This window comes from Actinospineispora eucalypti, assembly GCF_039543365.1.
GTDB classification, from domain to species: Bacteria; Actinomycetota; Actinomycetes; order Mycobacteriales; family Pseudonocardiaceae; genus Pseudonocardia; species Pseudonocardia eucalypti.
On the sequence record NZ_BAABJP010000008.1, the window covers coordinates 450,057 to 506,662 of the forward strand.

General features: G+C 72.2%; 53 protein-coding genes and 1 riboswitch (2 of these 54 cut by a window edge). Of the genes, 13 read left to right on the top strand and 40 right to left on the bottom strand.

The genetic code is table 11. The annotated features are described in order from the left end of the window. From ABEB12_RS13115 to ABEB12_RS13135, 5 genes are all read right to left on the bottom strand, one after another. A protein-coding gene (locus ABEB12_RS13115) for a hypothetical protein (RefSeq protein ID WP_185061567.1) crosses the window boundary here: on the bottom strand, positions 1-350 show its 5' portion. The gene continues 85 nt to the left of window position 1, outside the view; the window shows 350 of its 435 coding nt (coding positions 1-350); its start codon is at positions 348-350; its stop codon lies off the left edge, out of view. A gap of 99 nt (positions 351-449) precedes the next feature. Further along, entirely contained in the window at positions 450-1,766 is a 1,317-nt protein-coding gene (locus tag ABEB12_RS13120; RefSeq protein WP_185061566.1) for a hypothetical protein, read from the bottom strand. 113 nt (positions 1,767-1,879) lie between these two features. After that, on the bottom strand, positions 1,880-3,178 hold the full coding sequence (locus ABEB12_RS13125; protein ID WP_185061565.1) for an SLC13 family permease: 1,299 nt from the start codon (positions 3,176-3,178) through the stop codon (positions 1,880-1,882). A gap of 105 nt (positions 3,179-3,283) precedes the next feature. Then, on the bottom strand, positions 3,284-3,718 hold the full coding sequence (locus ABEB12_RS13130) for a universal stress protein (RefSeq protein ID WP_185061564.1): 435 nt from the start codon (positions 3,716-3,718) through the stop codon (positions 3,284-3,286). A gap of 206 nt (positions 3,719-3,924) precedes the next feature. After that, the gene (locus tag ABEB12_RS13135; RefSeq protein WP_185061563.1) at positions 3,925-4,080 is read right to left on the bottom strand and encodes a DUF6131 family protein; all 156 of its coding nucleotides are present in this window, start codon (positions 4,078-4,080) and stop codon (positions 3,925-3,927) included. A gap of 128 nt (positions 4,081-4,208) precedes the next feature. Between ABEB12_RS13135 and ABEB12_RS13140 the strand changes: the two genes are divergently transcribed. After that, entirely contained in the window at positions 4,209-5,405 is a 1,197-nt protein-coding gene (locus ABEB12_RS13140; RefSeq protein ID WP_185061562.1) for a glycosyltransferase, read from the top strand. Between the two features lie 7 nt (positions 5,406-5,412). On the opposite strand, the gene ABEB12_RS13145 is transcribed toward ABEB12_RS13140, so the two are convergent. The 3 genes from ABEB12_RS13145 to metE all read right to left on the bottom strand — a co-directional run bounded on the left by ABEB12_RS13145 (position 5,413) and on the right by metE (position 8,745). Continuing rightward, a complete protein-coding gene (locus ABEB12_RS13145) occupies positions 5,413-5,808 on the bottom strand; it encodes an ATP-binding protein (protein WP_185061561.1) in 396 nt (131 codons plus the stop codon). A gap of 59 nt (positions 5,809-5,867) precedes the next feature. Further along, complete coding sequence (locus ABEB12_RS13150; protein WP_185061560.1) at positions 5,868-6,380, bottom strand: hypothetical protein; 513 nt, start codon at positions 6,378-6,380, stop codon at positions 5,868-5,870. An 82-nt stretch (positions 6,381-6,462) separates the two neighbouring features. Then, entirely contained in the window at positions 6,463-8,745 is a 2,283-nt protein-coding gene (metE, locus tag ABEB12_RS13155) for a 5-methyltetrahydropteroyltriglutamate--homocysteine S-methyltransferase (RefSeq protein WP_185061559.1), read from the bottom strand. 113 nt (positions 8,746-8,858) lie between these two features. Beyond that, positions 8,859-9,081, bottom strand: a riboswitch (cobalamin riboswitch). Between the two features lie 865 nt (positions 9,082-9,946). Between metE and ABEB12_RS13160 the strand changes: the two genes are divergently transcribed. Next, a complete protein-coding gene (locus ABEB12_RS13160) occupies positions 9,947-10,234 on the top strand; it encodes a hypothetical protein (RefSeq protein ID WP_185061558.1) in 288 nt (95 codons plus the stop codon). Positions 10,235-10,259: 25 nt separating this feature from the next. Here the strand turns inward: ABEB12_RS13160 and ABEB12_RS13165 are convergent, their stop codons facing one another. The 4 genes from ABEB12_RS13165 to ABEB12_RS13180 form a co-directional block, all read right to left on the bottom strand. After that, entirely contained in the window at positions 10,260-11,306 is a 1,047-nt protein-coding gene (locus ABEB12_RS13165) for an LLM class flavin-dependent oxidoreductase (protein ID WP_185061557.1), read from the bottom strand. Between the two features lie 134 nt (positions 11,307-11,440). Continuing rightward, positions 11,441-13,018, bottom strand: a complete 1,578-nt coding sequence (locus ABEB12_RS13170) for an FAD-dependent oxidoreductase (protein WP_185061556.1) — start codon at positions 13,016-13,018, stop codon at positions 11,441-11,443. Between the two features lie 12 nt (positions 13,019-13,030). After that, entirely contained in the window at positions 13,031-13,555 is a 525-nt protein-coding gene (locus ABEB12_RS13175) for a 3-phenylpropionate/cinnamic acid dioxygenase subunit beta (RefSeq protein ID WP_185061555.1), read from the bottom strand. Beyond that, on the bottom strand, positions 13,552-14,892 hold the full coding sequence (locus tag ABEB12_RS13180) for an SRPBCC family protein (protein ID WP_185061554.1): 1,341 nt from the start codon (positions 14,890-14,892) through the stop codon (positions 13,552-13,554). The genes ABEB12_RS13175 and ABEB12_RS13180 overlap by 4 nt, the downstream gene beginning before the upstream one ends. Positions 14,893-15,053: 161 nt before the next feature. Between ABEB12_RS13180 and ABEB12_RS13185 the strand changes: the two genes are divergently transcribed. Together ABEB12_RS13185 and ABEB12_RS13190 are read left to right on the top strand one after the other, a co-directional pair. Then, positions 15,054-15,401 (top strand): helix-turn-helix transcriptional regulator, encoded by a 348-nt coding sequence (locus ABEB12_RS13185; protein ID WP_185061553.1) that lies wholly within the window; start codon positions 15,054-15,056, stop codon positions 15,399-15,401. Next, positions 15,398-16,159, top strand: a complete 762-nt coding sequence (locus ABEB12_RS13190) for a hypothetical protein (RefSeq protein WP_185061552.1) — start codon at positions 15,398-15,400, stop codon at positions 16,157-16,159. Before ABEB12_RS13185 ends, ABEB12_RS13190 begins: the two co-directional genes overlap by 4 nt. Here the strand turns inward: ABEB12_RS13190 and ABEB12_RS13195 are convergent. Continuing rightward, positions 16,095-16,754, bottom strand: coding sequence for a TetR family transcriptional regulator (locus ABEB12_RS13195; protein WP_185061551.1), 660 nt, complete (start codon positions 16,752-16,754; stop codon positions 16,095-16,097). The genes ABEB12_RS13190 and ABEB12_RS13195 overlap by 65 nt on opposite strands. 65 nt (positions 16,755-16,819) lie before the next feature. Here ABEB12_RS13195 and ABEB12_RS13200 point away from each other — a divergent pair, with 65 nt between their 5' ends. Then, on the top strand, positions 16,820-17,131 hold the full coding sequence (locus tag ABEB12_RS13200; RefSeq protein ID WP_185061550.1) for a Rieske 2Fe-2S domain-containing protein: 312 nt from the start codon (positions 16,820-16,822) through the stop codon (positions 17,129-17,131). On the opposite strand, the gene ABEB12_RS13205 is transcribed toward ABEB12_RS13200, so the two are convergent. Further along, positions 17,083-18,522: a pyridoxal-dependent decarboxylase gene (locus ABEB12_RS13205; RefSeq protein ID WP_221498141.1), complete on the bottom strand. Its 1,440-nt coding sequence runs from the start codon at positions 18,520-18,522 to the stop codon at positions 17,083-17,085. The two genes, ABEB12_RS13200 and ABEB12_RS13205, sit on opposite strands and share 49 nt — an antisense overlap. A gap of 45 nt (positions 18,523-18,567) precedes the next feature. Between ABEB12_RS13205 and ABEB12_RS13210 the strand changes: the two genes are divergently transcribed. Then, positions 18,568-19,038: a gluconokinase, GntK/IdnK-type gene (locus ABEB12_RS13210; RefSeq protein ID WP_185062979.1), complete on the top strand. Its 471-nt coding sequence runs from the start codon at positions 18,568-18,570 to the stop codon at positions 19,036-19,038. A 13-nt stretch (positions 19,039-19,051) separates the two neighbouring features. Here ABEB12_RS13210 and ABEB12_RS13215 read toward each other — a convergent pair whose 3' ends face one another. The 4 genes from ABEB12_RS13215 to ABEB12_RS13230 form a co-directional block, all read right to left on the bottom strand. Beyond that, positions 19,052-19,924, bottom strand: coding sequence for a DMT family transporter (locus ABEB12_RS13215; RefSeq protein ID WP_185061548.1), 873 nt, complete (start codon positions 19,922-19,924; stop codon positions 19,052-19,054). Between the two features lie 33 nt (positions 19,925-19,957). Then, positions 19,958-21,082 carry a glycosyltransferase gene (locus tag ABEB12_RS13220; RefSeq protein ID WP_185061547.1) on the bottom strand — a complete coding sequence of 375 codons (1,125 nt, stop codon included), beginning with the start codon at positions 21,080-21,082 and terminating at the stop codon, positions 19,958-19,960. A 92-nt stretch (positions 21,083-21,174) separates the two neighbouring features. Then, positions 21,175-22,071, bottom strand: coding sequence for a M48 family metalloprotease (locus tag ABEB12_RS13225; protein WP_185061546.1), 897 nt, complete (start codon positions 22,069-22,071; stop codon positions 21,175-21,177). Then, complete coding sequence (locus ABEB12_RS13230; RefSeq protein ID WP_345702773.1) at positions 22,068-22,442, bottom strand: BlaI/MecI/CopY family transcriptional regulator; 375 nt, start codon at positions 22,440-22,442, stop codon at positions 22,068-22,070. The genes ABEB12_RS13225 and ABEB12_RS13230 overlap by 4 nt, the downstream gene beginning before the upstream one ends. A gap of 84 nt (positions 22,443-22,526) precedes the next feature. On the opposite strand from ABEB12_RS13230, the gene ABEB12_RS13235 reads away from it, so the two are divergent. After that, positions 22,527-23,555 carry an adenylate/guanylate cyclase domain-containing protein gene (locus ABEB12_RS13235; protein WP_185061544.1) on the top strand — a complete coding sequence of 343 codons (1,029 nt, stop codon included), beginning with the start codon at positions 22,527-22,529 and terminating at the stop codon, positions 23,553-23,555. A 128-nt stretch (positions 23,556-23,683) separates the two neighbouring features. Here the strand turns inward: ABEB12_RS13235 and ABEB12_RS13240 are convergent, their stop codons facing one another. Continuing rightward, on the bottom strand, positions 23,684-24,805 hold the full coding sequence (locus ABEB12_RS13240) for a M24 family metallopeptidase (RefSeq protein WP_185061543.1): 1,122 nt from the start codon (positions 24,803-24,805) through the stop codon (positions 23,684-23,686). 42 nt (positions 24,806-24,847) lie between these two features. Between ABEB12_RS13240 and lysS the strand changes: the two genes are divergently transcribed. After that, the gene (gene lysS / locus ABEB12_RS13245) at positions 24,848-28,153 is read left to right on the top strand and encodes a lysine--tRNA ligase (protein ID WP_185061542.1); all 3,306 of its coding nucleotides are present in this window, start codon (positions 24,848-24,850) and stop codon (positions 28,151-28,153) included. On the opposite strand, the gene ABEB12_RS13250 is transcribed toward lysS, so the two are convergent. After that, entirely contained in the window at positions 28,131-28,646 is a 516-nt protein-coding gene (locus tag ABEB12_RS13250; protein ID WP_185061541.1) for a DUF6069 family protein, read from the bottom strand. The genes lysS and ABEB12_RS13250 overlap by 23 nt on opposite strands. An 85-nt stretch (positions 28,647-28,731) precedes the next feature. Here ABEB12_RS13250 and ABEB12_RS13255 point away from each other — a divergent pair, with 85 nt between their 5' ends. Next, on the top strand, positions 28,732-29,718 hold the full coding sequence (locus ABEB12_RS13255; protein WP_345702774.1) for a 5'-3' exonuclease: 987 nt from the start codon (positions 28,732-28,734) through the stop codon (positions 29,716-29,718). Positions 29,719-30,154: 436 nt separating this feature from the next. On the opposite strand, the gene ABEB12_RS13260 is transcribed toward ABEB12_RS13255, so the two are convergent. The 9 genes from ABEB12_RS13260 to pafA all read right to left on the bottom strand — a co-directional run bounded on the left by ABEB12_RS13260 (position 30,155) and on the right by pafA (position 39,416). After that, on the bottom strand, positions 30,155-30,667 hold the full coding sequence (locus ABEB12_RS13260; protein WP_185061540.1) for a DUF4333 domain-containing protein: 513 nt from the start codon (positions 30,665-30,667) through the stop codon (positions 30,155-30,157). A 55-nt stretch (positions 30,668-30,722) separates the two neighbouring features. Beyond that, entirely contained in the window at positions 30,723-33,455 is a 2,733-nt protein-coding gene (locus tag ABEB12_RS13265; RefSeq protein WP_185061539.1) for a DEAD/DEAH box helicase, read from the bottom strand. Between the two features lie 12 nt (positions 33,456-33,467). Next, complete coding sequence (locus ABEB12_RS13270; protein ID WP_185061538.1) at positions 33,468-34,301, bottom strand: maleylpyruvate isomerase family mycothiol-dependent enzyme; 834 nt, start codon at positions 34,299-34,301, stop codon at positions 33,468-33,470. A gap of 45 nt (positions 34,302-34,346) precedes the next feature. Next, on the bottom strand, positions 34,347-35,213 hold the full coding sequence (tatC, locus tag ABEB12_RS13275; protein ID WP_185062977.1) for a twin-arginine translocase subunit TatC: 867 nt from the start codon (positions 35,211-35,213) through the stop codon (positions 34,347-34,349). A 63-nt stretch (positions 35,214-35,276) separates the two neighbouring features. Further along, a complete protein-coding gene (gene tatA, locus ABEB12_RS13280) occupies positions 35,277-35,558 on the bottom strand; it encodes a Sec-independent protein translocase subunit TatA (RefSeq protein WP_185061537.1) in 282 nt (93 codons plus the stop codon). Positions 35,559-35,599: 41 nt separating this feature from the next. Then, positions 35,600-35,821 (bottom strand): hypothetical protein, encoded by a 222-nt coding sequence (locus ABEB12_RS13285; protein WP_185061536.1) that lies wholly within the window; start codon positions 35,819-35,821, stop codon positions 35,600-35,602. A 42-nt stretch (positions 35,822-35,863) separates the two neighbouring features. Further along, the gene (locus ABEB12_RS13290) at positions 35,864-36,877 is read right to left on the bottom strand and encodes a WYL domain-containing protein (RefSeq protein WP_185061535.1); all 1,014 of its coding nucleotides are present in this window, start codon (positions 36,875-36,877) and stop codon (positions 35,864-35,866) included. Continuing rightward, a complete protein-coding gene (locus tag ABEB12_RS13295) occupies positions 36,874-37,917 on the bottom strand; it encodes a WYL domain-containing protein (protein ID WP_185061534.1) in 1,044 nt (347 codons plus the stop codon). Before ABEB12_RS13295 ends, ABEB12_RS13290 begins: the two co-directional genes overlap by 4 nt. Positions 37,918-38,054: 137 nt before the next feature. Continuing rightward, the gene (gene pafA / locus ABEB12_RS13300) at positions 38,055-39,416 is read right to left on the bottom strand and encodes a Pup--protein ligase (protein ID WP_185061533.1); all 1,362 of its coding nucleotides are present in this window, start codon (positions 39,414-39,416) and stop codon (positions 38,055-38,057) included. A 42-nt stretch (positions 39,417-39,458) separates the two neighbouring features. Between pafA and ABEB12_RS13305 the strand changes: the two genes are divergently transcribed. Next, positions 39,459-40,994: a bifunctional phosphatase PAP2/diacylglycerol kinase family protein gene (locus ABEB12_RS13305; protein WP_345702776.1), complete on the top strand. Its 1,536-nt coding sequence runs from the start codon at positions 39,459-39,461 to the stop codon at positions 40,992-40,994. A 1-nt stretch (position 40,995) separates the two neighbouring features. Here ABEB12_RS13305 and ABEB12_RS13310 read toward each other — a convergent pair whose 3' ends face one another. Further along, positions 40,996-43,362 carry a tetratricopeptide repeat protein gene (locus tag ABEB12_RS13310; RefSeq protein WP_185061532.1) on the bottom strand — a complete coding sequence of 789 codons (2,367 nt, stop codon included), beginning with the start codon at positions 43,360-43,362 and terminating at the stop codon, positions 40,996-40,998. Positions 43,363-43,416: 54 nt separating this feature from the next. Between ABEB12_RS13310 and ABEB12_RS13315 the strand changes: the two genes are divergently transcribed. After that, on the top strand, positions 43,417-43,869 hold the full coding sequence (locus tag ABEB12_RS13315) for an RIP homotypic interaction motif-containing protein (RefSeq protein ID WP_185061531.1): 453 nt from the start codon (positions 43,417-43,419) through the stop codon (positions 43,867-43,869). Between the two features lie 2 nt (positions 43,870-43,871). Here the strand turns inward: ABEB12_RS13315 and prcA are convergent, their stop codons facing one another. The 7 genes from prcA to ABEB12_RS13350 form a co-directional block, all read right to left on the bottom strand. Next, positions 43,872-44,684 (bottom strand): proteasome subunit alpha, encoded by an 813-nt coding sequence (gene prcA / locus ABEB12_RS13320; RefSeq protein WP_185061530.1) that lies wholly within the window; start codon positions 44,682-44,684, stop codon positions 43,872-43,874. Positions 44,685-44,731: 47 nt separating this feature from the next. Further along, positions 44,732-45,601: a proteasome subunit beta gene (gene prcB, locus ABEB12_RS13325; protein WP_185061529.1), complete on the bottom strand. Its 870-nt coding sequence runs from the start codon at positions 45,599-45,601 to the stop codon at positions 44,732-44,734. A 102-nt stretch (positions 45,602-45,703) separates the two neighbouring features. Next, positions 45,704-45,901, bottom strand: a complete 198-nt coding sequence (locus ABEB12_RS13330) for a ubiquitin-like protein Pup (protein WP_185061528.1) — start codon at positions 45,899-45,901, stop codon at positions 45,704-45,706. A gap of 131 nt (positions 45,902-46,032) precedes the next feature. Next, complete coding sequence (dop, locus tag ABEB12_RS13335) at positions 46,033-47,559, bottom strand: depupylase/deamidase Dop (RefSeq protein WP_185061527.1); 1,527 nt, start codon at positions 47,557-47,559, stop codon at positions 46,033-46,035. A gap of 106 nt (positions 47,560-47,665) precedes the next feature. After that, on the bottom strand, positions 47,666-48,154 hold the full coding sequence (locus ABEB12_RS13340) for a MarR family winged helix-turn-helix transcriptional regulator (RefSeq protein WP_345702777.1): 489 nt from the start codon (positions 48,152-48,154) through the stop codon (positions 47,666-47,668). Positions 48,155-48,270: 116 nt separating this feature from the next. After that, positions 48,271-50,067 (bottom strand): proteasome ATPase, encoded by a 1,797-nt coding sequence (arc, locus tag ABEB12_RS13345; protein ID WP_185061526.1) that lies wholly within the window; start codon positions 50,065-50,067, stop codon positions 48,271-48,273. Positions 50,068-50,229: 162 nt separating this feature from the next. Next, a complete protein-coding gene (locus ABEB12_RS13350) occupies positions 50,230-51,084 on the bottom strand; it encodes a tRNA (adenine-N1)-methyltransferase (protein WP_185061525.1) in 855 nt (284 codons plus the stop codon). Between the two features lie 252 nt (positions 51,085-51,336). On the opposite strand from ABEB12_RS13350, the gene ABEB12_RS13355 reads away from it, so the two are divergent. Next, positions 51,337-53,508: a hypothetical protein gene (locus tag ABEB12_RS13355; RefSeq protein WP_185061524.1), complete on the top strand. Its 2,172-nt coding sequence runs from the start codon at positions 51,337-51,339 to the stop codon at positions 53,506-53,508. A gap of 281 nt (positions 53,509-53,789) precedes the next feature. Beyond that, complete coding sequence (locus ABEB12_RS13360) at positions 53,790-54,680, top strand: PD-(D/E)XK nuclease family protein (RefSeq protein ID WP_185062974.1); 891 nt, start codon at positions 53,790-53,792, stop codon at positions 54,678-54,680. A 105-nt stretch (positions 54,681-54,785) separates the two neighbouring features. Here ABEB12_RS13360 and hisG read toward each other — a convergent pair whose 3' ends face one another. The 3 genes from hisG to ABEB12_RS13375 all read right to left on the bottom strand — a co-directional run. Next, complete coding sequence (gene hisG, locus ABEB12_RS13365; protein WP_185061523.1) at positions 54,786-55,697, bottom strand: ATP phosphoribosyltransferase; 912 nt, start codon at positions 55,695-55,697, stop codon at positions 54,786-54,788. Positions 55,698-55,739: 42 nt separating this feature from the next. Beyond that, positions 55,740-56,003: a phosphoribosyl-ATP diphosphatase gene (locus tag ABEB12_RS13370; RefSeq protein WP_185061522.1), complete on the bottom strand. Its 264-nt coding sequence runs from the start codon at positions 56,001-56,003 to the stop codon at positions 55,740-55,742. 115 nt (positions 56,004-56,118) lie between these two features. After that, positions 56,119-56,606, bottom strand: the 3' portion of a protein-coding gene (locus ABEB12_RS13375; protein ID WP_185061521.1) for an HAD family hydrolase. The gene runs 208 nt beyond the window's last position; only the last 488 of its 696 coding nucleotides appear in the window; the start codon falls outside the window, past its right edge; its stop codon occupies positions 56,119-56,121.

Here is a 56,606-nt window from a genome sequence, read left to right on the forward strand (position 1 = left end):
GCCACCAGGAAGACCGTGGCCGGGGTGGTAGTCGGTTCCGTCGCCAGGATGAGCATGCAGGTCAGCGCCCAGAGCGGGTTGACCGCGATCAGCGCGGCGATCAGGGCCGCCCGGGGTCGGGGGCGGGTGGCGGCGAACCACATCGCCCCGCCGTACACCAGGTAGAACAGGCCGGCCGAGGTGATCACGGCCGGGGGCAGGCCAGTGGGTGCGGCGAGCGGACCGGCCAGGGGCAGCAGCGGTACGCCGCCCACCGCGTTGCCGATGCCGTTGAACAGCAGCAGCCCGCGCAGCGGGCGGGTGGGCTGGACGGCGGTCGGTGCCGGGGTGGTCAAGTCCGTAGTGGTCATGGCGGATCTCCCGTCGACGTGGTGGGTGAACACCGCGACGGTGGGCCGGGACGCACTGCCAGTGCCAGCCGGTTCGCTGCCAAGCACTGCCAGATGCGGTCAGGGGACCGTCTCGTCGATGCCCGCGCGCAGGTCGGCGGCGACGATCCGCGCCGCCGCGCTCTGCCAGTTGTGCAGGGTCCGTTCCGGCACCTGGTCGACGAACCAGGACAGCGCGCGCCGGCCGGTCGGGTCGAGGTCGGTGCGTTTGGTGCGGACGCTGTAGGGACGGATGCCACGCACGTAGTAGAAGTACAGCGCGTTGTAGTGCCGCCACTCCTCGCTGGTGCCGAAGTCCTCGCCGGTGCGCGGTTTGAGCCGGGCGATGCTGTCCAGCAGCACGGCCTTGAGCTCGGTGGCGCGTTCCAGCGGGGCGTCCGGCACGCCGCGCCGGGCCAGCCGTTCCTCGACCACCGGCAGGTCGACCAGCGGGTTGGACACCAGCTTCCCCAGATCGCCGTAGTGGCTCAGCGCCCGCCGGGTGATGCGCGCGAACTCGGCCTCGTCCAGGTTGGCCAGCCCGGTGACCGAGTCCTTCCTCGGTAGCGCGTCGGCGATCTCCCGCAGCTCGCCCCGGGCGCGCCGCAGCCGGGCCGACCGGAAGGCGACCCGGTCCACCGCCGACTGGATGGGCGTGGCGAACACCTGCACCAGGATCGCCGTGGCCACCGTGCCGAACAGCAGCCCCACCAGCGCCGGGGCCGGCCCGCCCAGTGCGATCGCGACCCCCACCTGCCCGCCGAACAGCACCGCCACCGCACCGGAAACCAACGCCGACCGACGCATGTCCGGCCCCAGCACCTCGCCCTCGTCCACGGCGTCGAACGCCGCGATCGCCCACCCCAGCGCCATCAGGTCGGGCACGACCGCGGCCAGCAACAGCCCGCGCGGCAGCACCCCGAGGGCGAGCAGCAGCAGCCACGCGGTCAGCGCCACCATGACCGCACCGATGAGCAGCACGCCCAGCCAGGCCCGGCGCGCCCGCCGCACCACCGGCCACCGCCACAGCAGCAGCACCAGCCCGCCGGTCAGGCACAACGCACCCATCCCGGCCAGCACCATCCCGGCCGGGCCAACCCCGGCCAGCGCCGCGACGGCGGTGAGCGCGAACAGCGGCACCACCCCGAACCGCCACCAGCGGTCCAGCCCGACCTCCTCGACCAGCCGGACGAACACCCCGCTCCAGGCCAGCGCGGGCAGGCAGGTGAGCACCAGGGCAAGGTCCGCCGGGCCGAACTGGTCGACGAACAGGGCCGACGCATAGGCGATCAACCCGAGCCCGGCACGGCGCAGCACGCCCTTGCCCGGGTCGCGGGCCAGCAGGTACAGGCCCAGCCACCAGGCGATCCCGAAGGCCACCACCAACAGCCCGAGCATGCTCTCCGGCCCTCCCGCCGGGGTGTCCGCGAGGCTACGCCGGCTTCGTCGCGCGCTTGGTGCGTCTGAGGATAGTGCCCCGTCGACGCCGGCGGCGGTGTGCCGGAGGCCCCTCAGCCGGCGAGCACGAAGTAACGCAGCCACACGTACACGGTGGCGATGGCCAGCGTGACCGCGGTGATGACCAGGCCGTACCGGGCGAACCGCCAGAAACCGATGGGCACGCCGTTGCGTGCGGCGATCCCGGCGACCACGACGTTCGCGCTGGCACCGATCAGTGTGGCGTTGCCGCCGAGGTCCGCGCCGAGGGCCAGCGCCCACCAGAGCACCTGTGGCTGGCCGTCCGGGCCGACCAGCGACGCCACCACCGGCGCCATGCTCGCCACGTAGGGGATGTTGTCCACCACCCCGGAGAGCAGCCCGGACCCCCACAGCAGCAGGCCGGTGAACCCCAGCGGGTTGTCCCCGGCGAACCCGCCCATCAGCTTGCTCAGCCCGGCCAGCACGCCGGTGTTCACCAGCCCGCCGACCATCACGAACAGGCCCATGAAGAACGCCAGCGTGGACCACTCCACGTCCTGCAGCGCCTGCTCGGTGCGCACCCGGGTGACCGCGACCAGCAACCCGGCGCCGAGCAGCGCGACCACCGACGGGGCGTAGTGCAGCACCGGGTGCAGCACGAACGCCACCAGCACCACGCCCAGCACGGCCAGCGACTGGACCAGCAGCCGGCGGTCGCGGATGGCCTCCCGTTCGTTCAGCGACATCAGCTCGGCCACCTTCTCGGGGTCGGCGTGGAAGGCGTCGGCGAACAGCCACCGGCAGAGGCCGATGAACACGATCAGCATCACCAGCACGACCGGGGCCAGGTGGACCAGGAAGTCGTTGAAGGAGAGCCCGGCCCGGCTGGCAATGATGATGTTGGGCGGGTCGCCGACCAGCGTGGCGGTGCCGCCGATGTTGGACGCGGCCACCTCGGCGATCAGGTACGGCACGGCGGAGAGGCCGATCCGCTGGCAGATCAGGATGGTCACCGGGGCGACCAGCAGCACGGTGGTCACGTTGTCCAGCAGCGCCGAGGTGCCGGCGGTGATCAACACCAGCAGCACCATCAGCGGGAACGGCCGGCCGCGGGCGCGCTTGGCGGCCCAGATCGCCAGGTACTCGAATACCCCGGTCTCCCGCATCACGCTGACGATGACCATCATGCCGAGCAGCAGGAAAACCACGTTCCAGTCCACGCCGGTCTCCTCGGCGTAGAACGCGGCGTGGGCGTCGGTCACCCCGATGGCCAGCATCAGGGCCGCACCGCCGAGCGCGGCGGCCGTACGGGTCACCCACTTCTCCGCCGCGATCAGCACGTATGCCGCCGCGAAGATCAGGATTGCGGCAATGGCGGATAAGCTGAGCAACGGGCTGGCCTTCCGGTCGGGATCACCTACACCTCACCCATGGGTGGGATCGCCGACCAGTCTTCCCGGCACGCCAGTTGCCTCAGGGTACCGCGGCCGTCGTCGTCAGCTGGGCACCAACACCACCGGGCAGTCCGCGTGGTGCGCGCAGGACAGCGCCACCGAGCCGAGCAGCGCGCCGGCCACCCGGCCGTGCCGGTGGTTGCCGAGCACCAGCATCGCGGCGCCCCGGGCCTGGTCCAGCAGCACTTCCTTCGGGTCCCCGTGCGCCACCCGGCCCTCCACCAGCTCCGCCGCGCCGGCGGGCAGCTCGGCCACCGCGTCGGACACCCAGCGCCGCGCGTCGGCCTCCAGCTCGGCGTCATCCACCACGGGCGCGATCATCTCCCCCGTGCCGGCGGCCAGCATCGGGGGCTGCTGCCACACCGCGACAGCGGCCACCGTGCCGCCCGCGTCCCGCGCGTGCCGCGCCGCCCAACGCAACGCGGCCCGGGCGGCGTCGGTTTCGTCGACGCCGACAACGATGGTCGTTTCGTTCATGCCCTCAGTCTCCCGCGCGCGCCTAACTGGGCGCGCTCGGCCAGCGCGTTCCGCGCTAGTCCCCCCGGTACACGCGGAGCGAATCCGGGTGCTTGGTCACGTTTCCGCGGCCCACCCCCCGGAGAGGTGGACCGCGGAAAGAAAAAGGTCGCTAGTGACTCCCGCACGCGCCGAACTGGGCGCGCGCTCGGCCAGCGCGTTCCGCGCTAGTAGTACCAGCGGCGGCCGCCGATCGGGCGGCCGACCTGGCCCAACAGGAGCAGGATTAGGCCGACAACCAGAAGAATGGCGCCCACCGTGTAGAGAATCGAGATCCCGGTCAGCCAACCGATGACGAGCAGGATCACCCCAAGGATAATCATCTTTCCTCCGTAGCCGCGGTCTGCATGGCTGTTTTGGCGATACCCGGGCCGACCCCCGGCAAACAAAACTTTCTCCGTGATCAAATATTCAAAGTTTCGCGGGGTCGGCTTGCGGACACCCCAACTACATGGTCGACGACTCGCCGCAGAACCCGCGCCTGAAGATCGCCATGGTCTCGCTCGCCTCGGCGGCGGCCCAGCCGGAAATCAACACCACGGTGCCGGCGCTCGCCGATGCGCTCACCGAGCAGGGACAGCACGTGGTGTGTTACTCGCGGCGAACACCCAACCAGCCCCCGATGCCCGACGGCGTGGACGCGGTCGCCCTGCGCGCCGGGCCGGCGAAGGGCCTCACCGAACGGGAGGTGGCCGGGCAGGTGGGCCGGTTCGGCGAGCGGCTCGCGGCGGCGCTGCGCAAACACCGGCCGGACGTGGTGCACAGCCACGGCTGGCTGGCCGGCCTCGCCGCCCAGCTGGCCACCCGGGACACACCGATCCCGGTGGTGCACACCTTCCACCGGCTGCACCTGCTGGATGACCGCGGCATACCCGCCGCCCGGCGCGAGCCCTCGGACCGGTACCGGCTGGAGCGGGCGGTGGCACGCGGCTGTGACCAGGTGCTGGCCGCCACCGACGCGGAGCGGGCCTGCCTGCTGAAGGTGGGCGTGGACCGGGACCACATCACCGTCGTGCGCCGGGGCGTGGACGCCCGGTCGATGCACCCGCGCGACCCGGCGGAACGCCACGGCCCGGTGTACCGGGTGGTGCTGCTCGGCGCGCTCGACCGGGCGCACGTGGCGATCCGGGCGCTCACCGCGCTGCCCGGCACCGAGCTGGTGATCGCGGCCGGCTGGCCCGACCACCCGGAGACCGAACGCGAGCTGCGCCGGCTGACCGAGCTGGCCGAGGAGCTGCACCTCACCGACCGGGTCACCCTCAGCGGTCACCCGGACCGGGCCGAGCGGGCCGATCTGCTGCGCCGCTGCGACGCGGCGGTGCTGCTCTCCCCCGACGAGGCGGCGGACACGCTCTCGCTCGAGGCGATGGCCCTCGGCGTGCCGGTGCTCACCGGCTGCCCCGAGCTGACCGAGGGCGTGTTGGACGGGGTGACCGGCGTGCACCTGCGGGGTGGTGGCCCGCCGGCCCGGGAGCTGGCGCACTCGCTGCGCCGGCTGTTCGACAACGACTCGCTGCGCGACGGTATGGGCCTCGCCGCCCGGGACCGGGCCCTCAACCGCTACAGCTGGGCGCGCATCGCCGCCGAGACCAGCCGCGTCTACCAGGACATCTACCAGGTCAGCGCACCGGCGGCCTCGGGTGTCTGAACCCGGGTCACGCGCCGTGGTGCGCGCTGAACCGGATGGCGATCGCCGTGCCGTCCCCCGAGCCCGACCGGTCGTCGCGGGACAGGATGCGCAGCACGTGCCAACCGAAGCCCTTGGCCTCCAGCGGGTGCTCGCAAGTGTCGGTGTGGGTGTGCACGGTGACGTCCAACCGGTGCTCGGTCAGCCGGAACGTGCACCTCAGCAGCGCGCCCTCGACCGCCAGCCCGATCAGGTTGTCGCACGCTTCCTGCACCGCGGCGTTCAGCTCGGCGACGGTGTCATCGGTGAACTCCGCGCGGGTGGCCAGGTCGGTTACCGCCGCGCGGACCGTCGAAACCAGGCCCGCGCCGGCCGGGATGCGCATCTCCACCAGGAGGGGGCGAGGGTCCACCGACGAGCCCATGGCCAACCTCCGTAACCGCGCTGGGCGCCGGGCCTTCCCCGAGTCGGACCGCACCGCGTTCAGGCACCGGCCCGCAGCGAGCGCCTCGGCTCGCTCAGTTCCAGCGCCGCTCCCGTCGCCGCGACCAGCGCCCCGACCAGGGCGAACCAGAAGCCGCCACCGGCGAAGGTGGCCGCGCTGAGGCCGAGACCGGACGCGCCGACCTGCTGGATCTCCGACTGCAGCGCGTTGAACGGGATCAGGTAGGCCAGCGCGATGAACCCGGAGCACGCCAGCACCAGCGCACCGGCCACCCGGTGCTCGCGGCGGCCCAACCGGGCCAGCAGCAGGAAACCGCCGATGGCCAGCATCACCAGCGCGGCGACCGGCACGAACGGCAACATGGCCAGCGACGGGTAGGAGGGCGCGGCCTCCTCCAGCGCCGGGGCGGTGACCTGGCCGACCAGCGGCACCTTGGCCACCGGTACGACCAGGTAGGCCAGTCCGGCGAGCAGGCCGCCGACCACGGCGAGCACACCGCCGGGGCGGTCCATCGTGCCCGGTTCTTCCGGTCGGCGTCGGAAAATCTCCACGCCTGGTAGTTACCCGTCAGGCGGCTGATTAACCGAACGCGCGTACCGGATGGGTCGGACGTCACGCCCCGGCGGTGCCCGGCTACACCGGCTGTTCCCGGACCGCGCGCGCGGCGCTGACCAGGTTGCGCAGCGCGGCGACCACCTCCGCCTCGCCGCGAGTCTTCAGGCCGCAGTCCGGGTTGGCCCACAGGCGTTCCAGCGGCACCTCGCGCCGCGCGGTACGCAGCAGCTCGGCGATCTCCTCCACGCTGGGCACCTCCGGGGAGTGCACGTCGTAGACCCCGGGGCCGATGTCCCGCCCGATGCCCGCACCCAGCGCGGCCACCACCTCCATCTTCGAGCGGGCCGCCTCCACCGTGGTGACGTCCGCGCCCAGTGCGTCGATGGCGTCGACCACCTCGCCGAACTCGGAGTAGCACAGGTGGGTGTGCACCTGGGTGGAGTCGGCGGCACCGCCGGTGGCCAGCCGGAAGGCGTCGACCGCCCAGTCCAGGTAGGCCTTGCGGTCGGCCGCCCTCGGCGGCAGCAGCTCGCGCAGCGCGGGCTCGTCCACCTGGATGATCCGCAGGCCGGCCGCCTCCAGGTCGCGCACCTCGTCCCGCAGCGCCAGCGCCACCTGTCGCGCGGTCTGCCCGAGCGGCTGGTCATCCCGGACGAACGACCAGGCCAGGATGGTCACCGGGCCGGTCAGCATGGCCTTCACCGGCCGGCCGGTCAGCGACTGGGCGTAGCCGCTCCACCGCACGGTGATCGGCTCCGGCCGGCTCACGTCGGCGTACAGCACCGGCGGGCGCACGCACCGGCTGCCGTAGGACTGCACCCAGCCGTGCTCGGTCGCGGCGAACCCGTCCAGCTGCTCGGCGAAGTACTGCACCATGTCGTTGCGTTCCGGTTCGCCGTGCACCAGCACGTCCAGCCCGAGCGACTCCTGCAGCCCGATGACCCGCTCGATCTCCGCGCGCATCCGCTGCTCGTACTCGTCGCCGGCCAGCCGGCCGGCCCGGTGCGCGGCCCGGTCGGCGCGGATCCCCGCGGTCTGCGGGAACGAGCCGATGGTCGTGGTGGGCAGCGGGTGCAGGCCCAGGCGGGTGCGCTGGGCCGCGGCCCGCGACTCGGCGGATCCCCGGCGGTAGTGCTCCGTGCCCAGGGCATCCAGCCGCCCGCGCACCCGGTCGCTGCGCTCGCCGGACCGGTCGGGGTTGCGCCGGCGGGCGGCGTCGGCGAAGGCACCGGCCACCACGTCCCGCCCCTCGCGCAGCGCGCGGTCCAGCGTGACGATCTCGCCCAGCTTCTGCCGGGCGAAGGCCAGCCGGTCCCGGACCGAGCCGGTGAGGCCGGTCTCCACGTCGACGTCGTAGGGCACGTGCAGCAGCGGGCAGGAGGACCCGATCTCCACTCGTCCCACGCTGCCCAACAGCGTGGCCGCCTTGGCCAGCGCCGCGTCCAGGTCGGTACGCCACACGTTGCGGCCGTCCACCACGCCGGCCAGCACGGTCTTGTCCCGCAGCCCGCGCAGCCCGGCCGCGGCGGTCAGGTCGTCGACCCCGGCCACCAGGTCCAGGCCGATCGCCTCCACCGGGGTGTCGGCCAGCGTGGCCAGGGCGGATCCCCAGGCGCCGTAGTAGCCGGCGACCAGGATCGCCGGCCGCTCCGGTGTCCCGGCCAGCCCGCGGTAGGCCCGGCCCAGCGCGGCCAGCTCCTCCGCCGACCGGTCGGCGGCGAAGGCCGGCTCGTCCAGCTGCACCCAGTCCGCGCCGGCCCGGCGCAGCTCGGCCAGCAGCCGGGCGTACACCTCCAGCAGCGCGTCCAGCCGGTCCAGCGGGGCGAACCCGTCCGGTGCGCCGGCCGCCGGCTTGGCCAGCAGCAGCAGCGTCACCGGCCCGAGCAGCACCGGTCGGGTGCGCACCCCGGCGGCCAGGGCCTCGGTGAACTCGGCGACCGGCTTGCGGTCGGCCAGCCGGAACGCGGTGTCCGGGCCGATCTCCGGCACCAGGTAGTGGTAGTTGGTGTCGAAGAACTTGGTCAGCTCCAGGGCCGGCACACCCTCCCGGCCCCGCGCCATGGCGAACAGCAGGTCCAGCGGGGTGCCGCCGAGCCCCGCGAACCGCTCCGGCACCGCGCCCACGGTGAGCGCGGCGTCCAGCACCTGGTCGTAGTAGGAGAACGTGTTGCCGGGCACCGAGCCGAGCCCGGCGTCCCTCAGCTCCAGCCAGGTCTCCCGGCGCAGCCGCGCCGAGGTGGCCTCCAGCTCATCGGCGTCGACCCGGCCGGCCCAGTGGCCCTCCACGGCGCGTTTGAGCTCCCGGTTCGGCCCGATGCGGGGGTACCCCAGCACGGTGGCACCCAGTGGTCGTTCGGTCATCAGCGACTCTCTCCTCGCGAGCGTTGCCGAGGAGCCGGGACATCACGGGCGCGGCGAAACCAGCGTTCGGCGCACCGTTCCCACCCGCGAGGACACGGCTCCGCGCGCGCCGGGCGGCGCACGCATCGCTGGCAGGTCTTCGGACTCGCGGGCTCGGCGCCAGGCGCCACCTACCGGCCGTCGCTTCCCAGGTCCACCTTTCGACCCAGTGCTTGTGTCTACGGCTTTCGTTCCCACTCACCGCTGCGGGGCAGTCCCGGAGTCGCACCGGGTTCCCTCTTGCCTCACCCCCGCCGGACGCACCGGCCGGCGTGAACCACCGACACCACGGACGCTAACACGAATCCGGGTTCTCCTCGCCGGCTTCCGCCCGACCGCGGCGTGCGCGGCGCCGGTTCCGCGAAGGTGCCGGGCACCGACGTCGGGGTGGCCCGGGCTGAGGGCTCGGTACCGGTTTGAAGATCAGCCTGGACGGCGCGTCTTCTGGCGTTAGTCGGCTGGTGAGCGGCCGGTTGCGGAGTCCCTGGACAGCGGAGCGGTGGCCGCCTGGCCGCGGTTCGCGCTCCCAGCCGCCAGCCTCGTTACGGAGCGTGACTGACGTTGGTCGGGTCGGCTCGTCCCGTTCATCGAAGTCGACACCAGTCTGCTTTTTCCCAAGATCGAACCAGCCTGGTGTCGCACTCGACGAGGGCCCGCCGTGGAAACGTCCACGCGGCCTCCGCGCTGGGCAACGCTGTGTGACGAAGTCCGCGCCCACTAACCGCACGTCGTGAACACGGGCACGGGCGCCGAGCAAAACGGCGCCGAGCCGCGCCAGCCCAACCGGTCCGCGCCGTCCAGGCCGAGCTTTCCGTTGCGCGGCGGATCGAGGTGTCACCCGGCAGGCACCGCCCCGGCATCGGGAAGCGCGCACGGGCGCGAAAGCCTTCGCCGAGCGCGCCGGGGTTTGAAGATACTCACGTGGAATTCGCGAGACTCGCGGCGGCGCCACCCATTCGCACAAGGACCGGAAACACTATCCCCTTTTCAGTGAACCGGCCACGGCAAACCACCCCATTGGCTTTTCACCGGGCGCGCCGGGCGGCGCGTCCGGGTGATCCACCTCTGTGACTGGTGTTTCTATTGGGTTACGTGTGGTGATATCTCGAGCGCCCCTGGAAGCACACCGTTCACCGGTGTTGGTGAGAAAGGCTCAGCAATCATGTCACTCTTCGTGCGCGTCATCTCTACCGCCGCCGTCGTCGTCCTGGCCGCCGCATTAGGCCTGGGCACCACGGCGACGGCGGCGGCGCTCACCCCGGCGCCGAGCACGGTGATGCTCGCCGACCGGCACTGCGACTGCTACGACCACACCGATGACGAGTCCGACGACCACGACGGCGACAGCAACAGCGGCAACGTCAACCGGGGCAACCACAACCGGAACGACCACAACCGCACCGGCAACGGGGACCGGGCGACCGGCCTGGTGGTGCTCGATCTCATCTAACCCGTGAGGGTCGGCCGCTGAGGTGCTACCGCAGTGCCGGCAGCACCTCAGCGCCGATCAGCTCGACCGCGTCCAGCATCTCCGCCCGAGGGAGGCCACCGACATCGACGCTCAGCAGCACCGTGTCCAGGCCGCCCAGCAGCTCGGCCAGCCAGGACAGCTTGTCCACGACCTCCGCCGGACTGCCCGCCACCGCGCAACCCTCCGGGCCGGCGATCAGGTCGTAGTCGAACTCCGCCATGAAGGAGGGCCTCGCGTGACCGGGACCACCCAGGATCCGCGTGGCCCAGTCGAAATAGGCGCCGTAGCGGGGCGCCCACCGCTGCCGGGCCAGCTGGCTGGTCCGCGCCACGTGGGCGTGCACCACCGCGCCGACACGGCACGGCTCCGACCGGCCCGCCTCGGCCCACTGCTCCCGGAACCGGGCCGCCGGCGCCGCCCACTTCCGCGCCGGCTGGAAGGTCACCACCGGCAACATCAACGGCAGACCCAGCTCGGCGCACAGGGCGGTGGACGCCAGGGAGAACCCGGCGCCGATCCAGACCGGCGGGTGCGGACGCTGCACCGGCTCGGGAACCACGCGCTGGCCGGTGAGCTCGGCGCGGTACTTGCCGTGCCAGTAGACCGGCGACTCGGTCCAGATCTTCAGCAGCAGCCGCAGGTTCTCGTCGAACATCTCCTGCGACTCGTCGACCGACTGACCGAACATCTCGTAGATGGCCGGGAAGAAACCACCCCGGCCGCCGACGATCTCCACGCGGCCGCGGGAAAGGATGTCCACCGTGGCGTAGTCCTCGGCCACCCGCACCGGATCCAGGTTGGCCAGCAGGGCCACCCCGGTGCCCAGGCGCAGCCTGCTGGTGCGCTGGGCGATGGCCCCGAGGATTACCGGCGGTGACGAGTAGGCGTACGCCGTGCCGTGGTGTTCCCCGACGTGGATGCCGTGCAGCCCGGCCGCCTCCGCCGCCACGGCCAGCTCCACGGTCTGCTCGTGCTTTTCCGGCACGGACAGCCGCCGGCCGGTTACCGGATCGGTAACAATGTCACCGATGGACGCAATACTGACCTGCACCTCGATCCCTTCCCCCGACTCGGAAATCAGTTTCCTCGGGGCATCGGGGCATCGGGGCCGATTGCCGATGTGATTTCCGCTCAGGAACGGGCAATTTGGGTCGAGATGTCAGTTTTTCTTATTAGGATAACGATTCAGTGCCGAATTGCTGACGCACGTAGCACGCTTTGTGCCGTGTTGCGGCCCGGCCACCCGGAGATGAACGACATCGGGAAGGCCCCGGATGCCGAGTGCCACAGGTTCCGCACACCGGTCCGGTAGCCCGCCATGGACGGCACCGGGCGCCACGGACCCAGCTGCGCCACCGTCACGTCCGCGTGCTCGTAGTTGCCCCGGTGCACGTGGTAGCGGCTGGCGAAGTCGTCCGGCGTGGTCACGTGCAGGTCGATGATGCTGTCCTTGAACCCGGGCGCGTACTGCTCGTAGAGGTCCAGGCAGTTGTCCACGTAGGCCTTCGCCTCGGTGGCCCAGTCCCGGTCGTCGGACAGCTCCACCGGGGTGTTGAACGCGTAGCAGTAGAAGCTCTCCCCCTTACTCCCCTCCGGAACCAGGGTGCGGTCGTCGATCGACGGCAGGGACAGCTGCAGCGGGATCTCCGCGCCGAAGTCGCCGGCCATGCCCCGCGCGGTGGCCCGGCGCAGGAAGCCCAGCGAGGGGCAGATCATCGGCGCGGTCACCGCGTTGGCGTCCGGCAGGTTGTGGTTCGGGTAGCTGGGCCGCCGGCTCAACGCCGCGTCGATCTTGAAGGTGTACAGGTTGTTGCGCAGCACCTGCAGCCCGCGCAGCTCCTCGGTGACCTCCGCCGGCACGTGCTCGGGCTCCACCAGGCCGGTCATCAGGGTGGTCGGGTCCACCGCGCCGACCACCTGCTCGGCCCGGATCTCCTCCCCGCTCTCCAGCACCACGCCGACCGCCCGGCCCCGCTCGACCAGGATGTGCCGGACCGGGGCGTTGGTGCGGATCTGCCCGCCGTGCGCACGGACGCAGGCGGCCAGCGCCTGGGGGAACGAGCCGGAGCCGCCCACCGGGTGCCGCACGCCCCACTCGTGCAGCCCGGTGAGCAGCGACAGGTGCAGGCCGCTGCCCGGCTCGTGCATCGGGCCGAAGTTGGCCAGCGAGTAGGTGGCCAGCGGGATGCGCACCTCGTCCCGCTCGAAGTACTCCATCACCACCGACTCGATGGAGGACAGCATCACCCGCGCGCCCCGGGCCAGGTACTTTCGGCCCTTCACCGCGTTGCGCAGCATGTCCCGCACGGCGGCCGGCCGGACCCGGAACGGGTGTCCCTGCAGGTAGGGCAGGATGCTCATCATGGTCGAGGTGATCTCGTCGACCAGTTGCTCGTAGCGCACCGCGTCCCGGCGGGAGAACCGGCGGATCTCCTCCACCGTGCGCCGGCGGTCCTTCCACACCGTGAGGTGCTCGCCGTTCGGGCCCAGCCAGGTGGAGAGCGTGTCCGGGTACACCCAGCGCAGCCCGTAGCGGTGCAGCTCCAGCTCGTGGTCCACCGACGGCTGCACCCCGGTGAGCAGGAACTCCAGCCCGCAGGGGTTCACCTTGTACCCGGGCGCACCGGGCAGCTCCATGGTCCAGCAGAGCCCGCCCACCGTGTCCCGCGCCTCGGTGACCAGCACCTTCTTCCCCGCCTTGGCGAGGTAGGCCGCGCAGGTCAACCCGTTGTGGCCGCCGCCGACCACGATCACGTCATACATCGGAGGAGTCCTTCACAGGAAGAGGTTCAGGTTGTTTGCCAGCACAGTTGTGTGGTCCAGCCACACCGTCCGGGAGGCGATGCGGAACGACTCGCCGTGCGGGCGCAGCCGGTCCTCGCGCTCCCCGGTGAACACCTCCACTTCCCGGTCGCACCGGTAGCGGTGCGCCTGAAAGCAGCTGTTGGCGATCAGATCACCGTTCGGCTGCTCCGCGGCCCGCACGTTGGTGATCAGGTGGCGCTGCACGGACGGCGGGTCCTCGGTCCAGGCCAGGCCGGAGGTCATCCGGACCACCCGCCGCCTCAGCACGTCCTTGCCGTCGTCGAAGTGGGCGATGCCGGCGTCCGCCGGATCGGAGAACTCGCCGTCCGCCCGGTTGCGCCGGATGGGCACCAGGTACCGGGTGTCCTCGGTGAACAGGTCCAGCCAGGCCGGGAACTCCCGCCGGTCGATCAGGGCGGCCTCGGCGTAGTAGAAGTCCGCCACCCGGTGGCACAGCAGCATCCCGGCCAGCTGGTCGGACAGCGTGGCGGTCACTGCCGGACCCCGTCGGCGTAGCGGGCCTGCGCGGACTCGTCGATGTCGCTCCAGGTCGGTCCGGTGAGTATCTCCAACCACCGGTGGTAGAAGCCGCGCGCGGCCACCTCGGAGTAGGCCCGGTTGGTCACCCGTCCCGGGTAGTCCGGGTCGGGTCCCTGGTTGACCCGGTCGCCCATCTGCGCGTTGAACGCGAACCGGCGGCCCATCGGGCCCTGCAGAGTGCGCTGGATGCCGGCCCACACCGCGCTGTCGTCGGCCTCGAACAGCCCGCCGGCGCCGAAAGCCCGCTGGGTGTTGGTGGCCCACTCGCGCCGCAGCGGCTCCGGGGCGGCCGCCGGGGCGAACTGCCAGGTCCAGATCTCCGACTCGGCCAGGCCGACCGGGTGGATGACCCGGATGTGGTTGAACCCGTAGAGCACCACACAGGTCGGGAACAGGTTCATGTGCGCCGCCTGCACGTCCGCCCGCGCCTTGCCTACCCGGCGCACCGCCGCCGGGTAGGAGTCCTCCATGAGGTAGCGCTTGGCGTTCGGGCCGATGGTCAGGTCCAGGATCGGCCCGTCGGTCCACAGCCCCATGCCGTGCCCGTTCGGCGAGGTGAACTGCCGGCCGGTGGTGGGCAGCTTCATCGCGGTCATGTCGGCGTCCGGCGGGATGCTGGCGACCAGTGCGGACAGGTGGGTCTGCTCGGGGTGCAGCATGTCGTTCACGAACTGCTCGGCGATGATCTTCCAGTTCGCCTTGACCACCCACTTGTTCACCCCGCCGAGCAGGGCCAGCCCACCGTCGAACCGGTCCAGCATGGTGTCCAGGTACCAGGCGGCGTCGCCGAGGTACTCGGGCAGCGGGGGCGCCGTGGGGTCCCAGGTGCCGAACACCAGGCCCTTGTAGCTGGCCACCTGGGCCATCGCCGCGCATCCCCAGGCCGACTTGTCGAACCCGCCGGGGAACACGATGTCCTCGTGCGGCACGTTGCGCAGCGCGCCGCCCAGGTCGTAGGTCCAGCCGTGGTAGGAGCAGGTGAACGCCTTGGCGCGGCCCGAGTCCGGCCGGGCCAGCTCGTTGCCCCGGTGCCGGCACTGGTTCAGCAGGCCGCGGATCGAGCCGTCCCGCTGGCGGACCACCAGCACCCGGTCCGCACCCACCCGCGCGTTGAACCAGTCCCCCGGCTCCGGGATCTGCTGCTCCGGGCAGAGCAGCAGCCAGGCCCGGCCGAAGAGCCGGTCCAGCTCCATCCGGTAGATCGACTCGTCGCAGTAGATCCGGGGGCTGAGCACCCCGGCGTCCATGTCGCACAACCCACGGAGCTCATCGGTGGAAAGTCCCTGCCGCATCGCCGGACTCCTCGTGGTGGTCGTTCGGGATGCGCACACTTTAAAGGTATCACCACTCCCGACACAAGGAGTCAGTACTCCCTTAGTCGATTCACCGGCCCGGAGTCAGCCGGAGTAGCGTTCCGATTCAGTAGCATTGCGATCATCCAAAGGGGGCGGCGATGCGGGCTGAGGCACTCAAGGGACATCTCGACGCGCTGCTGCTCGCCGCGCTGGAGCCGGGACCCGCGCACGGGTTCGCCGTCATGGCCGAGCTCCGCCGGCGCACCGAAGGCGCGATCGACCTGGAGGGCGGCACGCTCTACCCCGCGCTGCGCCGGCTGGAGGAGGCCGGCCTGATCGTCGGCACCTGGACCAACGGCTCGGGTCGCCGCCGGCGGGAGTACCAGCTCACCGAGAAGGGCCGGCGCGACCTGGCCGCCCAGCGCGGCCGCTGGCGCGAGTTCGTCACCACGCTCACCGTGGCCATGGACCCGGCCGCCGGCAAACCCTCCTGGACCCCGGCATGAGCACCACGACCCCACCGGCCGCCCCTTCCGGCGAGGCGATGATCGACGAATACCTGGACCTGCTGGGCCGACGGCTGCGCATCGACGCCGGCGACGTGGCCGGCCGGGACCTGCTGGACGAGTCCCGCGACCACCTGTGCAGCCACCGGGAGTACCTGGTCGACCTCGGCCGGCCGGAGCGCGAGGCGGCGGCCGCCGCCCTGGCCGACTTCGGTGCGCCGGAGGACATCGTGCCCCGGCTGCGCGCCGAGCTGGTCCGCCCGCATCTGCGCCGGCTCAGCGCGGCCTTGCTCGCCCTCGGCCTGGTCCTCGGCGTTGGCTGGACGGCGTTGTTCGAGTTCGCCCCACCGGTGCCGTGGACCCAGCAGAGCCGGCCCGCGCTGAGCTCCTTGTTCGACCATGGGGCGGAACGTTCCGCCGCGGCCGCCCTGCTGCTGGCCACCGTCTCGGTGGCGCTCCTGGTGCTGCCGGGGCACCTCAGGACACTGGGTCGGTGGCGGGCGGTCAGCCAGCGGTGGTCCGCCCGCGCGGCGGCGGCCAGCCTGCTGTTCGGCACCGCCGCCGGGCTGCAGACGTTCGGCTACCTGATCGTCCGCGCGCTGATCAGCCACCAGTCGCTGGCCTGGCCGGCGGTCATCACGGCCACCCTGGTGACCCTGGCCGGGGCGCCGATCGTGGCCCGCCCGTTGCTGGCTATCGCGGGCCGTCACCTCGGTCGGCCGGTGGATGCCGGGCGATCCCCCAGAGCCCGATCTTGACCATGTTGTCGATCACCGCTTCGGGGTCGGACTCGTCCTCGCCGTCCGGCAGGATCAGCCAGCCGAACGCGGAGATGCCCATAACCATGCCCACCAGCATCCGGATCACCATGTCCGCGCCCTCTTCGGAGAACCAGCCCCGGCGCCGGGCCTCCAGCTCGGTCATGAACCGCAGCTGCTTGAACAGCCGCTCCACCACGGCCTTCAGCTGAGCCACGGCGGCCGTGCTCAGCTCCCCCGGCCCGAGCATGAGCGGCTCGAGCACGTTGCGGTGCTCGCGGATGTTCAGGTAGATGTCCCGGATGAACTGGCGCATCAGGGCCTCGTCGTCCAGCGGCTCGGCCAGCTGGTCCAGCCAGTCCAAGCCGTTCTGCTCGAAGCCCCGGACGAACGGCGCGAGCACGGCCTCGGCGAACAGGTCCGCCTTGGAGGGGAAGTGCCGGTAGAGCACCGAGGAGGTCACCCCGGCGGCCCGCACCACGTCCCGGTTGGAAGCCCCCGCGTAGCCCTTCTCGGCGTACTCCCGGCGGGCGGTCTCCAGCAGCAGCTCGCGCAGCTCGTCGGAGCTGCGCCGGGAAGCCCGCTCGGCCGTCATGCCGGCATTCTCCCACCGGCCGTGGTGGAATCTCCGGTGACGGGCACCTCGGGGAAAGGGACGACGTGGCGGAGATCCTGGCCTGCAGGACCGGTGACCTCGCCGACGGGCAGTCGCTGACCGTGGACGGCGTGGAGCCGCCGGTCGCCGTCTTCCGGGTGGAAGGCGAGTTCTTCGCCACCTCGGACCTGTGCACCCACGAGGACTGGTCACTCGGCTCGGACGGCGACCTGGACGGCTACCAGGTGGAATGCTGCCTGCACCAGGCCCGGTTCGACGTGCGCACCGGGGCGGCCACCCAGTTCCCGGCCACCGAGGACCTGCGCAGCTACCCGGTCGCGGTGCGCGGCGAGGAGGTCTGGGTGGAGCTGAGCTGAGCGAGTTCGGCGGCCGCCGCCCGGATCTCCGCGAGCAGCGCGACCAGGTCGTCCTCCGTGGTGTCCGGGTGCAGGATGCACGCCCGCAGCGCCTCGGTTCCGCCCAGGTTGGTGCCGGTCAGGAACACCCGGCCCCGGGCGTTCACCGCCGCCGGGAGCTCCCGGTTCAGGTCCGCTCCCCCGCCGGCCGGCCGGTGCCGGAACGCGACGATCGACGTGGCCACCGGGGCGAGCAGCTCGAAGTCCTCGGCCTCCCGCACCAGCTGGGCCAGCCGTCCGGCCAGCCCGACGGTACGCTCCACCAGACCGGCCACCCCGGCCCGGCCGAGGTGCGCGATGGTCGCCCACACCCGTAGCGCGCGGAACGGCCGGGTCTGCTCCGGCCCGTACTCGGCGAACCAGCCGAACTCGTCCGCGTCCGGGTCCCGCAGGTAGGCCGGCACCAGGCTGAACGCCGCGCGCGCCCGGTCGGGGTCGCGCAGCAGCGCACACCCGCAGTCCACCGGCACGCCCAGCCACTTGTGCGGGTCCAACGCCAGCGAGTCGGCGCGGGCCAGGCCGGCGAACCCGTCCGCCAGATCGGCGGCCAGCGCGCCCAGTGCCCCGTAGGCGCCGTCCACGTGCAGCCAGAGACCGTGCGCGGCGGCGACGTCGGCGATCTCGTCCAGCGGGTCCACCGCGCCGGTGTTCACCGTGCCGGCGCTGGCCGCCACGCAGAACGGCCGCAGGCCGGCCGCCCGGTCGGCGCGGACCAGCTCGGCCAGCGCGTCGGGGTCCATGCGGAACTCGGCGTCCACCGGGACGGTGCGCAGCCACCGCGTGCCGATCCCCAGCAGTTCGGCCGCCTTGCGCAGGCAGCTGTGCCCCTCGGCCGACACGTAGAGCACCAGCGGCGGCCGGCCGGCCAGCCCCTCGGCGCGCACGTCCCAGCCGTCCTCGGTCGCCGCCCGGTGCCGGGCCGCCGCCAGCGCCACGATGGTCGCCATGGACGCGCCGCTGGTGAGCAGGCCGCCGCCGGGATACCCGACCAGCTCGGCCAACCAACGCACCACCGTCCGCTCCAGCAGCGGCCCGGCGTGCTCACCGCCGGCGCAGCTCGGGTTGAGCGCGGCGGCCAGCGGGGTGACCAGCACTCCGGCCGGCGACGGCGGCGAGTTCACCCAGCCGAAGAACCCGGGATGCCCGTTGCCCATCGGGTAGCCCATCACCCGGCGCGACACGTCCTCCAGCAGCTCGTCCAGCGGCCGCCCTTCTTCCGGCAACGGCTGGCCGACCAGCCACTCCCGGTCCGCCGGCGGGACCGGCCGGTACACCGGCCGCTCGGCCAGCGTCTCGAGGTGCTCCGCCGCGAGCGCGGCGGCGGTGCTGGCCAGGTTTCGGAAGTCGGTCACGGTGACCATGATGCTTCGGTGGGCGAATCGCGGGTTGTGGTGGTGATGGGGGTCTCCGGCGCGGGCAAGACCACCGTGGGCCGGCTGCTCGCGGAACGGCTGGACGTGCCCTACGCGGAGGCCGACGACTTCCACCCGCCGGCCAACATCGCCAAGATGAGCGCGGGCATCCCCCTCACCGACGAGGACCGCTGGCCGTGGCTGGACGCGCTGGCCGGCTGGATCGCCGGGCACGCCGGCACCGGCGGTGTGGTCACCTGCTCGGCGTTGAAGCGCGTGTACCGGGACCGGTTGCGCGCCGCCGGCGGGAACGTGTGGTTCCTGCACCTGCGGGTGGACCGCCAGGTGCTCGCCGGCCGGGTCGCCCACCGGCCCGGCCACTTCATGCCGGCCGCGCTGCTCGACTCCCAACTGGCCGACCTGCAGCCCCTCGAACCCGACGAACCCGGCCTGACCGTGGACGCCTCCGCGACACCCGAGGCCGTCGTCGATGCGGCCCTGACGGGCCGCCCGTGAGTGGCGAGTATGGCTATAGCAACACTCGGCGCTCACGGGCAGCGGTCTGGTCAGACCGCTGCATGGCCGCGAGCAGCCACACACCCACCAAAGTCAGCGCCAGCCCGACGCACCGGGTGATCGCGGTGTCCGGGCTGGCGAACGGCTCGCCGTAGACGACCACGCCCAGCCCGACGCCGATCACCGGGTCGATGGCCATCATGGCGCCGAGCGAGCCGCCGAGCGGACCGGCCTGGTAGGCCGCCTGGGAGAGCAGGGTGCCGCCCGCGCCGCAGGCCAGTGCGGCCCACAGCTGCCAGCTGCCCAGGAGCCCGACCACGCCCTCCGAGCCGAGCAGCCCGCCCCACGCCTTGCCCAGGGCGGCCGAGGTGGCCATCAGCACGCCCGCTCCGGCGCCGAGGCATACGCAGCGGACGGTCCCGCCCCGGGAGAGGCCCACCGCGAGGACGGCCAGGAACACCGCCCCGGCCAGGGCGAACCCGGGAACCCACGCCGCCGCGTCCGGCGCCCAGCTCGGCTGCTCCCCCGGCATCACGGAGAGGAACAGGACCAGCCCGCCAACCACCAGCCCCGCGCTCAACAGCGCCGACGGGCCGACCGGCCGGCCCATCGCCCGCTGCAGCAGCAGGGCGATCACCAGCCCGGCGGTGAGCAGCGGTTGCACCACGCTCAGCGGGCCGACGTTCACCGCCAGCAGATGCAACGCCACCCCGGTGACCTGCGCGAACACGCCGAGCAGCCAGCCGGGCCTTCGAGACAGCTCGGCGAAGAAGCCCGGGTGCAGCGGCGAGCGCCGGCGGACCCGCAGGGCACCGTCGTGCTGTAGCACCGACGCGACGCCGAAACACACCGCCGCGAGCAGCGAAACGAGGACCGTCTCGGTCATGGCGTCACGCAGGTTACCCGGCCGCCGGGACGATCATGCGCTGCGCCGGGCAGTGTCGTCGCGCGGGCCGTCCCCGTCCAGCAGCGCGAGCACCGTGTCGGCGGCGTCGCGCTCCCGCACCACGCTGCTCGAGTCGCTCCGGCCGGCCAGCTGCCCGGTGACCACCTCGGCCAGCTCGGCCGCGTCCTTCGGCCACGGGGCCAGGCCGGCCTCGGCCAGGGTGGCGGCGTTCGCCAGGCCGTGCCCGGGAATGGGCCGGAAGGTGATGGCCGGCAGGCCGGCGGTGAGCGCCTCGGTGAGGGTCAGCCCGCCGGCGTTGTGGATCAGCACGTCGGACGCGGCCATCAGCTCGGGCATGTCGTCCCGCCAGCCGAGGGCCACGACGCCCGGCAGCCCGTCCAGGTCCGAGCGCAGCCGCTCGCGGCGCCCGCACAGCACGAGTACCTGGACCACGCCGGTGGACGCGATCTCGCGCACCGCCCCGGGCACGTCCCCGATGCCCAGCGATCCGGCGACCACCAGCGCCACCGGCCGGTCCGGGTCCAGGCCCAGCCGCTCGCGCAGCGCGCGCCGCCGGTCCGGGTTGAGCCGCTGGGTGAACCGGTCCGGGACCAGGCCGCCTACCGGCCGCATCGGCGTGCGGTAGGCCAGCCGGCCCATCCGGGAGGTCGCCTCGGTGACCGTGAGGTGGTGGTCGATCTCGGGGTGCACCCACATCCGGTGCACGGCGGGGTCGGTCAGGTAGGTGACCGTGATCGCGTCCAGCGTGCCGGCCACCCTCAGCTGGCCCATGGTCTGGCTGGCCAGTGGGTAGGTGGAGACCACCAGCTCGTGCCCCCGCGCCCAGCGCCGGACCCGGGGCCGGGCGAGGTGACACAGGCCCAGGGTGATCCGCTGCACCCAGCCCTTGTGCTCCAGGTTCACGAAAAGCCACTCGAAGAAGCTGGGCGCGTAGCCGACGCTCAGCGTGTAGCCCTCGCGCAGCACCACCCGGAGCGCCCAGGGCAGCGCGTCCAGGTAGTCCCGCCGCTCGGTCCGCACGCCCAGCCGGTCCAGCCGGCTGATGAGCTCGTCGGCGGCACCGTCGTGCCCCGCGCCCACGCTTCCGGAGATCACCAATACCCGTGCCGACTTGTCTGTGGCTGCCGATCGACCCATCGGTCTCGGACTCCCTGGTTGGAGGCTAAGGGGCACTAACTCCTACAGCGTGTAAGAGTCTAGCGAATGATCGCCACCGTCCGTGCCCAGGCTCAGCCCAGCCACAGCCAGTGGATCAAGCGATAGAAGGCCAACGTGGCCTGGACCGCCGCTATAGCGGTACCCACGCCCAGCGCGAGGAAACTCCCGGGGAGCAGCAGCCTGGGCCTCGGCGGGTCCGCCTGCAGCGCGGCGACCCGGGCGGACACCTCGCAGGCCAGGAACCCGAGCACCCGCCGGGCCGGGCCGCCGGCCTCGGCCAGCGCCGCCTTGGCCAGCGCCCGCGCGGCCACCTCCCGGCTGCCGCTGACCGATGCGGCATGCTCGTCGGCGTTGCGCTCCACCAGGAAGGCCACCGCCTCACGCACCGGCACGAGCAGCGGGTTCATCGCCGCGCACACCTCGGCGACCGCGCGCAGCCCGTGGTGGCCGCCGGCCAGGTGGGCGCGCTCGTGGGCCAGCACCACCCGCCGCTCCTTGCCGTCCAGCAGGGCCAGCAGGCCCCGGGTGACCAGCACCCGGCCGGGCCGGCCGGGCACCGCGAAGGCGTGCGGCTGGTCCACCGGCACCACCGCCAGCTCACCCGGACCGCAAGCCCGGCACACCGCGAACAGCTCGCGCCGGGTCGCGTTCCGCGCCCGGATTACCCGCACCACCCGGATCACCCCGAGCGCCAACATCACCGCGGCTGCCGCACCCACCACGCCCGGCACCGGCTGGACCAGGTGCACGCCGCGCTCGCTGGCCTCCTCGACGGCCAGCGGGGTGAAGCCGAGCAGGGTGAGCGCCAGCAGCACCAGCGCCCAGGTCGTGCCGGCGGCGCAGAGCACGGACGCACCGAGAACCGTCTTCAGCGTGCCTGGCGTCGGGGAGAGCCGCACCGCCAGCAACCGGCTACTGGCTGCCACCAGGAGTGACAGCACCACCGGCACGTACACGCTGAAGGTCACCGGCGACGCCTCAGGATCGCCCGTAACGCCTCGGCGTCCTCCTCGGAGAGCGAGGTGGCGAACCGCTGCAGCACGCCCTGCCGGTCCGGCCCCCGGCTCAGCAGGGCCTGCATCTGCTCGGCCGCCAGCTCCTCGGCGCCCTTGATCGGCCGGTAGACGTGCTTGCGGCCCTCGGCCGTGCGGTCCACCAGGCCCTTCTCCAACAGCCGGGTCAGGATCGTGAGGACCGTGTTGTACGCCAGGTCGGAGTCGACCGCCTGGTGCACCTCCGCCGTGGTGAGCGGTCGGTCGGCGGCCCAGAGCGCGGCGAGCACCTCGGACTCGAGCTCGCCGGCGCCGCGCCTGGGCGGCACTCCCCGCGACCGGGCCAACGGCGGCCTCCCTTCGCTGCCTCCCCGCCACGGTATCGGTAGCGTTCGGCCTGCATGTGAACACCATCGGAACAACATTTGGCCGTGCCGACCGGCGCGGCGGGCGGGGCGGACATGACGCGGGGCGACGGGTCCTCGAAGGACGCAGGAGACACCTTCGAACTCGAGCACCGGGTCGAAGAGGTCCTGCTCCAGGCGCCGCGCCGGTACACCCGCCTGGACATCCACCAGCGGGCCGGCATCTCGCCGGAGCGGGCGCGGCGGCTCTGGCGTTCCCTCGGATTCCCCAATGTGGGTGACGAGGAACTGATCTTCACCGACTCCGACGTGGCCGCGATCGGGCTGCTGGAGCAGCTGCGCGCGACCGGCCTGGTGCCGGAGAGCGTGCAGCACGCCGTGGTCCGCTCCATGGCGCAGGCGATGTCCGGGCTGGCGGTGTGGCAGGTCGAACTGCTGCACCAGATCCTGCGCCACAACAATCCGCCCCCCGAGGAGTGGCCGGACCGGCTGGCCGCGATGTTGCCCCGGCTGGAGTACGTGCAGAACCACGTCTGGCGGCGGCACCTGGTGGCGGCGGCCGGCCGGATGCTGTCCAGCCCGCCGGACGGCACCGACCTGCGCACGCTGGTGGTCGGCTCCAGCGACCTGGTCGGGTTCACCCGGTTGTCCCGGCGGATCACCCCGACCCAGCTGATCGACCTGGTGGAGGAGTTCCACGGCATCGCCGCCGACGTGACCACCGGCCACCGGGGCCGGATCGTGAAGACCGTGGGCGACGCGGTGCTGTTCGTGACCGACGGCCCCGAGGACGCCGCCCAGCTCGCCCTGGACCTGCTGGAGCGCACGGCCGCGTCCGAGCTGGAGCTGCCCGAGCTGCGCACCGGGCTGGCCATCGGCCCCACGCTGACCCGGTTCGGTGACATCTACGGCGAGGTGGTCGACGTGGCCACCCGGCTCTGCACGCACGCCCGCCCCGGCCGCATCCTGGTGGACCACGCGCTGGCCACCGCGCTGGACGGCGACCGGCGCTTCCGGCTGCGGCTACGCCGCCCGATCGCCGAACCCGGCTATCCCAAGCTCCAGCCGTGGGGCCTGCGCCGCGCCCCGGACTAGCGCCGAAGGCGCCGAGCCGAGCACGCGCCGCGGTTGATCTATCGCGACCGGGGGTGCGGCCGTCCAAGTCGATCTTTGGAACCGGCACCGGGCCCTCGCCGGGCGGGCGGGTGGCTTCGAATCACGGCTTAGAGCACGACCAGGTCGCGCGGGCGGTTGTTGAGCCGTTGGCCGCCGTCCTCGGTGACCACCATGATGTCCTCGATCCGCGCGCCCCAGCTGCCGTCCAGGTAGATGCCCGGCTCCACGCTGAACGCCATCCCGGGCGCCAGCTCGAGGTCGTTGCCGCCCACGATGTACGGGTCCTCGTGCACGTCCAGCCCGATGCCGTGCCCGGTCCGGTGCAGGAACCGCTCGCCGAACCCGGCCGCCGTGATGATCTCCCGGGCCACCGCGTCCACCGACTCGGCGGTCACCCCGGGGCGCACCGCTCGGCAGGCCGCCTCCTGGGCCTCCTGGAGGACCGCGTAGGCGCGCCGGATCTCCGCGTCCGGCTCACCGCCCACCGCGTAGGTGCGGGTGCAGTCGGAGTTGTAGCCGGTGGGCAGCGGGCCGCCAATGTCGATCACGACCACGTCGCCCGGCTCGATCACCCGGTCCGACAGGTCGTGGTGCGGGCTGGCGCCGTTCGGGCCGGAGCCCACGATGACGAACGCCGCCCCGGTGTGGCCCTCGGCGACGATCGCGTCGGCGATGTCCGCGCCGACCTCCGCCTCGGTGCGCCCCGGCCGCAGGAACTCGCCCATCCGCGCGTGCACCCGGTCGATCGCCTCGCCGGCGGCCCGCAGCTCGGCCACCTCGGCGGCGTCCTTGCGCATGCGCAGCGCCGAGAGCACCGTGCCGGCCAGCGCCTGCTCCACACCGGACAGCGTGTCGCGCAGCCCGAGCACGTGCCGGGCCGCCATCTCGTCGCTCACCCCGACCCGCTTCGGCACCCCGGCCAGGTCGCTGACCAGCAGGTACGGGTCCTCGCCGTCCGCCCAGGTGACCATCTCGATGCCCAGCTTGTCCAGCGGCAGGTGCGCCAGGCCCGGCGCCTCCAACCTCGGGACCACCAGCGCGGGCGGGGCCCGGTGACCCTCCGCCGCGAGCACCAGGCAGGTCAGCCGCTCGTGGGTGCTGGTCTCGTGGCCGAGCAGGTACCGGAAGTCGGTACCCGGGGTCACCACGAGCAGGTCCAGCTCCTGGCTGGCGGCTTCTTCGGAGGCGCGACGCAGGCGGTCGGCGAGCAGGTCGATGGGCACGCTCATAACCGTGAGCTTAGAGCGGCGGGTAGGGCTATGGTGACCCGCGTGGTTCGTCGGCTCGGTCCGGCCGGGCTGCCCTACCGATATGTCACCGACAGCTCAACGCGCCGGATCAGGGACGAGTACGGGCACCTCGAGCCTGATCAACAAACCGGCCGGGTGGTGCGCATCGCCGGCCGGCTGCGGGCTGTCCGCCGCCACGGCGGCCTCACCTTCGCCACGCTGAGAGACGGCGGAGGGGAAATTCAGCTCTTCCTCAGCGGCGACACGCTCGAGGAGCCCGAGCGGGACCGTTTCGACGCGCTCTCCCGGGGCGACTGGGTGGGCGTAACCGGGGAGGTGATGACCACCCGGCGGGGTGAGCTGTCCGTGCGGGTGACCGAGTTCCAGCCGCTGGCCACCGCGCTGGTACCGCCGCCGCGCACGCTCACCGACCCGGACATCCGGTACCGCCGCCGCTACCTGGACCTGCAGGTCAACGAGCGCACCCGGGAGATCTTCCGGATCCGGCACACCGCCGTCGCGGCGATCCGCAACCGGCTCACCGAGCTGGGATTCACCGAGGTGGAGACGCCGGTGCTGCAGGAGCTGCAGGGCGGCGCGGCGGCCCGGCCGTTCGTCACCCACCACAACGCCCTGGGCGTGGACCTGTACCTGCGGATCGCCCTCGAGCTGCACCTGAAGCGGCTGGTGGTGGGCGGCATGGAGCGGGTGTTCGAGATCGGCCGGGTGTTCCGCAACGAGGGCCTGGACGCCCGGCACAACCCGGAGTTCACGCTGCTCGAGGCCTACCAGGCATTCGCCGACTACCGGGACGTGATGGTCCTGGTGGAGGACCTCATCCGGCACGTGGCCGAGGTCAGCACCGGCGGCACGGCGCTGCGGCTGGGCGACCGGAAGATCGACCTGACCGAGCCGTGGCCCCGGCTGCGGTTCGCCGACCTGATCGAGCAGAAGACCGGCGCGCGGATGCACCCGGGCATGCCGGTCGAGGAGGCGCGCGCCGAGCTGGACCGGCTGCACCTGCCCTACCAGTCCGACTGGGGCGCCGGCCGGCTGATGAAGGAGGTCTACGACCAGCGGGTGCAGCGGGAGATCACCGGCCCGCTGTTCTGCCTGGACTACCCGCGCGAGGTGTCCCCGCTGGCCCGGCCGCACCGGGACGACCCGGCCTACGTGGAACGGTTCGAGCTGATCGTGGCCGGCTTCGAGCTGTGCAACGCCTACAGCGAGCAGAACGACCCGGAGCAGCAGCTGGAGGCGTTCGAGGCGGAGGCCCGCGCGCGGGCCGGCGGCGACCCCGAGGCCGGCCAGATCGACCGGGACTACCTGCGCGCGCTGTCGGCCGGCATGCCACCGACCGGTGGGTTGGGCATCGGCATCGATCGGCTGGTCATGCTGCTGGCCGGCGCGGAGTCCATCCGCGAGGTCATCCTGTTCCCCACGCTGCGCCCGGAGCAGGCGTCGCACGAGGGGCTCGGCGCGCCCCGGCAGGTGCTGCCGCCGACGCCGACGCCGGAGGAGGCCTCACCCGCTGCCTCGGGCGGCGCAGTGCCACCGCCGGACCAGGCTCCCCCGCCGGCTCCGATCACGCCGCCCGCGCCGAGACGGCCGACGGTGGACGAGCCGCGCTGGCCGGTGCGCCTGGTGGCCGGGCTGACCGCGCTGAGCGGCCTGCTGGAGCTGATCGCGCCGCTGCCCTCGCTGCACCGCAGGCTGACCCGGATGGAGCAGGTCTTCGACCCGACCTGGTTCGCCGTGGCCAGCCAGGTGCTGAGCGTGCTGATCGGGCTGGGCCTGCTGCTGCTGGCCGACCAGCTGGCCAAGCGCAAGCGCACCGCGTGGCGGATCGCGCTGGCCCTGTTCGCGGTCAGCACCGTGGCGCACGCGGCCAAGGGCCTGCAGCTCGGGGCGATGGCCTGGAGCTTCCTGATGGTGGTCGCGCTGCTGCTGTCCCAGGAGCGGTTCCGGGCGGCGCCCGACCCGCCGTCGCTGCTGCGCCTGGCCCGGTTCGTGCCCACGTACCTGGTCTCCGTGGTGGGTGTCGGGGTGCTCAGCCTGTACTTCGAGCGCCATCACCTGCAGCCCGCGTTCAGCCTGGACTCGGCGATCAGCACGGTGCTCAGCGGGCTGATCGGGCTGGACGGGGACTACATCTACCAGCGGCATCGGTTCGCGGTGATCTTCCCGGTCGCGCTGCTCACCTTCGGCGTTTTCGGGCTGATCGTGCTGGCGGTTCTGGTGTTCCGGCCGCTGCGCGCAAGGCACCCGCGCACCGAGGCCGACTGGCAGCACGCGCTGCGCCTGGTGCGCGCCCACGGCTCGGACACTTTGGCCTACTTCGCGCTGCGGGGCGACAAGAGCTTCTTCTTCTCCGCCGACGGCGAGGCCATGCTGGCCTACACCTACGTCGGCGGGTACGCGCTGGTCGCCGGCGACCCGATCGGCGCCCCCGGCTCGCTGCCCGGGCTGCTGGACGAGTTCCTGGCGATGTGCGACGAGCGCGCCTGGAACCCGGCGTTCCTGGCCATCCGGGAGGCCGACTTCGCGCCCTACGCGGCGCGCGGCTTCCGCGCCTTCTACCTGGGCGACGAGGCCATCCTGCGGTGCGACCGGTTCGACCTGGACGCCGCGCCGAAGGGGGTGCGCGCGGCGGTCCGCCGGGTCGGCCGGGGCTACCGCTTCCAGCTGGTCACCGAGGCGCACGCGTCGGCCGCCCTGGTCGACCAGCTGAACGCGATCAGCGCACGTTGGCGGGGAAAGGCGCCGGAACGCGGGTTCACGATGTCACTCAGCCAGGACATCCAGGGGCAGGGCGCCAACCCGGACTTCCTGCTCTGCGTGGCGCTGGACGAGAACGACGTGCCCGGCGGGTTCCTGCGGCTGGTACCGGCCTACGGCGCCGACTTCGGGTACACGCTGGACCTGATGCGGCACGACCCCGGCGCGCCGAACGGGATGACCGAGTTCCTCATCGCCGCCACCGCGCGAGCGCTCGGCGAGCGCGGCATCGTGCGGCTGTCCATGAACTTCGCCATGTGGGGGCGGCTGTTCGCGGACGACGTGCCCTTCACCCCGGCCGAACGGGTGGCCCGCCGACTGGTCGGCGTGCTCAACCCGTTCTTCCAGATCCGCTCGCTGCGCGACTTCAACGCCAAGTTCGACCCGGAGTGGCTGCCCCGGGTGCTGGCCTACCGCAAGCCCACCGACCTGCCCAGGGTGGGCCTGCTCTACGCCGGGGCGGAGGGCTTCCTGGCCATCCCGTTCATCGGCGACCTGCTGGTGCCGAAGGCCGTCACCGGCTACTCCGGCGAAACCAGCGGGTCGGTCAGCGGTTCTCGCCCAGGGTGAGCCGGCTGGCGCTGCCCGCCGCGTTGCTCACCAGGCCGCCGATCGCGATCCCGATGACCAGGTGGATCACCGCCTCGGACAGCCGCACCACCAGCGACCCGGAGCCCAGGAACGGAACCACCACGGCCGCCACGGTGAGCAGCCCGACGATCCAGCCGAAGTAGGACAGCGGGCTGGGCGTGCTGACCAGGAGCAGGTGCGCGATGCCGGTGGCCATCAGCGCGGCCAGCGCGGCGACCACGCACAGCTGCACCGTGGCGTCGTCGCCGAACGCGCTGGAGCTCTTCGGGCTGAGCTGGAACACCGCCCGCGCCACCAGCACGCCGACCAGGCCGATCAGCGCGGCGACCACGGCGGCCGCCACTCCGCCGGCCCACAACCGGCCGGCGTTCACCTCGGTGCGCACGGGCGCGGGCTGGCTCACCGGCGGGTAACCGCCCTGACCCTGGCTGTACTCGTCCTGCGGACCCGGATTGCGATAGTTGCCGACCACCCGCACATCGTGCCGTTCGACGTCCCGCGACGCCAATTCCCAGCCAACCCGATCGAATGAACCTGTACCTGGCAAGCTGTGCCGGGTGACTGGATCGTTGATGCTGCTCGACGCGGCGAGCCTGTACTTCCGGGCCTTCTACGGGGTGCCCGACTCGATCAAGGCCCCGGACGGCACCCCGGTGAACGCGGTGCGCGGCTTCACCGACATGGTCTCCCGCCTGATCACCGAGCGCCGGCCGACCCGGTTGGTGGCCTGCCTGGACCTGGACTGGCGGCCGGTGTTCCGGGTGCGCGCCATCCCGTCCTACAAGGCTCACCGGGTGGCCGAGGACCCCGGCGCGCCCCCCGGCGGCGCCGGCACGGAGCTGATCGGCGGGGCGGGACCGGCGGAGTCGGTGCCGGACGGGCTCAGCCCGCAGGTGCCGATCATCCTCGAGGTGCTGGCGGCGGCCGGCCTGGCCACCGGTGGGGCCGAAGGCTACGAGGCCGACGACGTGATCGGCACGCTGTGCGCCAGGGAACGCTCGGACCTGGTCGAGGTGGTCAGCGGGGACCGGGACCTGCTGCAGCTGGTCCGGGACGAGCCGAACCCGGTGCGCGTGGTGTACGCCGGTCGCGGGCTGGCCAAGGCCGAGGTGTTCGGCCCGGAGGAGCTGGGGGCGAAGTACAACCTGCCCGCCGCGCGGGCCGGTGACGCCTACGCCGAGATGGCCATGCTGCGCGGCGATCCCTCGGACGGGCTGCCCGGCGTGCCGGGGATCGGCGAGAAGACGGCGGCCACCCTGGTCTCCCGGTTCGGCTCCTGGAGCGAGCTGCTCGCGGCGGTCGCGGACACCTCGGACGGACGGCTGGCGGCCGGCGTGCGGGTCAAGATGAACGCGGCCGCCGACTACCTGGCGGTCGTGGAGCCGGTCGTCCGGGTGGCCCCCGACGCGGACGTGCGCCTCGACCGGGACGACTCGGTACCGGCCACCCCGGTCGACCCCGAAGCCCTGGCCGCACTGGGCGAACGCTGGGGCCTCGGCGGCGCCGTCGACCGCCTGACCGCCGCCCTCGCGGTGGGCCGCTGACCACTCGCCGGCGCACCGACCGGTCTCTGCGCACGTAGGGCGGCCGGGTGCCGGTTTGAAGATCGGCTTGGACGGCCTCGCGTGGATGGTCAGCTGGGTTGGGCACCGGCCGTCGCGTTGGGTTGCGGAGCGTAGCCGCGGTCGGTGACTCTCCCCGGATCCGCTTCGCCGAGCGCAAGGTGAGTCCGGTTTCGATCAAGGACTGGCCGGATTGAGTTCGGTCTCGACGACCAGCGGCAATAGCACCCGTCACAGCCCGAAAATCGGAACCGGCGGCACCCGAACCAGCAGACCACCCACCCGGCGCCGTCCGGGCCCGATGCCCACCCGCGATGCCGGGCGTTGCGTATATGTGCGCAGAGCCATGGCGCGCTCGCCCGAGGGCAGGAGGAGCGGCGTGCCGGAGGCTAGGGCCGGCCAGCGTCCGGAGCCGGGCTCAGCGGGGGCGGCTCACCTCGTAGCCACCCTGGTCGTCCTTGAGCAGCACGGTGACGGCAGCCGTGCGGCCGTCCAGGGTGACCGTGCAGTCGAACGCCAGCCCGGACTGGACCGGCTGGTCGGACGGGCAGGCGACATCGGTGACCCCGGGCAGGTGGTACTGGGTGCGCAGGATGGAGCGCACCCCGTCCTGCACCGACGCCTGGTCCAGCACCCTGGCCACGAAGTAGCCGGGTTTGACGAACCCCAGCACGCCGACCACCCCGACCACCGCCGCCAACGCGACGGCCAGCAGCCAGCCCGGCACGGTCGCCCAGGAGCGGCGGACCGGCCGCAACGCGGGATCGGTGGGTGAGTCGACGCCTCCGGGGACGGGCAGCCAGGCATCCAGCTCCCGGTTCGCCGGACCAACCGGGCCGACCAGTCCGGCCGGCTCGACCGGCTGGGTGGCTTCGGCCGGCGGCGGGTGTGGGCCGTACCGGGGCGGGCCGGGGTACCTCGGGGTCGACACGGTCCGATCGAATCACATTGCCTCGGCAAGCGGCACGCGGCTCACACCGGGCGCATCAGACCGAGCCGAGGCCCACGACCCCGCGCCGCACGGCGCGCACCGCCTCGGCCGCCACGGAGGCCACCGGGCTGTCCTTGTCCGCCACCTCGGCCAGCTGGTCCAACAGGTCGATCACCTGCCGGCACCAGCGCACGAAGTCGCCGGCGGACAGCTCCTGGCCGTTCTCCTCGGCGGCGGTGAGCACGGCGGCCAGTGACTGCCCGTTCGCCCACCGGTACACCGGCCAGGCGAAACCGGCGTCCGGCTCCCGGGTCCGGGAAACGCCGTGCCGGCGCTCGTCGGCCTCCAGCTCGGCCCACAGCCGCAGCGTGGCGTCCATGGCGTTGGCCACCGGGCCGGCCGGCACCCGGGCCGGGCCGGCGTCGTCCCGCCGGGCCTCGTAGACCAGCGCGGACACCACCGCGGCCAGCTCGGCCGGGCGCAGCCCCCGCCACGCGTCGTGCCGCAGGCACTCGGCGGCGAGCAGGTCCGACTCGCCCCAGAGCCGGGACAGCGTCGTGCCGTGCGCGGTGACCAGGTCTCCGTCCAGGTACTCCCGTTCCCGCAGCAGGGCAGTGATCCGGTCGAACGCCCGGGCCAGCGAGTGGGTGGTGGCCCGCACCCGCTGGCGCAGCTGCTCGGTGTCCTTGTCCAGCCGGGCATACCGTTCGGCCCACCGGGCGTGGGCCTCGCGGTCCGAGCAACCGTGGCAGGGGTGCGCACGCAGGCGCCGGCGCAGCTCGCTGAGCTCGCTGTCGTCCGCCGCGCCGGACCGCGAGCGCCGGGGCGGCTTCGCGGGCGGCTGGATGCCGGTGTTGCGCAGGCTGGAGGCCAGGTCCCGGCGCACCCGGGGCACCCGGTGGTCGACCCGCTTGGGCAGCCGCATCCGCCCCAGCGCCTGCACCGGGGCCGGGAAGTCGGCCGCCGACAGCCGGCCGGCCCAGCGGTCCTCGTTCAGCACCAGCGGCCGGGGCTCACCCGACTGGTCGATCCCCGGGTCCAGCACCACGGCCAGCCCGGCCCGCCGGCCGGCCGGCACCGCGATCACGTCGCCGGCCCGCAGCGTGCTCAGCGAGGCCAGGGTCGCCGCCCGGCGCGCGGCGGCGCCGCCCCGGCTGAGCGCGCGCTCCCGCTCGGTCAGTTCCCGGCGCAGCCCGGCGTACTCGGCGAAGTCGCCGAGGTGGCACCGCATGGACTCGGCGTAGCCGGCCATCGCCTCCTCGTTCTTGGCGATCCGGCGGGACACCCCGACCACCGAGCGGTCGGCCTGGAACTGCGCGAACGACTGCTCGAGCAGCTCCCGGGAGCGCTCGGCGCCCAGCCGGTGGAGCAGGTTCACCGCCATGTTGTAACCCGGCCGGAACGAGCTGCGCAGCGGGTAGGTACGGGTGGAGGCGAGGCCGGCGACCTGCTCGGGGTCCACGCCCGGCTGCCAGACCACGACCGCGTGGCCCTCCACGTCGATGCCGCGCCGGCCGGCCCGCCCGGTGAGCTGGGTGTACTCTCCCGGGGTCAGCTCGGCGTGCGACTCGCCGTTGTACTTGACCAACCGCTCCAGCACCACCGCACGAGCCGGCATGTTGATGCCCAACGCCAGGGTCTCGGTGGCGAACACGCACTTCACCAGGCCGAGGGTGAACAACTGCTCCACGGTTTCCTTGAACGCGGGCAGCATTCCGGCGTGGTGCGCGGCGACGCCCCGCTCCAGGGCCTCGCGCCATTCCCAGAAGCCGAGCACGGTGAGGTCGGCCTGGGGCAGCTCGGCGGTGTTGGCGGTGACCACCTTGCGGATCTCCGCCGCCTCCTCCTGGGTGGTCAGCCGCAGCCCGGAACGCAGGCACTGGCCCACCGCCGCGTCGCACCCGGCCCGGCTGAACACGAACACGATCGCGGGCAGCAGGCCGGCCTGGTCCAGCCGGTCGATCACGCTCACCCTCGGCGGCGGCCGGAACCGTTCACCGCGCGGACCGCCGGCCCGCCGGTCGCCGGTCCGCCCGCGCGGGCGGTTCCAACCGGCGAACCGGCGGCTCTGGTCCTCCACGTGCCGCACCAGGGCCGGGTCCACCCGCAGGCGCCCGCCGGAGTCCTCCCCGGCGAACAGGTCGAACATCCGGTTGCCGACCAGCATGTGCTGCCACAGCGGCACCGGCCGGTGCTCGTCCACCACGACGGCGGTGTCCCCGCGCACGGTGACCAGCCAGTCGCCGAACTCCTCGGCGTTGCTCACCGTGGCCGACAGCCCCACCACGGCCACGTCGGCCGGCAGGTGCAGGATCACCTCTTCCCACACCGCGCCCCGGAACCGGTCGGCCAGGTAGTGCACCTCGTCCATCACCACGTAGCCGAGCCCGGCCAGCGTCGGGGAGTCGGCGTAGAGCATGTTGCGCAGCACCTCGGTGGTCATCACCACCACCGGCGCGTTGCCGTTGATCGAGGTGTCACCGGTGAGCAGGCCGACCCGGTCCGCGCCGTACCGGGCCACCAGGTCGGTGTACTTCTGGTTGGACAGCGCCTTGATCGGCGTGGTGTAGAAGCACTTCGCGCCCTCGGCCAGCGCGATGTGCACGGCGAACTCGCCGACCACCGTCTTGCCGGCCCCGGTCGGCGCGCAAACCAGCACCCCGTGCCCGTCCTCCAGGGCCGCACAGGCGTCACGCTGGAAGCCGTCCAGCTGGAAGGGCAGGATCCCGGTGAACTCGGTCAGCCGGGGACGATCGGCAACTGCCCCGGTGAGAGATCGGCTGGCCACGTCACCAGGCTGTCATACCCACACGATGGCCAGCAGGGTGGTGGCCGCCTCGGTGAGACCGGGATCACCCTCCAGCCGGGCCCGAGCCCGCGCCTGCTCGACCGTGATGCCCCTGGTGGCCAGCCGCCACAGGGTGTCCTGGTCCATCCGGACGGTGGCGGCGGGCGCACCGGCCTCCGGAACCGGAATCCAGCGCCCACCGGTCACGGCGGCCGCCCACACCCCACCGGCCGGCCCGGTGACCTCGAACCGCACCTCGGTGCCCTCCGGCCGCGGTTCCCCGCGCAGCGCGTTCGGCAGCGCGCGCAGGAAGGTGTCCACCACCGGGACGAGCAGGTCCGGCCCGTCCGCGCCGGGCCGCCCGACCGCGTCCCGCACCTGCTGCTGGTGCACCCAGTACTCGGTGTAGTCGCGGGCGATGTCCAGCCAGGCCGGGCTGGTGGCCTCCGGGTCGGCCCAGGACACGTTCAGCTCGGCGGGCGCCTCCAGGTCCATCCCGGCCCATACCTGGTCCATCTGGGGTCCGAGGTGGGCCAGCAGGTCGGTCATCACCCGGGGGCTGCACTGGCTCGCGGCCCGGACGAACTCCTCGTTGGTGCGGGCGATGTAGCCCGGCAGTGTCTCGTCGTTGGCGAAGATCGCGCCGGAGTGCCGGTCCCGGCTGCCCGAGATGCGCCGGAGGTAGTCGTTCAGCACGTGCGCGACCACGTCCCGCACCGCCCATCCCGGGCACACCGTCGCCCGCGCCCAGTCGGCCGGCTCCAGCCCGGCGAGCAGCTCGAGCAGCGCGGCCCGTTCCACCGGGAACAGCGCCCGGGCGTCGATCGGCGGCCCGAAGATCATCATGCCGGCCATTTCAACACGCCGCGTTCGCGCCTGTCGCCCGGGTTTCTACGTGGCGTCGTCGTAGCTGGGCGAGGGCTTCGGGATCTCGCTGGGTGTGGTGTCGATCGGCGAGGGCTGGTCCGGGTCCCAGGAGTCCCAGCCCTCCTCCGCGCGGCGGCGGGCCTTGCGCCGGTCGTGGATCCGGGCCAGCTGGATCGCGCACTCGAACAACACGGTCAGGGCCACCGCCAGCGCGGTCATGGAGATCGGGTCGCCACCGGGCGTGGCCACGGCGGCGAACACGAACAGCCCGAAGATGAGCCCCCGCCGCCACTTGGCCAGCCGCTCGTAGCTGACCACGCCGGCCCGGTTCAGCATCACCACCAGCAGCGGCAGCTCGAAGCTCACCCCGAAGATGAGCAGCAGCGCCACCAGCAGGCTGAAGTAGCTCTCGCCGGTGAGCAGCGTGGTCTGCACGTCCGCACCGATGGACAGCAGGAAGGCCAGCGCCTGCTGGACCACCCAGTAGGCCATCGCCGCGCCGGCCAGGAAGAGCACGGCCGCACTGGTCACGAAGGTCAGCGCGAACCGGCGCTCCTTGGCGTAGAGGCCGGGCGTGATGAACGCCCACAGCTGGTGGAACCAGATCGGGCAGGCCAGCACGATGCCGGTCGCGATGGCCACCCGCATGCGCAGGGAGAACTGGTCCAGCGCCCCGGTGCCGAACAGGGTGCACGTCCCGCCGGCGTTCATCACCGGCCGGACGCTCGGCGGCAGCGAGCAGTACGGCCCCTTGAGCAGCTCACCCAGGCTGGGGTAGCCGAAGAAGTTCGCGCCGAACCAGATGTAGCCGACCACGGTCATCAGGGCGACCGCGACCAGCGAGATGGCCAACCGGTTGCGCAACTCGTACAGGTGCTCGATGAGCGTCATCGTGCCGTCCGGGTTGGCCCGGCGGCGCCGACGGCGAGCGAGCGGGTTCCACACGTCGGTGGGCTACCGGCTGCCGTTTATCTGGCCGCCCGGCTGCTCGGTGGAAGCGGCCGGCGGCTGCGCCTGGCGCTCCTCGGCGGCGGGCAGCGCTTTCGGCTCCGGGCGCTGCCCCTGCTGTTCCTGGGTGCGCGCCTCGTCGTCCGACTTCATGCCCTTCATCTCACCCTTGAGCACCCGGGCGGACTGGCCGAGGGAGCGGGCCATGTCGGGCAGCCGCTTCGCCCCGAACAGCAGCACCAGAACGACCAGCAGGATGAGCCATTCCCATCCGCCCATTGAAGGCATGACTGCGTCCCTTTCAGCGGGGTGTCGTGTCCAGGTCGATGCTACGCGGTGTGTTGCCGGTCGTTGCCGCTCCGCCGCGCCTGTCGCCACGCGGACACCTCGGCGACTCCCGCGCGGACCCGCAGCACCCGCCCGGTGGTCGCGACCGTCAGCGTACGGGCGGCCCGCCGGGCCCGCAGCACCGCCCGGGTCGCCACCACCACCGGCAACGCCAGCAGCAGCACCCCCAGCGTCAGCAGCACGGACATCGGCAGCCATCCCATGGCGGTCACCGTAGCGGCTCGGCAGTCACCCGACGGCGCCGGCTATCCCCCGGCCAGGCCGTTCAGCGCGGCCTCGGCCCGCTCGGCCACCGCGGCGCGCAGCGGCTCGGGGTGCAGCACCCGCGCGGACCCGCCGAGGCCGAGCACCAGGCGCACCAGCCAGGCCTCGTCGGTGAACCGCATGCGCACCTCCAGCCGCCCGCCGTCACGCTCCACCGGATCCTCCACCGGGTAGTACTCGGCGACCCAGCGGCCCTCCGGCTCCAGCAACAGGGTCGCCTCCCCCTGCGTGGGGTCCGGGCGGAACAGCCCGGCGGAAAGGTCGGCCGGGCGGGCCGCCCTGGGCAGCGTCCGGCGTTCCTCAAGCCGGGTGGCCTCGTCCACCCGGTCCAGCCGGAACAGCCGTACCGCCTTGGCCGAGCGGCACCAGGCCTCCAGGTACCCGCGCCCCTCCACCAGCAGCAGCCGCATCGGGTCGACCACCCGCTCGCTCACCACGTCCCGGGACGCGGTGTAGTACTTGATGCGCAGCGCGCGCTCGCCGTCCAGCGCCTCGCGGACCACGGCCGTGGTCCGCTCCACCTGGTCGCCCAGCGGCTCCTCGGCCACCCGCACCGGGTCGCCGGCCAGCGACGGCCGCACGGCCAGCCCGACCGCCACCGGAGCGGGCGCCTCGGCCGCGCCCACCGCGCTCTCGATCTTCGCCACCGCCCGGCGCACCACCTCGCCGTCCACCATGCCGGGCACCTCCAGCAGCGCCCGCAGCGCCACCAGCAGCGCGGTCGCCTCGGCGGTGGTGAGCCGCAGCGGGCGGCGCATGCCGGCGTCCTCGGTCACCGTCACGGTGTCCTCGGAGAAGGAGAGGTCCACCAGGTCGCCGGGGCCGTACCCGGGCAGCCCGCACATCCACAGCAGCTCCAGGTCCCGCCAGAGCTGCTTCTCCGACACCCCGAAGTCGGCCGCCGCCTCGGCCACCCGCACCCCCGGCCGGGCCAGCAGGTAGGGCACCAGGGACAGCATCCGGGTGAGCCGGGAGCTCTGTGCGGGCGAGCTCATCGGGCCGCGCGCTCCAACGCCTGGCCGGCGGCCCGGGGGTCCGCCCGGCGCGCGCCGTCGGCCGGCGCCGCGTGCGCCCGGGCCGCCGCCAGCCAGACCCGGCGCACCGCCTCGGCCAGCTCCGGCGGCTCCAGCACCACCACGTCCGGACCGTGCCCGCCGATCCACCTGGCCACGGTTTCCGGGCTGCGCAGGTCCAGCTCGATCACCTGGCCGGGACGGCCCGCGTGCTCGCGTGGCTCGGCCGGCCGGCTCAGCCGGCGCAGGCCCAGCGCGCGCCCCTCGGCCACCCAGACCCGGGCCGTGCCGATCACCGGTGGCGGGCCCGCGCTCTCCCGCACCAGGTCCACCAGGTCGGTTCCGGCCGGCGCACGGACCGCTCCGGCCGGCCCGATGGCCTTGACCTTTGCCCCGATCCGGCTCAGCCGGAAGCAGCGGGTGTCGTCCCGGTCCCGGTCGTGACCGACCAGGTACCAGCGGCCCCGCCAGCTCACCACGCCCCAGGGCTCCACGGTGCGCAGCCTCGGCTCGGCGTCCGACCTCGGGCGGTGTTCGAAGGTGACGGCCCGGCCGGCCTGCACGGCGGCCAGCAGCGGGCTGAACGCCGGCTCGGTGGCCCGCACCTTGGGCTCCACGCCCGCGGCGGCCGCCTCGTCCACCTCCACCCCGGCGGCGCGCAGCTTCACCAGCGCACCCTTGGCCGCGCCGGCCAGCTCCGGGGAGTCCCAGAGCCGTGCGGCCAGCGCCACCGCCGCCGCCTCGTCGGCGGCCAGGTCGATCTCACCCAGCTCGTAGTCGTGCCGGGCGATCCGGTAGCCGTCCACGTTGTCGAACGCCGAGCGGCGTCCGGTCTCCAGCGGAATGCCCAGGTCCCGCAGCTCGGCCTTGTCCCGCTCGAACATCCGGAAGAACGCCTCGTCGGACGAGGCACCGTCGTATCCGGGCACGGTCGCGCGGATTCGCTCGGCGGTCAGGAACTGCCGAGTGGAGAGCAGGCAGAGCACCAGGTTCACCAGGCGCTCGACACGAGCCGACGACACATCGAGCAGCGTATCCCGCGAGGGGCCACCAGCGCCGACGCCGCGCCCTCGATCAAATGATCGAATGAGTTCCGCTGCGCCGAACGGTCCACGACGCCCCGCGGACGGCTACACTCCGCCTACCCGGAGCGGCCCGGTCAGAGCGAGGCGATCAGCCGCTCCACCCGCTCGTCCACCGCGCGGAACGGGTCCTTGCACAGCACGGTGCGCTGCGCCTGGTCGTTCAGCTTGAGGTGCACCCAGTCCACGGTGAAGTCCCGCCCGGCGGCCTGTGCGGCGGCGATGAAGTCACCGCGCAGCTTCGCCCTGGTGGTCTGGGGCGGGGTGTCCTTGGCCGCCTCGATCTCCCCGTCGTCGGTGACCCGGTCCACCATGCCCTTGCGCTGCAGCATGTCGAACAGACCCCGGCCCCGGCGGATGTCGTGGTAGGCCAGGTCCAGCTGGGCGACCCGGGCGCTGGACAGCTCCAGGTTGTTGCGCTCCCGGTAGCGCTCCACCAGCCGGCGCTTGATCGCCCAGTCGATCTCCCGGTCGATCCGGGAGAGGTCCTGGCTCTCCACCGCGTCCAGCGTGCGGCCCCACAGCTCGAGCACCCGCTCGGTGGTCTTGTCGCCGCGGCCGTGCGCGTTCACGTGCTCCACCGCGCGGCTGTAGTACTCCCGCTGGATGTCCAGCGCGCTGGCCTCCCGGCCGCCGGCCAGCCGCACCGGGCGGCGGCCGGTCAGGTCGTGGCTGATCTCCCGGATGGCCCGGATCGGGTTGTCCAGGGTGAAGTCCCGGAACTGCACGCCGTGCTCGATCATGTCCAGCACCAGGGTGGCCGAACCGACCTTGAGCAGGGTGGTGACCTCGGACATGTTCGAGTCGCCGACGATCACGTGCAGCCGGCGGTACCGCTCGGCGTCCGCGTGCGGCTCGTCCCGGGTGTTGATGATCGGCCGGGACCGGGTGGTGGCGCTGGAGACGCCCTCCCAGATGTGCTCGGCCCGCTGGGAGAGGCAGTACACCGCCCCGCGCGGGGTCTGCAGGACCTTGCCGGCGCCGCAGATGAGCTGGCGGGTGACCAGAAAGGGCAGCAGCACGTCGGCGATTCTCGAAAATTCACCAGCCCGAGCCACCAAATAGTTCTCGTGGCAGCCGTAGGAGTTGCCGGCCGAGTCGGTGTTGTTCTTGAACAGGTAGATGTCGCCGCCGATGCCCTCGTCCACCAGCCGCCGCTCGGCGTCGATGAGCAGGTCCTCCAGGATCCGCTCGCCGGCCTTGTCGTGCGCCACCAGCTGGGTGAGCGAGTCACATTCCGCCGTGGCGTACTCCGGGTGCGAACCCACATCCAGGTACAGCCGCGAGCCGTTGCGCAGGAAGACGTTCGACGACCGGCCCCAGGAGACCACCCGGCGGAAGAGGTAGCGTGCCACCTCGTCCGGGGACAGCCGACGCTGGCCGTGGAACGTGCAAGTGACGCCGAACTCGGTCTCAACGCCATATATCCGCCGGTGCATGCACATCAGCCTAAGCGTTGAGGGCACCGTAGTGTCGAGCCTGTGATCGTGTGTTTCCGCCGGATGGCCGCGCGGGCCAACGCCATGGACGAGGGAGTGCAACGCTGGGTAGCCGCGCTGCCACCCAGTCGCGCCGACCGCGCGCTGCTCCGTCTGACCAGGTCAGCCAATCACAGCGGGCTGTGGTTCGCGATCGCCGGCCTGCTCGCCGCCCGGGTGGGTGTCACCCGGCGTGGCGCCCTGCGCGGGCTGATTGCCATCGCCGGAGCGAGTGCCACGGCGAATCTCATACTCAAGCCCCTGCTGCCTCGGCGCCGGCCGCCCGCCGAGCACCTGCCCCTGTACCGCAGGCTGCAGCGCCGGCCGACGTCCAGCTCGTTCCCCAGCGGACACGCCGCGTCGGCGGCGGCGTTCGCCACGGCGGTCACGCTGGACAGCCCGCGCGCGGGGCTGGTGCTGGCGCCGCTGGCCACCGTGGTCGCCTACTCGCGGGTTCACGTGGGCGTGCACTGGACCTCCGACGTGCTGGCCGGCGCGGCGGTCGGCACCGGCGCCGCGCTGCTCACCCGGCGCTGGTGGCCGGTGCGCGACTCGGACGAGGCGTCCGCCCGGCCACTGCGCCGGATGCCGGCACTGGCCGACGGGGACGGCCTGCTCATCGCGGTGAACCCGCGCTCGGGCGACGCCTCGGTGGACCCCACCGAGGACGTGCGAGCCGCGTTCCCGGCGGCCGAGGTGCTGGTCCTGGAGCCGGAGATGGACCTGATCGAGCGGCTGGAGGGCATCCTGGCCGCGCGCAACGGCGAGATACGGGCGCTCGGCGTGGCCGGCGGTGACGGCACCGTCGGCGCCGTCACCTCGGTGGCGCGCCAGCACCGGCTTCCCCTGGTGCTGGTGCCCGCCGGCACGCTGAACCACTTCGCCCGGGACGTCGGGATCTACGACCTGCAGGAGGCGGTGGACGCCACCGGCACGGGCGAGGCGGTCGCGGTCGACCTGGGAGCGGTGGACATCGACCCCGGCGAGCCCGGTGGCGGCACCCGGTACTTCCTGAACACCGCCAGCCTGGGCGCCTACTCCGAGCTGGTCCGCCGGCGCGAGCGGTGGCAGGGCCGGTGGGGCAAGTGGCCCGCGTTCGCGGTGGCCCTGGTGCGCACGCTGCGCCTCGCCGACCCGATCCGGGTGCGGCTGAACGGCCAGTGGCGGTCCGTGTGGATCCTGTTCGTGGGCAACGGCCCCTACCACCCGAGGGGCATGGTGCCGGCCTGGCGGCCCCGGCTGGACTCCGGGCTGCTGGACGTGCGCTGGCTGCGCGCGGACATCCGGTTCTCCCGGACCAGGGCGTTCTTCGCGCTGGTGTTCGCCGCGCTGGAGCACAGCCACGTGTACGAGCAGCACGAGCTGCCGCTGCTGGAGGTGGAGCTGGACCGGCCGGCCGTGTTGGCCACGGACGGCGAGCTGGGCCGGCGGGCGCGCCGGTTCACCTTCCGGGTGGCCAGCCACCAGGTGCCGGTCTACCGGCGGGACGAGAGCAACCCCCGCTGGGCCACCCGCGACCGCCCCTTCCAGCCCGAATGAGCTATCTCGCGCGCCAGTGCGCGAGGCTTTGGCGGGTCCGGTCGGTTTCCCGATGGTCCGCGCCGAGAAGGCGTTCACGGGCGTCCAGGACCGCCGCCAGCTCCTCGACCGCCTGTACCGTCTCGCCGAGATCCCCGCGCGCGCAGGCGAGCCGGTACCGCGTGTCCCAGGTCTCCGAATGGTCATCGCCGAACACCTGGCGCCGCGAGGCGAGCACGACCTCGAGATGGGCGATGGCGGCAGCCGGATCCCCCGATTCGAGATACAGCTCGGCGAGGCCGTTGCGGGTGGCGTGGCTGTCGCGGTGGTCAGGACCGAATACCCGCAGCCGCTCGAGCAGGAGTTCCTCCAAGGCGGCCACCGCCCCCGCGATGTCTCCCGACCGGCCCTGCCAATAGGCCAGGTTGTTGCGCAACACGGACACGTCACGGTGTTCGGCCCCCAGCACCCGCACCGTGTCGGCGACCACCTCGCGCAACGCGGCCACCCCTTCAGACACCTGGCCGCTTTCCGCGACCCACCACGCCAGGTTTCCCCGGACGGACAGGGTGGTGCGATGCTCCGGCCCACAGGTCCGCACCACCCGGGGTAGCGTCTCGCGCAGCAGTGCCACCGCCCCCGCCGCGTCACCGGACTTGCCGAGCCAGAACGCCAGCTGATCGGCCAGATTCAAGCTCCGCCAATCATCCGGGCCGAGCACCCGCTGGCAGTCCACCAACACCTCGGCGAGTTCGGAAGCGGCCGCTGCCGGGTCACCCGCGTGGCCTCGCTGGTACCCCAGGTTCTGCCGAGCGTCCAGGGTGTTCGGATCGTCCGGGCCGAGAGTGGCGGCCACCTCTGCCACCAGTCGCTCGAGCTCCGCAATGGCCTCGTCCACCTGGCCGGCGTCGCCCAGCCACATGGCCAGCTGGTTCCGGAACGCCATGGTGTCGCGGTGGCCTGCGCCGAGGACGCGGTGCGCCGCGTCGCCGATGTCCCGTGCCCAGGCGATCGCGTCGGACAGCATGGCCGCGTCGCCGAAACCACGGACCAGACGCGACAACACGGGATGGGCGACACTGGCGTTCGCCCACAGCTGGTCGGCAACCACCCGGTACAGCGTCACCCCATTGGCGCGCAGCAGCTGCGCGAACCGGGCGTCCACGTCAACATCCGGCCACAGGCATGCGAGGGCGTCGGCGGCGGATACCGCGACCGCCGCCAGCCGCTGCTCCGGCAGTTCCTCCCGCACCGCCCGTTGCACCAGGGCGTGCACTCGAACCAGCCCTGCGTCGTGTGCGACCAGGTGGAACCTGTGCAGCGCCCGCAGCCCGTCCCGGGCGTCATCCTCGTTCAGCGCGGCGGGCCCACGGGCGGCGTAGCCGAGGGCCGCCTCCGTAGCGAACAAGGTCTCGGGCATGCCGTTGGAATCGAGCACGCTGGCCAGCTCCAGCAGCGGCCTAGCGACGCCGGTCGGCGCGACCCGGTCGGCTGCCTCGACTGACAGCGACCAGGTGGTGGCCACTGTCTTGGCGGCATGGTCGAATAGCTCGCTCTCCTCGGGGAACAGCCCAGACAGCCGCCTGCGCCGGTCGGCGAACCGGCGCCGGTAGGCAGTGCAGGTCAGCTCCTGGTCGCGCATGTACGCGGCGGCGTGCCCGAGGGCCAGCGGAAGCCGACCCAGGTCGGCCGCGACGCCGCCGACGTCATCGGTCAGCCCAGCCGGCAACTTTCCTACGAGATAATCGATCGCTTCCCGCTCGGTGAACTCGGCGACCCCAACCAACTCTCGGCCGGCCAACAGCTCGGCGTCGCGACGACGGGTTGTCACAATGGTGTGTCCGTTCGGGTGCTCGGGCGGCCACAGGGCTCGCATGTCCGCCGCCGAAGCGACATCGTCCAGCACGACCAGCCAGCTCTTGCCCGTGCTTCCTAGCCAGGAGAGGAACCGGACCGCCGCCTGGTCGGGGTCCTGGCTGTCGGGTCCCAGCACCAGGTCGGTCGCAGCCTGGGCGTATGCCGACACTACCCCCGCCCGGCTGAGCACTGACACCCATACCACCAGGTCCAGCGCCGCCTCGACCCGCATCCGGCGGGCCAGCTCCGCCGCGAGCTGGGTCTTGCCGACTCCGCCCAACCCGGCGATGACCTGCACCGGCACCCGCCTCACCCGGAAGTTGTCGGCGAGGACGGTGAACACCGCCCGGTGCTGGTAGCCGTCCGCGCGCGGCGGAATCACCCCGACCAAGTGTGGCCAGGACACCGGCCGGCGACCCGCGAAGTAGTTGTGCTGCACGCCCGAGCCGCCGGGCAGCACGACCTGCACGCCTTGCGCGTTCCGCGCATCCGCGCCCTCGGACGCCGGTTCCCGCGCGCCGGCCGACTGCATGGTCGGATCGTAAGTGGGGCAGGCCGCCCCTAACGTTGCGAAGAGGACACGGAGGTGACTTTTCCGGCGCTGGCCAGGATAGTGGTCGTGGCCTGTCTGGAGTGGGGTGTGCGGATGGAACCGGTGTCGTTGATCGTCGGTGCGCTGACGGCGGGTCTGGCGTCGGGTCTGCAGGGCACCGCGACGGAGGCGGTCAAGGAGGCGTACGCCGAGCTGAAAGAGCTCGTGGGACGCCTCTTCTCCGATCGCAACTCCGGCGCGGCGGCGCTGGAGCAGTACGAGCAGCGGCCGGAAGCGTGGCGACCCGCGCTGGAGGCCGAGCTAGTCGAGGTGGACGCCGGGAATGACCGGGCGGTGATCGAGGCGGCGCAGCGGCTGATGGCGCTGCTCGACACCGTGGGCGCCCGCGCGGGCAAATACCAGATCGACTTGCGGGGTTCCCAGGCCGTTCAGGTGGGCAACCACAACACCCAGCACAACGTGTTCGGCACCGGGCCGGAAAGCTGAAATCAGGCTTTGCCGTCGCCCTTGTCGTCGCCCTTGTCACCGCTCGATTCGTCCTTCTTGCCGGCCGCGCGGTTCTCCTCGGGCAGCAGGGCGGCCAGGGCGGCACCCTGTAGGCGACGAAAGGCCCGGCGCGGGCGGCTGCGGTCCAGTACGGCCACTTCCAGCGCGTTCACCCCGAGCAGCCGGTCCGCCGAGCCGCCCCCGTTGGTGCCCGACCCCGAGCCGCCGGCGCCGGAACCGCCCGGGGAGGCGGACTGCAGCCCGCGCACGGCCACCGCGACGGCGTCGGCCAGCTCCATGCCGTCGGAGTAGGAGTCCCGCAGCTTGGCGCTGATCGGATCGGTCTGGCCACCCATCACCACGAACCGGGGCTCGTCGCTGATCGAGCCGTCGTAGGTGATGCGGTAGAGCTGGTCGTCGTCGGCGGTCGGCCCGACCTCGGCCACACACAGCTCAACCTCGTAGGGCTTCTGCTGCTCGGTGAAGATCGCGCCCATCGTCTGCGCGTAGGCGTTGGCCAGCCACTTCCCGGTGACGTCGCGCCGGTCGTAGGAGTAGCCCCGGACGTCCGCGATGCGGATCCCGGCGGTGCGCAGGTTCTCGAACTCGTTGTACCGGCCGACCGCCGCGAAGCCGATCCGGTCGTAGATCTCGGAAACCTTGTGCAGGGCGGTGGAGCGGTTCTCCGCCACGAACAGCACGCCGCCGGCGTAGGTCAGCACGGTCACGCTGCGGCCCCGGGCGATGCCCTTGCGGGCCAGCTCCGAGCGGTCCCGCATCACCTGCTCGGCGGAGGCGTAGAACGGCAGCGTCACTGGTTGGGCTCCTGAGGTCGTCGCGAAAGGGAACGGGCCGGTCGGGGCTAGCCGCCGGGCCGGGTAAGCCTATCGGCTAGCACGGCGCGCGCCACCTCACCGATCTGCTCGTCGGGGTGGCGCACCGCCCCTTCGGCGGCGGTGATGGTGATGACCACCGGGAAGATGTTCCGTGAGACGTCCGGCATACCGGTCGCGGTGTCGTCGTCGGCGGCGTCGTAGAGCGCCTCGACGGCGGCCCGGACGGCGCCGGCCTCGTCCGCCTCCGGGTTGTGCGTCTTCTTCAGCGCCGAACGGGCGAACAGCGAACCGGAGCCGATGGCGGTGAAGCCGTGCTCCTCCGACTTGCTGCCGGTGACGTCGAAGCTGACGATCCGGCCGGCCCGGGCCGGGTCGCTCGCATCCGTGTCGAACCCGACGAACAACGGGATCGCGGCCAGCCCCTGCATCGCGGCGCCCAGGTTGGCGCGCACCATGCCGGACAGCTTGTTCACCTTGCCGTCCAGGGAGAGCGCTACGCCCTCGATCTTCTCGTAGTGCTCCAGGTCCAGGGTGTAGAGCCGGATCAGCTCCACCCCGAGCCCGGCCACCCCGGCGATGCCGGCCGCCGAGTAGCTGTCGGTGACGAAGACCTTCTCGATGTCCCGCTGGGCGATCATGTTGCCGGCGGTGGCCCGGCGGTCACCGGCGAGCAGCACGCCGCCGGAGAAGGTGAGCGCGACCAGCGTGGTGCCGTGCGGGATCTCCAGGCCGCCCGCCGACGTGACCGTTGCGTCCGGCCGCACCGCCCCGGGCAGCAGGTGCGGCGCCACGGACGCCAGGAAGTCGGTGAAAGAAGACACGCCGGGGGTGAAGTACTCGGCGGGGAGCGCGGCATTGACCGGGCTCACGGGCCCCCGTGCCGACCTCGGGTCCATCGGCGCTTCTACTCCTTAGCTCAGGTCGGCAGGGCATTACCCCACTGCGGATCCCCCGGCCCCTCGGGCCGGCGGCACTGGACGATACGGGCCGGCGGTTGGCTACTCGCCGCCCTTCTGTACGTATGCCCGGACGAAGTCCTCGGCGTTCTCCTCGAGCACGTCATCGATCTCGTCCAAGATCGTGTCGACGTCCTCTCCCAGCTTCTCACGGCGTTCCTGGCCGGCCGGCGCGGCGCTCGCGTCGTCGTCGCCGTCACCATCGCCGCCGCCCTGTCGCCGGGTCTGCTCCTGCGCCATGACGCCTCCCGATCGGTGGTCCTGCTGATATGAACACTACCTACCCGAGCCGACAAACACCCACCGCAACTCGCGGAGTCTCCCGCGTGCGCCAAACTGGGCGCACGCCACGCAAGCGCGTCCCGCGCTGGTCACCCCCGCGTGAGGGCGGTGACCAGCTCCTCGGCGGTCTCAGAAGCGTCAATCAGCTTGCCCACGTGGTTACGGGTCCCACGCAGCGGCTCCAGGGTCGGGATGCGCACCAGCGACTCCCGACCCAGGTCGAAGATGACCGAGTCCCAGGAGGCGGCGGCCACGGCGGTCGGGTAGCGCTCCAGGCAGCGGCCCCGGAAGTAGGCCCTGGTGTCCTCCGGTGGCCGGCGCATGGCCGCCACCACCTGCTCCTCGTCCACCAGCCGCTTCATCGAGCCCCGGGCCACCAGCCGGTTGTACAGGCCCTTGGCCATCCGCACGTCGGAGTACTGCAGGTCCACCAGATGCAGCCGGGGCGAGGACCAGGCCAGGTTGTCCCGGGCCCGGTAGCCCTCCAGCAGGCGCAGCTTGGCCGGCCAGTCCAGCCGGTCGGCGCACTCCATGGGGTCGCGGGACAGCGCGTCCAGCACCTCGCCCCAGATCCGCATCACCTCGGCGGTGACGGGGTCGACGTCCGCGTCGCTGGCGCCCTGGGTGCGCTCCACGTGGTCGCGGGCCCGCTCGAAGTACGCCCACTGCACGTCCAGCCCGGTCATCCGGCGGCCGTCGGCCAGCTCCACCTTGGCCTGCAGGCTGGGGTCCCGGCTGATCGAGTGCACCGAGCGGACCGGCTCGGCCAGGCGCAGGTCGTCGAACCGCTGGCCGGCCTCGATCATGTCCAGGACCAGTGCGGTGGTGCCCATCTTGAGCAGCGTGGACGTCTCCGCCATGTTGGCGTCACCGATGATCACGTGCAGCCGGCGGTACTTGTCGGCGTCCGCGTGCGGCTCGTCCCGGGTGTTGATGATCCCGCGCTTGAGCGTGGTCTCCAGGCCGACCTCGACCTCGATGTAGTCCGAGCGCTGGGACAGCTGGTAGCCGGCCTCGTCGCCGCTCGGGCCGATGCCCACCCGCCCGGCGCCGCAGATCACCTGGCGGGTGACGAAGAACGGGATGAGCCCGGTGATGATCGCCGGGAAGGTGGTGGACCGGGACATCAGGTAGTTCTCGTGGGTGCCGTAGCTGGCCCCCTTGCCGTCCACGTTGTTCTTGTACAGCTGGATGGGCGGGGTGCCCGGCACGGTGGCCGACCGCATCGCGGCCTCCTCCATCACCCGCTCGCCGGCCTTGTCCCAGATGACCGCGTCCCTCGGCGTGGTCACCTCGGGGGTGGAGAACTCCGGGTGCGCGTGGTCCACGTACAGCCGGGCGCCGTTGGTGAGGATGACGTTCGCCGCCCCCAGGTCGTCCAGCTCGGAGTCGGTGCTGGTGGGGATGCTCGGGGTGGACAGGTCGAAGCCCCGCGCGTCGCGCAGCGGAGACTCCACCTCGTAGTCCCACCGGGCGCGCTTGGCCCGGGGCAGCTCGGCCGCCGCCGCGTAGGCCAGCACCACCTGGGTCGAGGTGATCACCGGGTTCGCCGTGGCATCCCCGGGTACCGAGATGCCGTACTCAACTTCGGTACCCATAATCCGCCGAGCGCTCATAGCTACCGAGCCTATCCTCTCCCGCGCGCGCCGAACTGGGCGCGCGCTCAGCCAGCGCGTTCCGCGCTGGTCTTTGTCGGGCGCCGCAACCGTCGGCGCGACCGGGTCAGCCGAGGTTCTCGCCCAGCGGCCAGATGCCCTCGCCGCCCAGGTGGTTCGCCACGGCCTCGCAGATCTCCCGCAGCTGGGTCACCTGTTCCTCGGTGAGCTGGTCGAACAGGTTGGAGCGGACCACGTCGACGTGTCCGGGGGCGGCCTCGCGCAGCGCGTCCAGACCCGCTTCCGTGAGTTCGCACACTGCGCCGCGCCGGTCGGTCAGGCACTCCCGCCGGCGCACCCAGCCGGCCTCCTCCAGCCGCGCCACGGCGTGCGAGAGGCGGCTGCGGGAGGACATGGACGAGACGGCCAGCTGGGACATCCGCAACGCCCGGTCCGGCACCTCGGAGAGGCGCACCAGAATCTCGTAATAAGTATGCGGAATGCCCGCTTCATCCTGCAGCTGACGATCCATTTCGGTCATCAGCAGCTTGTTCGCGGCCAGCCAGGCGCGCCACGCCCGCTGTTCGTCGTCGTTCAACCAGCGCGTGTGCGCCACGTCACCCCCAAGCAGCCGAGATCATGCTACTTGAGGCGTACCGGGTCGCACTGTGCCGCCCGGCAGTGATGAGCAGCACAGTGCGCACTTACTCCGTTCGCCCTGGCAGAGCGTGTCTACAGGTACTGGCCGGTGTTCGACGCGGTGTCGATCGCCCGTCCGGACTCGGTGTTCTTCCCGGTCACCAGGGTGCGGATGTACACAATCCGTTCACCCTTCTTGCCCGAGATGCGCGCCCAGTCGTCCGGGTTGGTGGTGTTCGGCAGATCCTCGTTCTCCGCGAACTCGTCCACTATGGCGTCCAGCAGGTGCTGCACCCGCAGGCCGGGCTGGCGGGTCTCCAGCACCGACTTGATGGCCGCCTTCTTGGACCGGTCCACGATGTTCTGGATCATCGCGCCGGAGTTGAAGTCCTTGAAGTACAGGACCTCCTTGTCCCCGTTGGCGTAGGTGACCTCCAGGAACCGGTTCTCCTCGGTCTCCGCGTACATCCGCTCGACCACGCGCTGGATCATCGCCTCCACGCAGGCCTTGCGGCTGCCGCCGAACTCGGTCACGTCGTCGGCGTGAATGGGCAGCGTCTGCGTCAGGTACTTGGAGAAGATATCCTGCGCCGCCTCCGCGTCCGGACGCTCGATCTTGATCTTCACGTCCAGCCGGCCCGGCCGCAGGATGGCCGGGTCGATCATGTCCTCGCGGTTGGACGCGCCAATCACGATCACGTTCTCCAGGCCCTCGACGCCATCGATCTCGCTGAGGAGCTGGGGCACGATCGTGGTCTCCACGTCCGAGGAGACACCCGAGCCACGGGTCCGGAAGATCGAGTCCATCTCGTCGAAGAACACGATCACCGGGGTGCCCTCGGAGGCCTTCTCCCTAGCCCGCTGGAAGATCAGCCGGATGTGCCGCTCGGTCTCGCCGACGAACTTGTTGAGCAGCTCCGGGCCCTTGATGTTCAGGAAGAAGGACTTGGCGTCGCGGCTGGACTCGCCGCGCGCCTCGGCCACCTTCTTGGCCAGCGAGTTGGCCACCGCCTTGGCGATCAGCGTCTTGCCACAGCCGGGCGGGCCGTAGAGCAGCACGCCCTTGGGCGGCCGCAGCTCGTACTCCCGGAACAGCTCGGCGTGCAGGAACGGCAGCTCCACCGCGTCCCTGATCTGCTCGATCTGCCGGCCGAGGCCACCGATGTCCTCGTAGGCCACATCCGGGACCTCCTCCAGCACGAGGTCCTCGACCTCGGCCTTCGGCACCCGCTCGTAGGCGTACGCGGCCTTGGTGTCCACCAGCAGGGAGTCACCCGGCTTGAGCGGCACCACGTCCGGCTTGTCCGGCCCGGCGACCAGCGGGTCGGCCAGCCAGACCACCCGCTCCTCGTCCGCGTGCCCGACGACCAGTGCGCGCGACCCGAACTCGCTGCCCGGGTCGAGCAGCACCTCGCGCAGCGCGCACACCTCACCGGTGCGCTCGAAGTCGCCGGCCTCGACGACGGTGAGCGCCTCGTTCAGCCGGACCGTCTGGCCCTTGCCGATGTCGGTCGCCTCCACGGCGGGCGAGACCGCGACGCGCATCCGGCGCCCCGCGGTGAACACGTCCACCGTGCCGTCCTCGTACCCGGAGAGGAACACGCCGTAGCCGCTGGGCGGCTGGGCGAGCCTGTCCACCTCCTCGCGCAGTGCGACAAGCTGACTCCGCGCCTCACGCAGCGTCTCGGTCAGCTTCTCGTTGCGGGCACTGAGCTGCGACAACCGGCTGGCCGACTCGGCGAGACGCTGTTCGAGTACGCGCGCGTGCCTCGGCGACTCGGTCAGCTTGCGGCGAAGCAGGGCTACCTCGTCCTCGAGGAACCTGATCTGGGCGGTCAGCTCCGCCTTGGTCGGAGCCTGCCCTTCCGGCGTGCGCCTCTCAGCCCTCATATCGCGGCCTTCGGAGCCTTCGTAGTGGTTCACGGCTGCCTCCCCTCCGTGTTCCGTTTCCACACGGTACCTGTCGGGGGCGACAATCGCGGTAGGTCAGATCGGTGATCCAGCACTCAGCCAGATGACAGCTTGACGTTACTCAGCGATAACTTTGTCTTCTCATCGACCGGTCGGACGGCGTTGCGGACGGGGCGGCGCTACGCCGTCGGCGAGCCGGCGAGTGGTCAAGATGAACGCCGTGTGACCGATCATGCGGTGTTCCGGGCGCACCGCGAGTCCCACGACATGCCACGGTCGGAGCAATGTTTCGAATGACTGGGGCTCGGTCCAACACCGCTGCTCACGCAAACTTTCGGTGATTCGGGAGAGCTGCGTCGTGGTGGCGACGTACACGGTCAGCACTCCGCCGGGCAACAGCGCCTTGGTTACCGTCGGCAACACCTCCCACGGCGCGAGCATGTCCAGGACCACCCGGTCGACCTCCCCGGAGAAATCAGAAACATCCTGTGTGTGCAAGGCCCAGTTGGGTGGTGCGGAGCCGAAGAACCGGGTCACGTTTCGTTCGGCGTGTTCGGCGTGGTCGGCCCGAACTTCGTAAGAAATCACCGAACCGTGATCTCCCACCGCCCGCAGCAGCGAGCAGGCGAGCGCCCCGGAACCCGCGCCGGCCTCGAGCACCCGCGCACCCGGGTAGATGTCCCCCCACATGAGGATCTGCGCGGCGTCCTTCGGGTAGATCACCTGTGCGCCCCTCGGCATGGAGAGCACGTAGTCCGAGAGCAGCGGGCGGAACGCCAGGTACGGGGTGCCGGTGGCGGAGGTGACCAGGCTGCCCTCCGGGGCGCCGAGCAGGGCGTCGTGCTCCAGCGCGCCCCGGTGCGTGTGGTACTGCCCGCCGGTCTCGAGGGTGAGCGTGTAGCGCCGCCCCTTGGGGTCCGTCAGTTGCACCCGGTCACCGGGCCGGAAGACGCCGCGGGCCCCGGAGGGACCGAGCTGAGGTTCTGGGGACGACATGGAGTGCCACGCTATCGGGGTGATCGAAAGGCCCGCGCCGGGAGGTCCGCGGCATTCCACCGACTCATTTTGAGATGAGTGGAATGAGTGTACTGATAGGCGTCAATTAGGGCTCTCACGTGCCCGAATGCGCAGGCGAAGAGGGGTGACACCGGCATGGTCAACGGGTACTTTGACCATGCCCGGATGGAGGATCGGGGACCGACATTCCGCTCGCGGTTTCGGTTTGGACTTCCTGGTGGGACGGGGGAGATGACAGCTCACGAGGGTAGGCGCTGCGCTCTTCCCGGCTGCTACGTCGTCATCCAGCCCGAGCCCGACGGGCGCCCGCAGCGGAAGTACTGCACCGCCGCGCACCGCGCGGTGGCCCGGCAGATGCGGCGCGAGGGCGCCCAGCGTTCCGCCTCGGCCCCGCCGCTGCCCATCGCTCCCGCCCAGCCCCACCCCGCCGCGCAGCCCCTCCCCCCGCTCGCCACCCTGCCCGGCCCCGACCGCCGGCGGAAGATCCTCGCCGAGATCGGGGCCCGCCGGTTCCGGGCCGCCGCCGTGCTCGGGTCGGCCGGCCTGCTGGTCACCGGCGGCGGCCTGATGACCGCGAGCTCGCCACCGGGTTCCTCCGGCGTCAGCAGCGTGATCTCGCCCTGGTTGGCCGGCACGCCGGAGGCCGAGCAGCAGTGGGCGCACCAGGCCCAGGTCAGCCTGGCCTCCCTGGACGCCCAGCTGGCCGACATCGACGCCACCGAAGACGCCGTGGCCTCGGCGCCCGAGGCGCGGATCGACCCGAACCTGCGCGAGGTGCGCGACCTGCAGACCCGCCGGAGCCTGCTGCGGCAGCGACGGGACTCACTGGTCACCGAGCTGGCCAACTGGCAGTCCATCCAGGACGCCCGGTCCCGGCTGTCGGACACCGACCAGCAGGTGGACCGGCTGGAGCGGGCCATCGAGAGCGCCCCCAGGCGCCGCCAGCTCACCTCGGACGAGCGGCGCATCGCCGCCCAGCTGCAGGACCAGCGGAGCATGCGGCTGCGCCAGCGGGTCACCCAGCAGCGCGAGCTGGACGGCCTGCGCAAGGGCCTGCACGACGCCATGGCCAGCCCGCTGCCGGCGGATGAGCCGGCCACCAGATCGATCACCTCCCGGGTCCGGAACCTGATCGACAACAAGGGGCAGCGCAACCGGGAGCCGCTGCCCGGCCGGCCGTCGATGCCCGACGTGCTGGCCAACAAGGAGCCCACCTCACCGGACCGCAAGGACATCGGCAACGGCGCTCCCCCGGTGCCCGGCCGGACCAAGCCGGAGCTGCCGAGCAAGCCGGACGTGCTGGCCGCCCCGAAGCCACCCACCCCGGGCACCCGACCCGCGCCGGCCCGGCCCGGCCCGTTGGACGGCGCGCCGGGCAACGATCCCGGCCAGCGGCAGGCGCCCGGCCGGGGCGGGGTGCTCGGCGGTGGGCCGAACTCGCCCGGTTCGCCAGCCTCACCCGGCTCACCGGCCTCGCCGGGCGCCGGGCAGCCCAACAACGGCGGCGTCGGCCCCGGTCAGCCCGGTACCCGGCGCGAGGGCGGCGTCCTGGCCAACCCCCGGTTGCCCGGGCCCACCGCGAACCGGCGGGAGAGCACCGCCCCGCGCGGCGCGGACGAGCCGGTCACCAGGGACGTCGACCGCGTGTCCGACGACTCGTTCATCGGTCCGTCCTCCCGGCCCCGCGACACCCAGCCCCAGAGCACCCAGCCCCGCGGCCGGTCGGCACCCCAGCGCCCGAGCACCACCTACGTCGTGCCCAACGGGGAAGGGAACGCCCCCTCGCGCTCCGGCGAGTACACCGACCGGGAGCGGATGCGGGACGCGGCGGACATCGCCCGCGCGCTGGAGAGCGGCGACATGAACAAGGTCGCGGACGCCGCCGCCCGGGCCAAGCGGCGCGAGGAGGCGGCCAAGCGCTCCGGCCGGTCCGGAGAAAGCCGCGGCTCCGGCCAGAGTTCCAGCCAGAACATCGACGACTACATCGACTCGATGCACCGCGAGTACGGCATCGACGACGGCGAACCCCGCCGGTCCGGCCGGGGCGACTCCGGCTCCCGGCGCTCCAAGTACAGCTCGCGGGACATCGACCGGGCCATCGAGTCCGGCCGCCGGGAGCGTTCCGACTCCTACAAGTCCCGCCGGTCCGGCCGGGACGACTCCGGCTCCCGGCGCTCCAAGTACAGCTCGCGGGATCTCGACCGGGACATCGACCGGACCATCGAGTCCGCCCGCCGGGACCACAGCGAGTCCCGCCGGTCCTCCTCCCGGCGCTCCCGGGACGACGACGGCGATCGGCGCAGCCACTCCCGATCACGCGACCGCGACCATGACTCCGGCTCGCGGTCACGCGGCGACCGCGAGCACAGCTCCTCGCGCGGCGGCCGGAGCGACGACGACTGATCCCCCGGTCCGCGCGGATTCCGCGGCGTTGCCGGCCGCGCCCCAGGCACGAACGCCAGACCTGGTGACCACCGCCGCGGTCAGCGAGCATGATCGCCGGCTGTGGCGGTACAACCGCGATTTTCGCGGCTCAACCACCACGGACAGCGATCAACCGGCACGCCACGGCCCTGGTGCTTCCCACTTCCACCGAGCGCGACCGCAGGCCAACGCCCGGTAACCGCCGCGACGAATTCCTGTCAGGGGCATCGCCTAGGCTTCGGGTCGTGACGGAAACGGTGATGGCCGAATCGGCCCCCGACGGCGAGGCGCAGGCCCCCCGGCGCCGCCCGGCGCTGTCCCCGTCGCGGGCGGGTGATTTCAAGCAGTGCCCGCTGCTCTACCGGTTCCGCGCGGTGGACCGGCTGCCCGAGCGGCCGAGCAGGGCACAGGTGCGCGGCACGGTGGTGCACTCCGTGCTCGAGCGGCTCTACCAGCTGCCCGCCGCGCAGCGGCTGCCCGAACGCGCCCGGGAGCTGGTCGAGCCGGTCTGGGCCGAGCTGGCGGAGACCGAGCCGGAGCTCGCCGACGCGCTTTTCGAGAGCGCCGAGGACGCCGAGGCCGAGCTGGCCGAGTGGCTGGGCTCGGCCAGCGCGCTGCTGGACACCTACTTCACCCTGGAGGACCCGCGCCGGCTGGAGCCGGAGGCGTGTGAGCAGTTGGTGGAGGCCGAGCTGGAGTCCGGGCTGCTGCTGCGCGGCTACGTGGACCGGCTGGACGTGGCGCCGACCGGCCAGGTCCGGGTGGTGGACTACAAGACCGGGGCCGCGCCCCGCCAGGTGGCCGAGGCCCGCGCCCTGTTCCAGATGAAGTTCTACGCGCTGGTGCTGCTGCTCACCCGGGGCGTGGTGCCCAGCCAGCTGCGGTTGATGTACCTGGCCGACGGCGAGGCGCTGACCTACCGGCCGGACGAGCCGGAGCTGCGCCGGTTCGCCCGCACGCTGGACGCGATGTGGGCGGCGATCCTGCGCGCGGGGCGCACCGGCGACTTCCGGCCGAACCCGAGCAAGCTGTGCTCCTGGTGCAGCCACCAGGAGCTGTGCCCGGCCTTCGGCGGCACGCCACCGGAGTATCCGGGCTGGCCGGAGCCGGACGCGGCGGCCGCCGAGAACCGGCTGGACCGGGCCGAGTAGCCCCCGGCCGGGCCGCCACCGAGCAACCGGCCGCGCGGCGCGGCCACCGCCGAGCAACCGGCCGACCGAGCGCGCGCCCAGTTCGGCGCGCGCGGGTACGCCGGCTCAGGCGCCCAGCTGATCCATCCGGGCCGCGGACCGGCCGTCAACCGCCCGGCAGGACCGGATCACCGAGGTCAGGATGGCGGTGCAGCCGATGGCGGCCAGCCGGTCCATCGCCAGGTTGGCCTCGCTGACCCGCACCATCGCGCGCACCGCGACCCAGCCCTCCCGGGCCAGCGGCGAGACCGTCGGCGACTGCAGGCCGGGGGTGACCTTCTCGGCAGCGGGCAGCTGGGACTTCGGGCAGTCGTAGTCCAGCATCAGGTACTGGCGGGCGTACACCACGCCGCGCAGCCGCTCCAGGAAGATGGACTTCTCGGACTTGATCTCGAGGCTGTCCCGCCGGTCGTGCCGGGGCTCCCGCTCGATCAGGGTGGCCTCCGACTCGGCGATCGGGTCACCAATGATCTTGAGGTTGTGCTGGCGCAGCGTGCGCCCCGAGCTCACCACGTCGGCGATCGCGTCGGCCAGGCCCAGCTGGATGGAGATCTCGACCGCGCCGTCCAGCTTGACGATCTCCGCCACCTGGATGCGCTGGGCGGCCAGGTGCGCCCGCACCAGCCGGGGGTACGAGGTGGCGATCTTCTTACCGGCCAGGTCCTCGAGCTTCCAGTCCTCGTGCTCGGAGATGGCGAACCGGAACTTGGAGAACCCGAACCCGAGCTGGAGCATCTGCCGGACCGGGCTGCCGGACTCGTTCATCAGGTCGTGCCCGGTGACTCCCAGGTTCAGGTCACCGTTGCCCACGTAGGTGGCGATGTCCTTCGGACGGAGGTAGAAGAACTCGATCTGGTTCTCCTCGTCGAGCATGCTCAGATCCCGGGAATCGTTGCGTTGCCGGTAACCGGCCTCGCGCATCATCGTGCTGGCCGGGTCGGCGAGCGTTCCCTTGTTAGGCAGGGCGACGCGGAGCATGACTTCTCTCCTGACGAGTTCGCTTCGGACGTTGCGGGGTGGCTAGAGGAACTTGTAGACGTCTTCCAGGCTGAGCCCTCGGCCGAGCATCACGACCTGGATGCGGTAGAGCAGTTGGGAGATCTCCTCGGCCAGCTGGTCGTCCGCCTCGTGTTCGGCGGCCAGCCACACCTCGCCGGCTTCCTCGAGAAGCTTCTTGCCCTGGGCGTGCACGCCGGCATCCAGCGCCGCCACGGTGCCGGAACCGTCCGGGCGCGTGCGCGCCTTGTCGGACAGCTCGGCGAACAGGCCATCGAAAGTCTTCAAGAGTCGTGCTCCCTTCCACAACGAGTGTCGACTGTCAACCACCGCGGGGCTGGTAAGGCACGACACGACGTCTGCTGACGGCCGCTGCGGCGCGGCCGGCGGCACCTGCCAAGTATCACTGATCCGCGACGGTCGGTGACGAATGGGCCTTCTGTGACGACCAGTGGTCGGGATGTCGGATCTGCGCCCAGTAACCGCGCATGTCGGATTCGGTGAGACCGGTCAACGTGTCCCTTTGCACACGCCGGGGTCCGGACGGCACCGGGACCTCGCACGGCACCACCAGCACGGCACACCCGGCGGCCTCGGCGGACGTCGCACCGGTCGGCGAGTCCTCGACCGCGAGGCAGTCCCCGGGCTCCACGCCCAGTCGTTGCGCGGCGCGTAAATAGGGGTCCGGGTCGGGCTTGGTGGCGGTGACCTCGTCGCCACACAGCGTGATGTCGAAGTGCTCCCGCCCGATGCTGTCCAGCGCCCGCTCGGTGAGCCGCCGCTCGGTCGAGGTGACCAGCGCGGTGGCCACGCCGGTGGACCGCACCATGCGCAGCGCGTCCAGCGCACCCGGCCGCCAGGGCAGCCCACCGGTGAACAGCTTCCCGGTGT

Excerpts from the sequence above, each read along its gene's own strand:
- ABEB12_RS13355 (WP_185061524.1), top strand. The coding sequence starts at position 51,337 with ATGACAGCTCACGAGGGTAGGCGCTGCGCTCTTCCCGGCTGCTACGTC.
- ABEB12_RS13360 (WP_185062974.1), top strand. The coding sequence starts at position 53,790 with ATGGCCGAATCGGCCCCCGACGGCGAGGCGCAGGCCCCCCGGCGCCGC.
- ABEB12_RS13195 (WP_185061551.1), bottom strand. The coding sequence starts at position 16,754 with ATGACGGCCGAGCGGGCTTCCCGGCGCAGCTCCGACGAGCTGCGCGAG.
- ABEB12_RS13330 (WP_185061528.1), bottom strand. The coding sequence starts at position 45,901 with ATGGCGCAGGAGCAGACCCGGCGACAGGGCGGCGGCGATGGTGACGGC.
- ABEB12_RS13215 (WP_185061548.1), bottom strand. The coding sequence starts at position 19,924 with ATGACCGAGACGGTCCTCGTTTCGCTGCTCGCGGCGGTGTGTTTCGGC.
- hisG (WP_185061523.1), bottom strand. The coding sequence starts at position 55,697 with ATGCTCCGCGTCGCCCTGCCTAACAAGGGAACGCTCGCCGACCCGGCC.
- ABEB12_RS13190 (WP_185061552.1), top strand. The coding sequence starts at position 15,398 with ATGAGCACCACGACCCCACCGGCCGCCCCTTCCGGCGAGGCGATGATC.
- ABEB12_RS13270 (WP_185061538.1), bottom strand. The coding sequence starts at position 34,301 with ATGATGATCTTCGGGCCGCCGATCGACGCCCGGGCGCTGTTCCCGGTG.
- ABEB12_RS13180 (WP_185061554.1), bottom strand. The coding sequence starts at position 14,892 with ATGCGGCAGGGACTTTCCACCGATGAGCTCCGTGGGTTGTGCGACATG.
- ABEB12_RS13185 (WP_185061553.1), top strand. The coding sequence starts at position 15,054 with ATGCGGGCTGAGGCACTCAAGGGACATCTCGACGCGCTGCTGCTCGCC.
- arc (WP_185061526.1), bottom strand. The coding sequence starts at position 50,067 with ATGAGGGCTGAGAGGCGCACGCCGGAAGGGCAGGCTCCGACCAAGGCG.
- ABEB12_RS13130 (WP_185061564.1), bottom strand. The coding sequence starts at position 3,718 with ATGAACGAAACGACCATCGTTGTCGGCGTCGACGAAACCGACGCCGCC.
- prcB (WP_185061529.1), bottom strand. The coding sequence starts at position 45,601 with ATGGACCCGAGGTCGGCACGGGGGCCCGTGAGCCCGGTCAATGCCGCG.
- ABEB12_RS13140 (WP_185061562.1), top strand. The coding sequence starts at position 4,209 with ATGGTCGACGACTCGCCGCAGAACCCGCGCCTGAAGATCGCCATGGTC.
- dop (WP_185061527.1), bottom strand. The coding sequence starts at position 47,559 with ATGAGCGCTCGGCGGATTATGGGTACCGAAGTTGAGTACGGCATCTCG.
- ABEB12_RS13160 (WP_185061558.1), top strand. The coding sequence starts at position 9,947 with ATGTCACTCTTCGTGCGCGTCATCTCTACCGCCGCCGTCGTCGTCCTG.
- ABEB12_RS13210 (WP_185062979.1), top strand. The coding sequence starts at position 18,568 with ATGGGGGTCTCCGGCGCGGGCAAGACCACCGTGGGCCGGCTGCTCGCG.
- ABEB12_RS13350 (WP_185061525.1), bottom strand. The coding sequence starts at position 51,084 with ATGTCGTCCCCAGAACCTCAGCTCGGTCCCTCCGGGGCCCGCGGCGTC.
- ABEB12_RS13170 (WP_185061556.1), bottom strand. The coding sequence starts at position 13,018 with ATGTATGACGTGATCGTGGTCGGCGGCGGCCACAACGGGTTGACCTGC.
- ABEB12_RS13290 (WP_185061535.1), bottom strand. The coding sequence starts at position 36,877 with ATGAGCTCGCCCGCACAGAGCTCCCGGCTCACCCGGATGCTGTCCCTG.
- ABEB12_RS13285 (WP_185061536.1), bottom strand. The coding sequence starts at position 35,821 with ATGGGATGGCTGCCGATGTCCGTGCTGCTGACGCTGGGGGTGCTGCTG.
- ABEB12_RS13145 (WP_185061561.1), bottom strand. The coding sequence starts at position 5,808 with ATGGGCTCGTCGGTGGACCCTCGCCCCCTCCTGGTGGAGATGCGCATC.
- tatA (WP_185061537.1), bottom strand. The coding sequence starts at position 35,558 with ATGCCTTCAATGGGCGGATGGGAATGGCTCATCCTGCTGGTCGTTCTG.
- ABEB12_RS13220 (WP_185061547.1), bottom strand. The coding sequence starts at position 21,082 with ATGGGTCGATCGGCAGCCACAGACAAGTCGGCACGGGTATTGGTGATC.
- tatC (WP_185062977.1), bottom strand. The coding sequence starts at position 35,213 with ATGACGCTCATCGAGCACCTGTACGAGTTGCGCAACCGGTTGGCCATC.
- pafA (WP_185061533.1), bottom strand. The coding sequence starts at position 39,416 with ATGCACCGGCGGATATATGGCGTTGAGACCGAGTTCGGCGTCACTTGC.
- ABEB12_RS13120 (WP_185061566.1), bottom strand. The coding sequence starts at position 1,766 with ATGCTCGGGCTGTTGGTGGTGGCCTTCGGGATCGCCTGGTGGCTGGGC.
- metE (WP_185061559.1), bottom strand. The coding sequence starts at position 8,745 with ATGACCGAACGACCACTGGGTGCCACCGTGCTGGGGTACCCCCGCATC.
- ABEB12_RS13135 (WP_185061563.1), bottom strand. The coding sequence starts at position 4,080 with ATGATTATCCTTGGGGTGATCCTGCTCGTCATCGGTTGGCTGACCGGG.
- ABEB12_RS13240 (WP_185061543.1), bottom strand. The coding sequence starts at position 24,805 with ATGAGCGTGCCCATCGACCTGCTCGCCGACCGCCTGCGTCGCGCCTCC.
- ABEB12_RS13310 (WP_185061532.1), bottom strand. The coding sequence starts at position 43,362 with ATGCAGTCGGCCGGCGCGCGGGAACCGGCGTCCGAGGGCGCGGATGCG.